Consider the following 52,317-nt stretch of genomic DNA (forward strand, 5'->3'; position numbering starts at 1 on the left):
CCGGGTGTGGCACCGTCCACACCGTGCGGCTCTGGCAGTAATGCTAACCCGCGTTTGATTCCTCATGGCAGGCCAGCCGTCTACCTCGCGTGAAGTCATACTGCCTAGTGCGGCCGCCTGTTCGACGGGACGGCCGATTTCCGTTGTTCATGCCGTAGTGGCCTTGTGGGCCGCCGCAAAGACTTCACGAAGCGACGTCGTCCCCGCGATGTGCTCCGTACCCGCGACACCGAGATCCATCCAGCCCGCGTTGACGGCATCGAACATCGCTTCCGCGGGTCCGGTCTGTCCCTTCGGGACGCCGAACTGTTCGAACGCTGCAGGCCACCCGGCCCGCGGGATGGGAAAGGCCTTGACGTCGCGCTGCAAGACTTCGCCCAGATGGGCCGCGACTTCATCGGCGCTGATCATCGAGCCAAGCTCGACGACGCGATGCCCGGACCACGCCGGCCCGGTCAGCAGCGTCGCCGCCCCGGCGCCGATATCGTCGGTCGCGACCATGGTCGACTTCCGGGTCGTCGGGTTGTACTAGACGGGTAGCGTGCCGCCCTGGGCGACGTGCAGGCCGTAAAGGAAGTTTTCGAAAAACCCCCAGCGTCGAATATCGTCTGGCTCCGCTAGGCCAATCCCTGTTGGACCCAATGGCGGCCCTCATCGATTGGGCCGATCGTCGTTATCCCGACATCCATGCCGCGCGCGTGCGCTTTGACGGCGCATCCGGTGATGGCCCGCGCTAGATGGCCAGTCCGATGTGGGGTTGGCGGCGAAAGGCTGAAGCGGCCAGTTGATGTCCTGCTGTGCAGATGGCGCGGAAGGTCGGGCGGGAATGAAAAATGCTGCCCACCCAACCTTCGCAGTTGCACGCTGAAACAACGCGTGCTTTTGGCAAGACAAGCGAACCAGACCTTCGAATCGACAGCCAGACGCTAGTGCGTGCATTGGAAGCCGATGGTATGCACGTAAGGACACGCGAGTTGGCTTTTGCACCGATGGTTCAGGATCGTCCTGAAACGCAAAAGCAGGGGCGGTACGTGGCCAGGATATTGCTGGTAGAGGACGATTCGCGCATGCTCGATGCCCTGGTCTGGCTAATCGAGTCCGAAGGTCATCGGGTGGCTCAGGCACGTAATGGCGCAGAAGCGCTGGCGCTCGCGCGTTCGCAACCGCCAGAACTAGTCGTCACCGATTACATGATGCCTCTCATGAATGGTCTCGACCTGGCCAGAGCACTCGCCGACGACCCCCGGCTTTCGATGGTGCCGGTCGTGCTCATCTCGGCCATCGCGGAGCCGCCTGACCCGGGTGCATTTCGGGCCTTTCTGCGCAAGCCTTTCGCCGCGTCCCGGCTCCTCGACCTGATCAACAAGAGTGTCGTCCGGCCACACGACTAGCACCAGGACCGGCGTGCCATTTCCTGCCTTGCCTCGGCAGCCTCCCAGGCGGAGATCGAGCGGAGGTTACGCGGGATGCCCGGCAGTTCCCGGTCAGTACCGCTTTTTCGGCGGCAACGACCGTTTGATCTGCTTGCGCAGGCGTGCCACAGCAGCGGCCTTTTTGCGCTTGCGTACTGTGGTAGGTTTTTCATAGGCCGTCCGGGCACGAAGCTCCGGAATCAGGCCGGTGCGCTCGATCGCGCGACGGAAACGGCGTAACGCAACGTCCACGGGCTCGTCGGGTTTCAGAATTACGGTAGTCACTATTTTCCCTGGTTGAGATCCGCCAGCAATGGCGAATCGTGGTGTGGATGTGCACGCAACGGCGTCATAGGCAAGGTCACAGCCGACGGTCGCGTATCGCGCCATCAACGACGGCGAAATGCGGTTCTTTGCGTTGCGGGACCGCTTCGCTCATCCTTGTGCCGGAAATTGATTCGTCCTTTCGTCAGGTCGTACACCGAGAGTTCCAGCGTCACCCGGTCACCCGCAAGGATGCGAATGTGATTCTTGCGAATGCGACCGGACGCGTACGCTCCTACAACCACGCCATTGTCGAGCGTGACGCGGTAACGGCTGTCCGGCAGCACTTCGTCAACGATACCGTCGAGTTCCAGCAGTTCTTCTTTGGCCATTCAAGATTCCTGATCATTTGGCGGGACATGGATTCGGGCGCCGCATTGCACGAGACGTCGCGAGCGTTGATCGACAAGCGCTCGCGCGGCAATGGGGAGCATGAAAATTACTGGGCTGCCCTTGCGTCCCGGAAGTCATGGTCACCACCTTGTCCGGGCGGCGCATCAGGTACGCGAGGGGATGGGTCAGACGCGGCGGCTCGCAATACCGGACCGATGCGCGTCGGGGCGTGCAGTCCAGCGAGCACTGTTATCGCTGGACTATCAATCAAAGCAGGACTCGCGACTCACCAACACGCGTCTTGTCGGCGCTGTGCGAAGCGAACTAGTCGTGTATTGTAACCGAAGGCCGCTATCTATCCCGCCACGATCGGCGAGGCCACGGGAAATGGTGTCGTCAGCGACGCGTGCCGAAGATGCGCAGTTCGGCTTCCCGCGTGATGTTCGGGCGCGTTTGCTGCACCCGTCCTGGTGCTTCAGGTGCGTTGAGTGTTTCGAACGGTGGCGTCGTCTTTAGCCGCGCGTGTCGACCCAGTTGCGTGCCCACTGTGTCGAGTGCTGCAACGCTTGCTCTTCACTCTTGAAGTAATCGAGCGAATAGAACCAGTAGCGGCCTTCGGCTCGCTCGCCGTCGATGAGTTCGAGCAACAGGTTGGATGAAAAGCTGCCATCGGGCAAACGATGCGCCGAGGATTGGACGGCATAGCCGTTGTAATGTTGAATTTGTTTGTTCTGCATTTTAATTTTAATAATATTTGAGCGCGCACATGCCGTGCGAATAGCGCACGGGCGCGCCGATTCAAGGCCATTCGAGCCGAATTCTTCGGCAGTCGAAAAGCGATAAAGGGCGTTAAACCCTGAGGGGAGAATGAGGCGCAACGAGACGTATGGCGCTGGCACGCTGCTGAATAAACAGATGCCAATCAGGAGAAATCGCGCCAACTGAGGGAGACAAAGCTCCGCGAGGGTGTCGCTGCAACCCGGCGTCCGTCTGAGGAGGCCGGGCCCTTCAACTTTACAGCGGCTTGATGTTAGCCGCTTGCAGCCCCTTCGGGCCTTGCTTCGTTTCGTAGCTCACCTTCTGATTTTCAGTCAGCGTCTTGAAGCCTTCGCTCCTGATTTCGGAGAAGTGAGCGAACAGGTCGTCACCGCCCTTGTCCGGGGTGATGAAACCAAAGCCTTTGCTGTCGTTGAACCACTTAACGGTGCCGGTATCCATAAAGAATCCTTGAGAAAGAAATGCGGGAATTTGCTCTATTGAAGAGCGCGTGAAGCTTCAAGGAGGGAGAGGACAACGAATACCGCGGAGGAGCGAGCAATTGATGAACAGCAATCGAACTTCTTGAACTTCGAAACGAACGGTACCCCGCCGGATGGTCCGGCGTCAATACTTATCTTGTAACTGTTTCACCAGGCGCCCGTTGTGCAGGTGAAGCGATGTGGCCCTACCTTGCTGTGCCCCCTTGCCTGACATGGCATTGCGCACGGTGTTCGATATGTCCCGGAAACAGGCGCCTTCTTCCTGAAGCCTGCGCTTCAGCGTGCGCTCACTCGTCCGACAGCCCACCGCAAGTGCCATCATGCTCATGACCTACGCAAACCAGACCGTCTGGCGCGATATGCAGCCATTCCTCCCGCCTGAATTTCAATGGCGGGAGGGCCAGCAACCCGAAGAAGAATGGTGGAACTGGGAGGGTCATCGCATCCACCTCGACACGTATCGCAATCCGCAAGCAGTTACACAGCGAGGGCGATCTGCTCGCGCAGCCAGCGATGCGCGGGGTCGCGATGCGAGCGCTCGTGCCAGAGCATGCACATTTCGTAGCCGGGTACCTCGACAGGCGCTTCGACCACGCGCAGCGCCGCGCTGTCGCGCACGAGCCGCCACGGCAGCATCGCCACCAGGTCGCTGCGTTCGAGGACTGAAATGACGAAAAGGAAGTGCGGAACGGAGAGCACGACGCGCCGCGTGAGTCCGGCTTGTGAAAGCATTTCGTCGGTGATGCCGCGAAATCCGCCGCCATCGGGCGAGACGATGACGTGTTCGAGAGCGCAGAACTGCTTGATGCCCGGCCGGCGCTTCAGGCGCGGATGGTCCGCGCGTCCCGCGAGTACGTAGCGCTCGGTGAAGAGCGCGCGGCGGCGCAAGTTCTCGGGGGCGTCGCTGGTGGTATGGAACGCCAGATCGATTTCGCCCTGCGCAGCCTGCTTCGCAACGCGCGCAGGCGCGAGTTCGACCACGGCCAGGCGCGTATGCGGCGCGGCCTCGCGCAAGCCACGCAGCGCCGGCAGCGCGATGGTGGACTCGCCATAGTCGCTCGCGGCCACGCACCAGGTATCGCGGGCGCTGGCCGGATCGAACGGGCTCTCGGGCGCAATGGCGCGCTCGAGCGACTCGAGCGCCTCGCGCAGGGGCTCGCGCAAAGCCAGCGCGCGCGCCGTGGGCTGCATGCCGCGTGGGCCTGGCAGCAACAGTGGATCGCCCAATACCTCGCGCAGCCTCGCCAGATGCACGCTGACCGAGGGCTGCGAGAGGCTCAGGCGTCGCGCCGCGCGTGTGACGTTGTGCTCGGCGAGCAGCACGTCGAGCGTGACGAGCAGGTTGAGATCGAGACTGCGCAAATTAGCGGACATAATGGCTGGTATTTCCGTTATTCATTTCCAATATAGCAGCCGGACAACTAAGCTGGGTTCGTACCAGATCACGGAGCCCACCCCATGAATATCCTGCTCGTCTATGCACATCCCGAACCGAAGTCGCTCAACGGCGCGCTCAGAGATTTCACCGTGCGGCGTCTCGAGACGGCGGGTCACGCCGTTCAGGTGTCGGACCTCTATGCCATGAACTGGAAAGCGGCGCTCGACGCGCAGGACAGCGTCGAGCGCCGGAGCGACGCGCCGTTTGACCCGTCACTCGATTCGAAGCACGCTTTCGAGAACGGCCTCCAGGCCGGGGACATCGCGCAGGAGCAGGCGAAGCTCTTGTGGGCCGATACGCTTATCCTGCAGTTTCCGCTTTGGTGGTTCTCCATGCCGGCCATCCTCAAGGGCTGGGTGGAGCGTGTTTTCGCGTACGGCTTCGCCTATGGCGTGGGCGAGCACTCCGACCTGCGCTGGGGAGACCGCTACGGCGAAGGAACGCTGGCCGGCAAGCGCGCGATGCTCGTCGTGACGATGGGCGGCTGGGCGTCGCATTACGGGCCTCGGGGCGTGAACGGCCCGATCGACGACATTCTGTTCCCCATCCATCATGGCGTGCTCTATTACCCGGGCTACGACGTGCTGCCGCCGTTTCTCGTGTATCGCACGGGGCGCATGGACGAGGAGCGTTATGCGCAAACGCGCGACGCGCTCGGCACTCGCCTCGATGCGCTGGCGCAGACCGAACCGATCGCGTTTCGCAAGCAGAACGGCGGTGCGTATGAAATTCCCGCGCTCACGCTGCGTGAAGACGTCGCGCCGGAACGCACGGGGTTTGCCGCGCACGTTGCGTAAGCGGCTGGGCCGGCGCTTGCGGGCGCCGCGTGCGACTGGAAAACGATCCGTCTAGCGCCCCATGCGCCGGTCGTAGCTGCTCACGACCCGGTGTATCAGCGTGGGGTCGCGTGCGTCGGCGGTATCGAATTTCACGACCACGCTGCCGTCGGCTTGCTGACGCACGTTCGCCGTCACGGTGCCGCCGTCGAGCGTCCCCGCAATCGTGCCCGTGCCGGGGTCCTGCACGGTGATCGCGAGTCCCTCGTCGCGCATGGCGCCCGCCGCGGCGGCGAATGACCGGTCGTAGCTGGCGGGCGTCATGACCACGGTGCCGGGTGGCGCCGCGTAGTAGGGACATCCCGCCAATGACAGCAGGCAGGCACAAGCGCCGGCGAGCACGAGACGCCTCGATACGGAACCTGCTGTTGAACGTAATTGACGCTCACCTCTCGGACTCATCGTAATTCTCCTCACGCGCATCCATCGTTCGAATTCCTAGAAGCTGACCGCCAGGCCGAACGACACGCCGCGCACGTTGTGGCCAAACACATAGCGCACCATCGCGCGCGTACGGGTGATGATGACGGGATACGCGCTGCTGTCGAGTTCCAGGCCCACGCCCAGCGAAGTGAGTTCGTTGAAGCCGAGCACCCCGGCGCTGTCGCCGAAGTAATGCGAGTAGGCGAACTCCAGCACGTAGCGCACCGGCTTGTCCAGCGCGTGCCAGCCCGTTGGCGCGCGCCAGCGCGTCCAGAGGCTCACCTGCTGCGCCATGGCGGAACCCTGAACGGCTTCCGAACTCCCGCCGAAGCTGCGCAGATAGATATCGGTCGCGCGCAGTTCCGCATCGATCTCGTAGTTTTCGCGGTAGTGCTCATAGTCGAGCATAAGCGAGCCGCCGTAGCCATACGCGTCCAGATAGCCGTTATTGAGGAACTGGAGATTGCTGTCCGTGACATGGTTGAACAACGTTTGTCCGACGCGCAGATCGCTGGAAACACGTCCGATCGTGCCGTTGATGATTGGGCGAAACACGAGTTCGTTGGTGATGCGGAAGTCCCAGCCAAGCCCCACCGTGCCGCTGAAGGTATTCCACCTCGTGGGCACCGCCCGTGTTTCTGCGCCGTCGGTCGCGATGAACGTCGGGTCGTAGCGGCTATAAGCGAGCGTGCCTTCCATGTACAACGGAAACGTCCGGCTCAGCGTGAAGCCGCCGCCTAGCTGTGTCTGCCCGAAGCCCGGATTGCCGGTGGTGCCGTTGTTGATCGAAAGCGAGCTGGTGGTGACGTCCGGCACTGTTGTGTAGGTCATGATGGACAGCACGGCGTCCGCATGCTGCTTGATGTTGCCGCCTATCACGGTCTGGTTCGACAGCTGGCCCGGTACGTTCTGCGCGTGCGCTTGCCACGGCAGCACGGCGGCGAGCATCGCCGCTCCAGTTTTTACCAGTGCGATGCGAAGTTGCAGCCAACGGACGGTGGTGTTCGTCATGTTCGATCCTGCCGGGTCCCGATGCCCGATGGGGTCTGATTACACCTGCTCGAATATGCTTAAAGCCGTCTCACGCCCGATTGCGCGCATGGTGTGAGGCCTCCTGCACGCCTCGCACGGCGGCGGCGACGATCAGTCCGGTAAACACGAGGCCGATCAGTCCGAGCAGCACCGCGTCGATACGGCCGAACGTGGTGGTCGGCACGACATCGCCGTAACCGATCGTCAGTGCCGTGATCGCGCAGAAGTACACGGTCTCGCCCATCGGCGAAGGGGTGCGCTTCAGCGTCTCCACGGCGCCGCCGAAATAGAACATGCCAATCGTCAGGATAACGAATATCAGCAGCAGGCCGCCCAGAAGCAGGCGCATGTACCAGATGGTCCGGCCCGATTCCAGCAGGATTTCGCGTGCTTTCGGGGCATGGTCCGCGCTTGTAGACGCATTGTTCATGGCGTATTCCTCTTGAGCGCGGCACGCTGTGCGAAACGCTCGACTATCTGCAGCATCAGGCACGCGTAAGCGGTGACGGCAAGAAAGAGCGCCATGCGCACGGCGAATGCGCGGTACACGTCCTTGCCCGCCACGCTGTCCTGGACCGACTGACCCAGCAGAATGATCATGGTCACGAGGCTGTTCAGCCAGAAGCCGGGCGAGTAACGCGTGGGGCGGATGCGATAAAGCTTGCGCGCCACGAGCAGGCCGAACAGCAGCATCCAGAGATAGAACATCCAGATATTCACGAAGAGCCTGAGCGCAAACCAGAACGCGACGGCGAGCAGTCCGCCGAGCGCCGTGGAGCCGAGCAGCTCACGCGCCGCGCCGCGTGCCGACGTGGTGCAGGTTTGCCTGCCGAGGCTCACGGACTTCATGATGATCGGCATGTAGTTCGCGGGGTCGTTCATCGCCAGCAGCCAGGCGGGCATGACCACGAGCGCGGCCTGCAAGGCGATGCGCGACGCTGCGTCCGGCGGCAGGACGCGCGCGGCGGGTTTGGCGCCCGCACCCGCGGCGCCGGGCTCGGGAAAGAGCGCGTGACTCATGACCGAGACGAGCACGGCGAGCAGCAGTCCCTTGACGAGCGCGCCGACCACTGTGGCGGCGAGTTGCTGGTCGGCCACGCCTGCTGCGCTGATCATCGTGAGGCCGGCCGCGAGGAACGTCGCCACGAGATTGTTGCCGCCGCGCAGGCCGGCGCGAAACGCCAGGAAGAGACACAGGCCGACGAGCAGCACGCCCGCAAACGCGTAATAGCGCAACACGGGGACGAGCAGCAGGCCGCTGCCCGTCGTGAGCGCGACGACCAGGGCGAGCGCGAACGCCGCCTTGAGCGGCAGCGGCCGGTTTTGCGTCGCCAGCAGAAAGACGGCGAGCACCGGCGCGATCACCGGAACCGGAAAATCGAGTGCGAAGCTGATGGCAAGCGTGAGCGCCGTGCCCGTGGCAACGCGTAGCGCGCGGCGGCCGGGAATCGATGGGCTCGTTTGCATGGGCGCTGCTCAGTAGAGGAAGGAGAGCCAGCTCATCACGCGCAGGAACACGCGACCGAGCGGATTGAGCGGGTTGCCTGCGCTCGGAAACGCCATCACTTCGACCTGCCCGCCCACGCGGACGTTGCGCAGCCGTGCGCGCTCGTCGCTGTCGAACTCGACGATCACGGGAAAGCGTTGCGCGGGACGCAGCCAGTCGCGGCTGTTCTGCACGGTGGGCAGAGTGCCGGGCGGCGTGCTCTGCCCGACGCTCACGCCATAGCCGATGCTGCGGATGCGTCCCGCGAACACTTCGCCAGGCAGCGCGTCCAGCGCGATGGCGACGGGCGTGCCCGCATGCAGGCGGCCCAGATTGTTCTCCGTCATGTCCGCGCTGACCCAGACATCGTGGATGGCGATGAGCGTCATGACCGGATTGCCCGCGGCCGCGAACTGGCCGACTTCGGTGCGCAAGTCGGTGATGACGCCGGCCGAGCGCGCGCGAATGCGCGTGTTGGCGAGATCGAGTTCGGCCTTTTCGAGCGCGGCCGCAGCGCTGCGCAACTGGGCGTTCTCCGCCTCGTTGCCGCCTTGCTGTTCGCGTGCGCGTTCGACCTCGGCCCGGGCCGCTTCGACCTGGCTTTGCGCCTGCTCGTGCGGGGCGCGCGCCACTTCGAGCCGCCGCAGCGAGACCGTGCCCTCGTCTTCGCGGTACAGCCGTTCGAGCCGGTCGCTGTCCTGGCGCGCCTTGACCTCGTTGGCGAGCGCCGCGCGCAATGACGCTTGCGCCGAATCGATACCTGCCGTGCTCGCACCGATCTGCCGGCGTGTGGATTCGAGGTCGGCGCGCGCGCGGTCGGCAGCAATGCGGTATTGCTCGCCGTCGATTTCGAACAGCACGTCGCCCGCGCCGACCTCCTGGTTGTTGTGCACGAGCACGCGCGTCACGCGGCCCGACACTTCCGCCGCAACGGGCACGACGTAGGCCGCGATGCGCGCCTGCTGCGTATAAGGCGTGAAGCGATCGGCGAGCAGGTACCAGATCAGGCTGACGACGATCAGGACGACGATCCACTTGAGCGCCTTGCCCGAGGAGTCGGGAGCGGGCGGCGCCTCGCGCGGGCTCGAAGGTTCGGACGCGCTGCTCATCGTGTCGGCCCCTCCGGTTGATTGCCAGGGTTCTGCGCGGCAGCGGGCGACGCCGGTTCGTCGAGCAGGTCGCCCCAGTCCGTGCGTCGCTGCATCTGGGCACGGGTCACCGGATCGATGAGCGGCTGGTCCAGCTCCCAGCCGCCGTCCACGGCCTTGTACAGCGCAATCAGGCTGCTCACGGCGTTGCCGCGATTGACGACGAACGCGTCCTGCTGCGCGGAGAGCGCGCGCTGCGCGTCGAGCACGCGCTGGAAGTCCGAGTACCCTTCGCGGTAGATCGTATTGGCGAGCGTGAGCGAGCGCTGTGCCGCGCCTTGCGCGTCGTGCAGGATCGTATCGCGCTGCAGTGCCGCGTTGAGCGCCGTTGCGGCGTCGTCGGCCTCGCGCGCCGCGTCGCGCACGGTGTCCTGATACGCGACGATCAATTGCTGCAGGCGGGCGTCCTGCACGCGCACGTTGTTCGTGATGAGGCCGTGATCGAACAGGTTCCATGTGATGCTCGGCCCGCCCGCCACGCCAAGCGTGCTCGGCGCGCCCGCAAGCGAACTGGCGCTCCAGGCGAGCGAGCCGACCAGCGAAATGGACGGATACAGATCGGCCTTCGCCACGCCGATCAACGCCGACTGCGCGGCCATCTGCTGCTCCGCGGCGCGCACGTCCGGCCGGCGCAGCAACAGCCTCGCGGGCACATCCTGCAGCACGGCGCGGTCGATGAGCGGGACGAAGCCTGCCTTGGCCGGCTGCACGTCGAGTTCCGGCAGCGGGCCGGGCGGGCGCCCGAGCAGCACGCTAAGCGCGTGACGCGCGACCGCGATCTGGCTTTCGAATACCGGAATGCTGCTCAGCGTGCCGAGATACTGGGTTTTCGCTTGCTGGAGATCGAGCTCGTCGGTTTCGCCGCTCTTGAATAGCTTCTGCGTGATCTCGTAGCTGCGCTTTTGCAGCTGCGCGTTTTCACGCGCAATGCGCAGGCGCGCTTCGGTCGTGCGCAGCGTGAAATAGGTGTCCGCGACCTGCGCGTGAATGAGCACGAGCGCGTCTTCGCGGTTGTCCCGGGCGGCGAAGAACGAGGCGTCGGCCGATTCGATCGCGCGGCTGAAGCGCCCCCAGAAGTCCAGTTCCCAGCCGATGCTGAAGCCAAGCCCGTATTGAAAGTACGCACCCGAACGCGGGTCGAAACCGTCGTGGCGCTTGCGCGCCGAGGCCAGCACGTCGGCGTTGGCCTGCTGCACCTGCGGGTAACGTCCCGCGAGCGCGATGCCGAGCTGGGCGCGCGCCTCGATCACGCGCAACGCGGCGATCTTCAGGTCGCCGTTGTTCGCGTCGGCCGCGGCAATCAGCTGCTCGAGATTTTCGTCGCCGAATACGCGCCACCATTGCCGCGCGTCGGGTTGCGCGTTGGCTGGTGCCGCGATCGACGTGACCTGCTCGATCGACGCGCTGCTCCAGTGCTCGCTCCAGCTTTCGCGTTGGGGCTGAAAGTCGGGGCCCACGCGCATGCAGGCGCCCAGCAGCGTGCTCAGGCAGCAGGCGCCGAGCGGGAGCCAGTAAGGGCGCTCGCAGAAGATCACCGGGCGGCCTCGCGGCTCAAGCCTGCTGTTCTTCTCGTGCGCGTTCGGATTGCGGCTGGTCTTTCACCCAGCGCCAGAACAGTTGGTAGCCGACGGCGAGCATCACCGGACCGATGAACAGGCCGATCACGCCGCCCGTGACCATGCCGCCAATCGCGCCGATCAGCACCACGGGCATCGGCACCGCCACGCCGCGGCCAAGCAACAGCGGCTTGAGCACGTTGTCGGCGAGACCGGCAACGAACTCGTACACGGAGAACACGATGGTCGCCGTGCTCACGCCCTGCGTCATGATCACGAAGATGATGACGGGCACGGTGATGAGCGTGGCGGGCAGCTGCATGATGCCGATCAGCAGCACGGCCAGCGCGAGCAGGCCAGCGCCGGGAATGCCCATCACGATGAAGCCGACGCCGATCAACACCATCTGGATGAACGCGATGCCCACCACGCCCTGGGCGACGGCGCGAATCGTGGCGGTGCAAAGGTCGGCGATCTGCGGGCCGTTTTCCGGGCCGGAAACGCGCGACGCGATCTGCACCGTGCTGCGATAGCCCGTCTCGCCGTGGGCCATGAGAATGCCTGCAATGATCAGGGCTACGAAGAAAATCAGCAGCGCGGCGCCGAGGCCGGTGATCGTGCCGAGCAGCGCGAGGCCGGCCGCCTTCAGTTGCGGCGCGAACCGCTGCACGAGCCCGGTGATGTCGGTCGATGCCTGCATCCAGAAGTCGTATACGCGCTGACCGACGATTGGCCAGTGAGCGATCGAGTCGGCGGGAGGCGGGATATGAAACGTGCCGCCCTTCGCGACGCTCATGGCATGCTCGATCGAATCGGCCACGGCGACACCGAGCAGCCACGTGGGCGCGAGGATCACGGCGAACGCCGCGAGAATGATGAGCGTGGCGATGAGTCCATCCTTGTGAGGGAAGCTGCGTTGCAGCTTCATTTGCAGCGGATATAGCGTGACCGCGAGAATCACGGACCAGACCATGAGGTCGAGGAACGGGGCAAAGATGCGAAAGCAAAACATTGCCAGGACGGCAATGAGCGCGGCGCGGATCAGGACATCGAGCAAATCCCGGGACTGCGCCTTCGGCGTTGATGTAGTGGGCAGCAGCATCGTCTGTGTCTCCTCGCAGGCCTCGGCGCGCAACCCAGACACGCCCAGGCTCCTATCGCGTTCCGGCGAGGACCGCCGGAACTCCAGGTAGTACGAGAAACTGTGCGCCGACGTTGCGCTTCTTCCTGGCGTGACCCCGTGACAGGGAGCACAACTCCATGATGTTTGCAGTCGCCTGTGAGTGGTGCGGCGCGCGTCGTCGAATTGAGTCTATTACACGCACTGAAAAGGGACAATGAACGCGCGGCCCGCCTTGCGCCAGCGAGAAAGGTGGTTAGCCGTGCGCTGAAAATGGCATCGTGCGCGGGCTGCGATTCTGATTCTTATTTGCAGGCTTCAATGTCCCGGACCACTCGAAGGCATGCAACTGAGAATGAGCCGATCGCCCTGGCCCGCACCGGGAGCCAGCGCAGCGTTGTGGAATTCATGACCGCCGCAGCGCCACTCGGCGAGATAGTCGTTGCGACAGCTGCCCGACTGCGCGGCGACCACCGACACCGGATAGCTGCAGGTTCGCAAACCGTCGCAGCGCGCGGCGAGATCGCGCGTGACATTGCCGCGTGGCGCGCCGCAGTTGCTGCCGTAGGTGCCCGAGACGATGACGATCGTCGCTTCATTCGCGGCGCCCGCCGCCGACGAGATAACGAGGCCGACGGCGCTCCACGCGAGTGCGAGGGCGATTGCGGCTGGCTTCATGATGCACCTCCCAGGCCGACGTTGCGCATGCGCGCTGGCGCGGCCCAACCATCCATGTTTACAGAGTAGTGCGGTCGCGCCGCAGGGCAAGACGGTGCCCGGCGATGGTGCGGGGCTACGCTGCAGTGCACCAGCAGCAGTCACCTGAAGCACGCGATTGGTGGCGCGCAACCGGTCATCGTTTCGCGGGCTACGCGCCCTGCGTGAACCGTGAAACCCGCGCCAGCCGGGCGTTGCGCGGGGCGCGCGAGCCGCCTGCGGATCGGGTGGCACATCTATTGCTTTACCGCCAGCGGGGCCAATGACGGCTCCAACGAATTGCATCATCGTCCCGCCATGCGCGGGAACAGTCGATCGTGCGGGGCAACGGCGTCCCGAAGCGGCACTCCACGGCACAGCGTGCGTGGTGGGTGCGCTTCGGGACGCTTTTTTTTATGCGCGTCGCGCAATCGCCGTGGTCTGACTAACCCTTGGCGGCGCGATTTGCACAACTAAAGATGACCATGCGGGAAACGATACCTGACATCTCTGCGGAAATCGTCGGCGAGCTCATCAATCTGGCCGGGCGTCAGCGCATGCTCTCGCAGCGCGTGGTCCTGCATGCGCTGCTCGGCTTGCGCGGCGACGCCGCCGCGCTCGTCGTCGCGCGCGAATGCCTCGATACGTTTGCGGCCTCGCACGCACGGCTGGTGGAGGGCGACGACCATTTTCCCGGCGTGTTCTCGACGGCGTTGCGCGAACTCTATTTCGGCGCACGCAAGGCCGACGAGCGCATTCGTGCGTTCACGCAGCTCGCCGCGCACGCATGCGCGTGCCTCGAGCGCTCAGTTCACGCCGGGGCGGCCGATAGCGGGTGCGAGGCCGCCGTGACGGAACTCACCGCTGCCGCCACGCCGCTGCTCGACCTGCTGCAGGCGCTGACCCAGGCGTACCAGGACGAATTGCGCAGCGTGGAAGCCGCGGCGGCGAAGCGCCAGGCCGTCATCGTCGATGAACTCGCCGCCATTTCGCTGCGCGCGAACATCGTCGCGCTCAATGCACGGGTGGCGGCCGCCCGCGCCGGCCAGTTCGGCCGCGAATTCGCGGTGATCACGGCGGAGCTGGCGCACGTGATAGGTGAAATGGACCGGCTCGTGCAGGGCGTGGTCGGCAAGCCCGAACCGCGCAACAGCGCGCCCGAAAGACATTCCGGATTCCGAAATCAACGGATGCATGCCCGCCTGGCGGGTTGAGATCCACTACTGGAGAGAACCTCGTGAAAGACCTGGTAAGTTCGCTCAAGAGCGGTAACTGGCGCGCGCTGATCGCGTGTTTCCTGTATTTCGACACCGGCTTCACGGTGTGGGTGATGTTCGGGCCGCTCGCGCCTTTCATCCAGAAGGACATTGCGATGACGCCGGCCGAACTGGGCCTGCTCGTGGCCGTGCCCGTGCTCGGCGCGGCGATTCTGCGCGTGACGCTCGGCAATCTCTATCAGGCCTACGACGGCCGCCGTGTCGCGCTGATGGGCATCGCGCTTTCCGCCATCCCCGCCGCCGTGCTGCTGATGCTGCCGGGCACGCCGTCCTATACCTTGCTGCTCGTGCTCGGCGTGCTGCTCGGCGTGGGCGGCGCGAGCTTCGCCGTGGCTCTGCCCATGGCGGGCAGCAACTATCCGCCGAAGGTGCAGGGCCTCGTGCTCGGCCTCGCCGCGGCCGGCAATATCGGCGCGGTGCTCGATGGCTTCCTCTTTCCGGGCCTCGCCAGCCACTATGGATGGGCGCGCGCCACGGGCGCGGCGCTGCCGCTGCTCGCGCTCGCCGCGACGGCCGTGACCTTCTGGGCCCGCGACCTCGGCCAGAAGTCCGGCAGCGCGCCGCAGGCATTGCGCTCGTTCGGCATCACGCTCGCCGGCTTGATCGCGCTCGTGCTGGCCGTGCATGCCGGCTTGTTCGGCGCGGGCAAGACCGGCGTGCTGCTGTTGCCGGTGCTGGGCGCGCTGCTCGCCATAGGCGTGTTGCCGCGCCACTACCGCGCGGTGCTGACCGAAGGCGACACGTGGGTCGTGATGCTCGTGTACAGCATCACGTTCGGCGGCTTCGTCGGCATGTCGTCCTACGTCTCGACGCTGCTGATTTCGCTCTACCAGGTGCCTAAGCTCGAAGCCGGCGTGGTGATGTCGCTGCTCGCGCTGACCGGCGCGATGGTGCGCCCGCTCGGCGGCCTGATCGCGGATCGCATCTCGGGCGTGCGAGCACTCGTGGTGCTGCTTGCCGCGATCTCGGTGTGCGACTTCGCGTTCGCGCTGTGGATGCCGCCGTTCGCCGCCGGCATTGCGCTGCTCGCGTTCACCTACGTGTTCTTCGGTCTCGGCAACGGCGCGACGTTCCAGCTCGTGCCGCGCCGCTGGCAGGGCCGCACCGGGCTGATGTCGGGCATCATCGGCGCGGCTGGGGGAATCGGCGGCTTCTATCTGCCGGTCATCATGGGCATTGCCAAGGAGAGCACCGGCAGCTACCAGATGGGCTTCGCGACGTTCGGCGTGATCGCGGCGGCTGCATTCGGACTCGTGGTGCTGCATCGCGCGCGCTGGCTCGAATGGGCGCTGCCCCAGGAGCCGGCGATGGCGCCGGCCGTCGTGCAGGGCGCTCAGGCGAGCGCAAGCAACTAAAGACCTAAGTGGTGAGCAGGATGCGGCCCGCGCGCAAGCGACGGGCCGCTAACGCGTTTACGCGCGGCGACGCAGGTGCTCCACACCCGCTTCGCGCGAATTCACGCCGAACGACGCAGGCGAAATGGCGAACGAAGCCGCCTCGCCAATCGCGTTGCCCACGAGGATGATGGCGGGGCTGCCAAGGCCTGCTGCACGCGCGTGCGCCGCGATCGTGCCGAGCGTGCCCGTAACGCGCCGCTCGTTCGCGCTGCCCGCCCACTGCACCACGGCGGCGGGCGTCGCCGTGGGCAGCGCGCCCACGAGCGTTGCGCACAGCGACTCGATGCGGCTCATGCCCATATAGATGGCGAGCGTCATGCCCGTCGCGGCGAGCGCCTGCCAGTCCGGTTCGCTGTGGTCGCGCAAGTGCGCGGTCACGAAGATCACGCCCTGGCAATGGTCGCGATGCGTGAGCGACACGCCGAGTCCCGCGGCTGCCGCGAACGCCGAAGACACGCCGTTCACGATCTCCACCGTCACGCCCGCATGGCGCAGAGCCGCGAGTTCTTCCCCGGCGCGGCCGAACAGCAGCGCGTCGCCGCCTTTCACGCGCACCACGTGCGAGCCGCGGCGCGCGTAGCGCTGCATCAGCCGCTCGATGAAGGCCTGCGGGGTGGAGCGGCAGCCGCCTCGCTTGCCCACGCGGATCACGCGGGCCTGCGGCGCGAGCGTGACGATTTCCGGATTCACGAGGTCGTCGAGCAGCACGACGTCGGCGCTTGCGAGCACCTTCGCCGCCTTCAGGGTAAGCAGGTCGAGATCGCCCGGACCTGCGCTCACCAGTGTGACCTTGCCTTCGTTGCCCGTCATCATCGTCGTCTTCCTTTGTATTGCGCGCACCCACGTGAGGAGCGCCATAAAACAAATGGCGTCCGCTCGCCGCTTGCGACGAGGGGACGCCATTGTCCGGTGTGTTCGAATCGAGGCGCGAAGCGCGGCCCCAGGTTGCATGCCCGGCAACGCTGCCGGGCACTCAGACTCACGCAAGTTCCAGACCAACTCGCGCGCGCTCGCGCCGCCCGCCCTTGGCCGGCCACCCCCAATTGACAAAGTCGCAACCTGCACGCCCAGGGCGCACTGTCAATGTGCTGCACGGCACCAATCCTGGGCTGGCCTGCATCGCGATGCGCGCGCGGGCGTTGTGCCGGACGCTCCGCTCGCCAGCCGCCGAAGTCCGCCGGACGGCGCGTTGCGCGGGATGCACGCAGATTGGCACAGTGCTTGCATATCGCTTCGCAGCAAGTGCCACGCGAATCAATGGGGATTCGGCCGCAAGCAGTAGCGCGGCGCACGAGGGTTTCGAATTCAGGGCAACGGCGTCCCCCGAATCTGGCTTCGCGCAAGCTGGAATCGCGGGACGCCTTTTTTATTGGCAGGGGCTCAGCATGGTGCAAGCAGCGAACGAAGTGAACAGTTCGACAGCGATGGAGATCGTCGTCGTCGGCCATGGCATGGTGGGCCATAAATTTCTCGAGTGCCTCCTTGCGGACGGCGCGCCCAACGCGCGCGTGACCGTGCTCTGCGAGGAACCGCGTCCCGCCTACGACCGCGTGCACCTCTCCGAATTCTTCGCGGGCAAGTCGGCGGACGATCTCTCGCTCGTGGCGCCCGGCTTCTTCGAGCGCGCGAACGTGCGTCTCGTGCTGAACGCGAAGGCGGTGTCGATCGATCGCGAAGCGCGCACCATCGAGGTGTCCAACGGCGAGACGCTTTCGTATGACAAGCTCGTGCTGGCCACCGGCTCCTCGGCGTTCGTGCCGCCCATCGCGGGCAATGATCGCGCCGATTGCTTCGTCTACCGAACCATCGACGATCTCGAAGCGATGCAGGCGCGCGGCGCGCACGCAAAGACGGGCGTGGTGGTGGGCGGCGGCCTGCTCGGTCTCGAATGCGCGAAAGCCTTGCGCGACCTGGGCCTCGAGACGCACGTGGTGGAATTCGCGCCGCGCCTGATGGCGGTGCAGGTCGACGACGACGGCGGCCGCATGTTGCGCGGCAAGATCGAAGAACTCGGCGTGAGCGTGCACACGCAGAAGAACACGCTGGCCATCGTGGACGGCACGACGGTGGACGGCGCAACAGCCGCCAACCGCATGCAGTTCGCCGACGGCTCGCACCTCGACGCCGACATGATCGTGTTCTCGGCCGGCATTCGCCCGCGCGACGAAGTCGCCCGCGCCTGCGGCCTCGAAATCGGCGCGCGCGGCGGCATCGTGATCGACGACCAGTGCCGCACGAGCGACGCGAACATCTACGCCATCGGCGAATGCGCGCTCTGGCAAGGGCAGATCTTCGGCCTCGTCGCCCCCGGTTACGACATGGCGCGCATCGCCGCCAAAGCGCTGGCGGGCGAGGCAACGAGCTTCGCGGGCGCCGACATGAGCACCAGGCTCAAGCTGATGGGCGTGGACGTCGCGAGCATCGGCGACGCGCACGGCAAGACGCCCGGCAGCCGTTCCTACCGCTATGCCGACGAGCGCCGCCAGGTCTACAAGAAGATCGTGGTGTCCGATTGCGGCAAGAAGCTGCTCGGCGCGGTGATGGTGGGCGACGCGAGCGAATACGGCACGCTGCTGCAGATGATGCTCAACGGCATCGAACTGCCCGAGTCGCCCGAATTCATGATCCTGCCGCAGGCCGACGGCAAGGCCAGGCCTGCGATCGGCGTGGAAGCGCTGCCCGACGCCGCGCAGATCTGCTCGTGCAACAACGTTTCGAAGGCGCAAATCTGCGCGGCCGTGCAGGATGGCGCGACGACCATCGCCGCGGTGAAGGGGGCGTGCAACGCCGGCACGTCGTGCGGCGGCTGCGTGCCGCTCGTCACGCAGATCATGAAGTCGGAGATGAAGCGCCAGGGGCTCGCCGTCAATAATCACCTGTGCGAGCACTTCCATTATTCGCGCCAGGAGCTGTATCACATCGTGCGCGTGGAGGGCATCAAGACCTTCGGCGAACTGCTCGCGAAGCACGGCAAGGGGCTGGGCTGCGATATCTGCAAGCCGGCCGTGGGCGGGATTCTGGCGTCCTGCTGGAACGAATTCGTGCTGAAGAAAGAGCACGCGAGCCTGCAGGATTCGAACGACTACTACCTCGCCAACATTCAGCGCGACGGCACGTACTCGGTGGTGCCGCGCATGCCGGGCGGCGAGGTCACGCCGGAAGGCCTCATCGCCGTGGGGCAGGTGGCGAAGAAGTATGGCCTTTACACGAAGATCACGGGTGGCCAGCGCGTGGACCTCTTTGGCGCGCGCGTCGAGCAGTTGCCTTTCGTCTGGGAAGAACTGATCGCCGCAGGCTTCGAATCGGGGCACGCATACGGCAAGGCCCTGCGCACCGTGAAGTCGTGCGTCGGGTCGACGTGGTGCCGCTACGGCGTGGGCGACTCGGTGGGCTTCGCGATCGAACTCGAGAACCGCTACAAGGGGCTGCGCGCGCCGCACAAGATCAAGTTCGGCGTCTCGGGCTGCACGCGCGAATGCGCGGAGGCGCAAGGCAAGGACGTCGGCATCATCGCCACCGAGAAGGGTTGGAACCTCTATGTGTGCGGCAATGGCGGCATGAAACCGCGCCATGCGGAGTTGCTCGCTGCCGATCTCGATCAGGCCACGCTGGTGCGCTACGTCGATCGCTTCCTGATGTTCTACGTGCGCACGGCCGACCGCCTGCAGCGCACGAGCGTGTGGCGCGACAACCTCGAAGGCGGCCTCGACTATCTGATCGACGTGGTCGTGCACGACAAGCTGGGCCTTGGCGCCGAACTCGAAGCGGAAATGCAGCTCGTGGTGGACACCTACGAATGCGAATGGAAGAAGGCCGTGACCGATCCCGAAACGCGCCGCCGCTTCCGTCACTTCGTCAACAGCGATGCGGGCGACCAGCACGTGACCTTCATCGAAGCGCGCGGCCAGATTCGCCCGGCTACGCCCGAGGAGCGCATGCAGGTCCCGCAAGCGGCGCCGCAATTCAAGCGACATGAAGCGCTGTCCGGCATTCCCGTCGTCGTCGAAACCGTCTGATTCCCTTTCATCGAACCGAGGAGTACGAAATGAGCAACGAACATCGTCAGGCCGACTGGGTTCCCGTCTGCACGCTCAACGACATCGTGCCGAACACCGGCGTGTGCGCGCTCGTGAAGGGCGAACAGGTCGCCGTGTTCCATGTCGACGACGGCGACGCGCGTGTGTACGCCATCGGCAACTACGATCCGAACTCGCACGCAGCGGTGCTCTCGCGCGGACTCGTGGGCAGCTTCGGCGAGCGCATCGTGGTGGCCTCGCCCATCTACAAGCATCACTTCGATCTGTCCACCGGCGAGTGCATCGAAGCGCCGCAGCATTCGGTCAATGCGTTCCCCGCGCGCGTGGAAAACGGTCAGGTGTGGATTGCCGCCTGACTGGCCAGGTGCCGACTGAAGTGACAAAGGAAGTGACAAACTCGCGGCGTGCAGGATGCGCCGCGCGCCCCGAATTCAAGCTGATATCGATCGATGGCATGAGCAGCGAGAGCGTAAAGAGCGTTTGCCCGTACTGCGGCGTAGGCTGCGGGATGATCCTGCACGTCGAGGACGGCCAGGTCGCGAAGATCTCCGGCGACGCCGAGCATCCGGCCAACTTCGGCCGCCTCTGCACGAAGGGTTCGTCGGCGCACGTGGCACTGCGCAAGTCGGGGCGCCTCGAGCGCGCCTTCGTACGCCACGCGCGCGACGAGGACCCGGTGCCGCTGCCGCTCGCGCAGGCCATCGCCGATACGGCGCGCCGCCTGCGCTCGACGCTCGACGCGCACGGCCCCGATGCGCTCTCGTTCTACGTTTCCGGGCAGATGTCGATCGAGGCGCAGTACCTCGTGAACAAGCTCGCCAAGGGCTTTGTGCGCACCAACAACATCGAGTCGAACTCGCGCCTGTGCATGGCGAGCGCGGGCAGCGGCTACAAGCTCTCGCTCGGCGCGGACGGGCCGCCGGGTTCGTATCAGGACTTCGATCGCGCCGATCTCTTCTTCGTGATCGGCGCAAACATGGCGGATTGCCATCCGATCCTGTTCCTGCGCATGATGGACCGCGTGAAGGCGGGCGCGAAGCTCATCGTGGTGGACCCGCGGCGCACGGCGAGCGCCGAGAAGGCGTCGCTGTTCCTGCAGATCGCGCCGGGCACCGATCTCGCGCTGCTCAATGGCCTGCTGCACCTGCTGCACAAGCACGGCCACACCGATGCGGATTTCATCGCACAGTACACCGAAGGATGGGACGCAATGCCCGCGTTCCTCGACGACTACACGCCGGAAAAGGTCGCCGAGATCACGGGTCTCGCCGTCGACGACATTCGCCGCGCCGCGCAGATGATCGGCGAAGCGCCCGAGTGGATGAGCTGCTGGACCATGGGCCTGAACCAGAGCACGCACGGCACGTGGAGCACCAACGCGATCTGCAACCTGCATCTCGCGACGGGCAAGATTTGCCGTCCCGGCAGCGGACCGTTCTCGCTCACGGGGCAGCCCAACGCCATGGGCGGGCGCGAGATGGGCTACATGGGCCCCGGCTTGCCCGGCCAGCGCACGGTGCTCGCGCAAGAAGACCGCGCGTTCGTCGAAGCGGCGTGGGGCGTGGCGCCCGGCACGCTGCCCGTGAAGGTGGGCGGCGGCACCGTCGACATGTTCTCGCGCATGGCCGCGGGCGAGATCAAGGCGTGCTGGATCATCTGCACGAACCCGGTGGCGAGCGTCTCGAACCGGCAAACGGTGGTGGCGGGCCTGAAGGCCGCCGAACTCGTGATCGCCCAGGACGCTTTTCTGGACACCGAAACGAATCAGTACGCCGACGTGCTGCTGCCCGGCGCGCTCTGGGCCGAGGCCGAGGGCGTGATGATCAACTCCGAGCGCAACTTGACGCTCATGCAGCAGGCCGTCGAGCCGCCGGGCGAGGCGCTGCCCGACTGGCAGATCATCGCGCGCGTGGCCTGCGAGATGGGTTTTGCGCAGGCGTTCAGCTACGCGAGCGCCGCCGAGGTGTTCGACGAAATCACGCGCTTCGCGAATCCGAACACGGGCTACGACCTGCGCGGCGCGAGCCACGCGAAGCTGCGCGAAACACCGCTGCAATGGCCCATCGCGCCGGATGCCGCGAGCGACCGCAACCCGCTGCGCTATGTGAACGACGGCGTGAGCCAGACGCTCAAGGAAAACGCCGACGGCACGCGTCCCCGCATCGCGTTCGCCACGCCGCACGGTAAGGGCGTGTTCCTCGCGCGTCCCCATGTTGTGCCTGCCGAACTGCCCGATGACACGTTCCCGGTCGTGTTCAACACGGGCCGCCTGCAGCACCAGTGGCACACCATGACGAAGACCGGCAAGGTGCCGATGCTCAACAAGCTCAACCCGGGCCCGTTCGTCGAGATTCATCCCGAGGATGCCGCCGCGCTCGGCATCGCCGCGAAGGATCGCGTGGAAGTGCGCTCGCGCCGCGGCCGCGTGGTGCTGCCCGCCGTGGTGACCGAGCGCGTGCGTCCCGGCAACTGCTTCGCGCCCATGCACTGGAACGACGTGTATGGCGAGGAGCTTTGCGTGAACGCCGTCACGAGCGATGCGATCGATCCGATTTCCCAGCAGCCCGAACTGAAATTCTGCGCGGTCGCGCTCTCGCGCGTCGGCCCGCCATCCGCGCCGCGCGAGACCACACGCGTACCGGATGGCACCGATGCCGCCGTTGCGTCGGCCACGTTCGACGCCGGCGCGCCGCAAGCCGTCAACCCGTCCCAGGAACTCGACATGTCCCGTATCGATGCCTTTTCGACGCTACTCGGTCTCGACGACGTCGCCGCGCCGCAGCTGGGCGACGTGCAGCGCCAGTACCTCGCGGGCTTCGTAGGCGGCCTGCGCGCGTTGCGGGCGGCCGAGCCCGTTGGCGTGCCCATGCTGCCCGTGCACGCGCCGTTTCCCGCCGACACGCGCGTCTGGCTGGACGGCCTGCTGGCGGGCCTGTTCAGCCGCGGCGAGCCCGTCGCACGCACGACTGCGCTCGCGGTGCCGGATGCTCCCGAAGAAAAGCCGCATGGCGTGCGCATCGCCCATACGCGCCCCAAGGTCGTGCTGCTGTGGGCTTCGCAGACGGGCAACGTCGAATCGCTCGTCGAGCAATACGCGACGCAACTGATGGAGTCGGGCTTCGAGATTCGCACGGCCTGCATGGCCGATTACCCGCTCGCGAACCTCGCCGGGGCGCAATACGTCCTGCTGATGACGAGCACGTTCGGCGACGGCGACGCGCCCGACAACGGCGCGGCCTTCTGGAGCGCGCTCGCGGCGGACAACGCGCCTCGCCTCGCCTCGCTGCGCTTCTCCGTGCTCGCCTTCGGCGACCGCAACTACGACGCGTTCTGCGGCCACGGGCGCAAGCTCGACGCGCGCCTCGAGGCGCTGGGCGCCACGCGGCTCATGGAGCGCGTGGATTGCGACAGCGAATACCAGAGCGCCGCCGATGCATGGCTCGAGCGCATCGTCGTGCGCATCAAGCAGGAGGACGCGGCGCTGCACGCAGTGCCCGCCGACGGTTCGATTCCCGAGGTGCTGCCCGGCTGCGCGGCGACCAAGGCACGCCCGGCCACCTCGAAGCTGCTGAAGAACGCGCGCCTGAACATGAAGGGCGCGACGAAAGACACGCGCTACTTCTCGCTCGCAACGGGCGAGGCGGGCCTCGACTATGAAGCGGGCGACGCGCTCGGCGTGTGGCCCACCAACTGTCCCGCGCTCGTCGACGAGTTGCTGGACCTCACGCGCCTCGCCGCCGACACGCCGGTCGCCGTGAGCGGCCATGGCGAGATGCGCCTTGGCGAGGCGCTCGGCAAGCACTACGAGATCGCGCGACCGAACCCCGATGCGCTCGCATTCATTGCGTCGCGCACGCGCTCGCGGGGCCTCGCCGAGATGCTCGACGATTCGCGCAAAGGTGATCTGCGCAACTGGCTCTGGGGCCAGCAGCTCGCCGACGTGCTCCACGAATATCCCGTCGACATGAACGCGTCCGAACTGCTCGGCATGCTCAAGCGCCTGCAGCCGCGGCTCTATTCGATATCGTCGAGCCCGAAGGCCCATGCGGGCGAAGTGCATCTGACCGTTTCGGCCGTGCGCTACAACAACGGCCGCCGCGAGCGCAAGGGCGTGGCCTCGACCTTCCTCGCCGACCGCGCGCAGGAGAGCAGCGTCCCCGTGTTCGTGCAGAAGAGCACGCACTTCCGCCCGCCGCGCAGCGGCGACACGCCGATGATCATGGTCGGTCCCGGCACGGGCGTCGCGCCCTTCCGCGCCTTCCTGCACGAGCGCCAGGCGCGCGGCGACACGGGCCGCAACTGGCTGTTCTTCGGCGAGCAGCACGCGGCCACCGACTTCTACTACCGCGACGAACTGGAACAGATGCGCAAGGACGGCCACCTCGACCGGCTCGATCTCGCGTTTTCGCGCGACCAGAGCGAGAAGGTCTACGTGCAGGACCGCATGCGCGAGCAGGGCGCGCAGCTATGGGCCTGGCTGCAGGATGGGGCGCACCTCTACGTGTGCGGCGATGCGAGCCGCATGGCGAAGGACGTGGATACGGCGCTCAGGGAGGTGGTGGCGCGCCATGGCGGCATGAGCGCCGAGGCCGCGCACGACTACGTCACTGCGCTCGGGCGGGACAAGCGCTACCTGCGCGACGTCTATTGAAGGGGCGCGGCGCGGCTTCGGTGCGGCCCGGCGAGGACCGGCTGCCTGCGCGCCACGTCTGCAGCGCGCGAAAGCGGCGCGTGCGCGCCTGGTCCATGCGCGCGAAGCTTTCGTCTTCTTTGCCGAGCCCGGCATAAAGGCCGCCCTGGGCGCCTTTGGCCACGACGGGTTCGGGCAGCAGGATGGCGATCAGAAACGTCAGGCACGAGCCTGCGAACACCGCCACCACGCTCATCGAGATCGACTCGAACATCCGTTTGTCCCCCGGTAGAATGGTGTCCGGCGGCCGACGCCGTGCGTATCGCGCACCGCATCGCCGCTATCGCAAACCATTTTGCTCAGGGCGCGCGTCCACGTCCAAGACGATATTCGGATCGTCACGATAAGCGCGCCTTATGAAAAAACCGGAGATATTCGGGAGGCAGCCATCTTGATGCTTCGCTCGATACGCTACGTGCTCACCGTGGCGGAGTTGAAGAATTTCACGCGCGCAGCCGAAGTGCTGCACGTCTCGCAGCCGGCGCTCTCGCAGCAGATCCGCCAGCTGGAAAACGATCTCGGCGGCGCGCTGTTCGACCGCAGCGGCCGCGCCATCAGCCTCACCGAATTCGGACGCGCGTACATCGAACACGCGCGCCAGGCGCTCGCGCATCTCGACGCCGGCAAGCGCGCGCTGAACGAGGTGCGCGACCTCACGCGCGGCCTGCTGCGGCTCGCCTATACCCCGACCTTCGCGGAATATCTGATCGGCCCGGCGCTGCGCGGCTTTCGCGAGGCGCACCCGGCCATTGCGCTCGATGTGAGCGAGCGGCCGCTCGAAGATATCGAAGGCGGACTCGAGCGTGACGAACTCGATCTCGGCATCGGCTTCACGGATGTGCGCTCCGACGAAATCGAAGTGCGTCCGCTGTTTGCCGAGCACATGGCGCTGCTCGTGGCCACGCGCCATCCGCTGGCGCGCCGCCGCGCGGAGGTGACGGCCGAGCAACTGGGGACGATGCCGCTTGCGCTGTTGAGCCCCGACTTCGTGGTGCGGCGCTTCGCCGATGCCTATTTCCGCGCGCACCAGCTGATTCCGCGCGTGATGCTGCAAGCCAATTCGGTGGGCACGGTGCTCAAGCTCGTGAAGGACGGCACGCTCGCTACGCTGCTGCCTTCGGCGGTGCTGCGCGAGCATCGCGGGCTCGTCACGCTGCCCGTCAGGCCGGCGTTGCCACAGCGCACCGTCGCGCTGCTCAAGCGGCGGCGTGCATCGAGCACGCTCGCCGCCAACGCGTTTTCCGATGTGCTGCTCGCGTTGATTTCGCAGGAAGGTCTGGGCGAAGCCTGAGGCGGCCTTTGGTTTTCTCGTCGGCTCAGGGTTGGTCGGACGACAGCAGGTTGTGGAAGAAGTCCAAGGCGTGCTGGCGGGTCGGCATGGTCTCGAGCGTGGCGGCCGGGTCGAGCCCCGAGCGCCGCGCCGTGCCGCTCACGAGACTCTTTTGCAGGTCGTTGAGCGGGCGGGCGAGATTGGTGGCGATGAATCCGGAAGCGGGCGGCGCGGCGATGGCCGGCACGTCGGTGCGCGGCGCGTCCAGCGTGAGCAGCGCAGCGAGCGTGGGCGCGGCGGCCACGCGCTGGCTCGCGAGCATGTCGGCGGGCGCGATGGCGAGCCAGTCGCGCAGTGTGGCGAGAATCGACGTGTGGTCGTAGGGGGTGGCGCCAGGCGAGCGGAACACGGTGCCCGGCGCGATATACGGCGACACCACGACCGCCGGCACGCGCACGCCGAAGCTGTCGAAGGCGAAGTTCTGGTCGCCGGGCTTGCTCGCGGCATCGGGCGCCACGGCGTTGGCGGGCGGCAGCACGTGGTCGTAGGTGCCGCCGTGCTCGTCGTAGGTGATCACGAGCAGCGTTTCGGGCCATGCGGGCGAGGTGCTCAACGCATGCCAGATGTCGTAGAGAAAGCTCTCGCCCGCATAGACGTCGTGCGGCGGGTGCTGGTCGTTGGGATCGAGCAGAAAACGCGGCTCGATGAACGAATACTGCGGCAGCGTGTTGTTCTGGCAGTCGGAGACGAAGTTGCTGAAGCGCTGGAAGTTCGCCTTGTATTTCGGATCCCATAACGTCGGGAACATCGTGAGCGTGAGCGAGGGCGCGACGAGGGCGGCGCTGTACACGGCCCAGCTCGCGCCCATGTCGCCCAGCACGTTGAAGATGGTGCGCACCTGCCACTCGAACGGATCGGGCGGCGTGCCGTTGTCGACGTGGCCGTTCGACGTGCCCGCATGGGCGAAGGCGCGGTTCGGCCAGGTCTGGCTCGGCACAGGGGCGAACCAGGCGTCGCAGACGGCGTATTCGCGTGCGAGCGTCGAAAGCACCTTCAACTGATCGGGGCTGTGGCACTGCATGACCTGGCTTGCGTCGGTCGTCGCGGTCGTTTCGTAGTCTTGCACGAAGCCCGACATGGGCGATGCGCCTGCCGCGTTGCCGAGCAGTTGCATGCGCACGTTCGCGAACGTCTCCTGCGGATCGGGGTCGGGCAGCGTGGCCGTGGCGGCCGGCGTGGCGGCGGCAATGGTGGCGCCTGCCTTGGTCAGGTTGCTCAGGCCCGCCTTGAGCCCGTCGAATGGCCGTTCCGCGCTGGCGGCGGGCAGGAAATGCGTGGCGCTGCTGCCGTTCGTATACAGGCCGCCGAGCATCGTATCGAACGAACGGTTTTCGAACATCACGACAACGACATGCTTGATGTTCTGCAGGGACATGGGCTCTCTCCGTCACGCGGGTTTGACGAAGAATAGTGGTGCAGGCGTGTCGATTCGGCAAGGTTCGGCAACCCTGAGGGAACGGCCGACGCCCGGGGGGTGCCTTCGGGCGTACCAACTGCACCCCACGACCGCCGCCGGCCGATCCAGCGAGGTGCCCATCCCTGTGGGATAATTGTGAGTTCTGCCCAGAGCGCAGCTCAAGAGGTTGTTCGCAAGGGCGTGCGTGGGGCCTTTAATCCCGTGGCCCGCTTCCTTTCTGCGATTTTTCTCCTACAGCCACAATGCCCGCATACCGTTCCAAAACTTCCACCGCCGGCCGCAACATGGCAGGTGCGCGCTCCCTCTGGCGCGCCACCGGCATGAAAGACGAAGACTTTGCCAAGCCGATCATCGCGGTCGTCAACTCGTTCACCCAGTTCGTGCCCGGCCACGTGCACCTGAAAGACCTCGGCCAGCTCGTTGCGCGCGAAATCGAATCCGCGGGCGGCGTGGCCAAGGAATTCAACACGATCGCCGTCGATGACGGCATCGCCATGGGCCACGACGGCATGCTGTATTCGCTGCCGAGCCGCGACATCATCGCGGATTCCGTCGAATACATGGTCAACGCGCACTGCGCCGACGCCATGGTCTGCATCTCGAACTGCGACAAGATCACCCCGGGCATGCTGATGGCCGCCATGCGCCTGAACATCCCCGTGATCTTCGTCTCGGGCGGCCCGATGGAAGCGGGCAAGACGCGCCTCGCGAACCCCGTCACGAAGGCCATCGAGGTCAAGAAGCTCGACCTGATCGACGCCATGGTGATCGCGGCCGACACCAAGTACTCCGACGCCGAAGTGGCCGAAGTCGAGCGCTCCGCCTGCCCGACCTGCGGTTCGTGCTCGGGCATGTTCACGGCCAACTCGATGAACTGCCTGACCGAGGCGCTGGGCCTCTCGCTGCCGGGCAACGGCACCGTGGTCGCCACGCACGCCGACCGCGAGCAGCTCTTCAAGCGCGCCGGCCGCCGCATCGTCGAACTCGCGCGCCAGTACTACGAGCAGGAAGACGAGCGCGTGCTGCCGCGCTCGGTGGGCTTCAAGGCATTCGAAAACGCCATGACGCTCGACATCGCCATGGGCGGCTCGACCAACACCATCCTCCACTTGCTGGCCATTGCGCAGGAAGCGGGCATCGAGTTCGGCATGGCCGACATCGACCGCCTTTCGCGCGTCGTGCCGCAGCTGTGCAAGGTCGCGCCGAACACGAATAAGTACCACATCGAAGACGTGCACCGCGCCGGCGGCATCATGGCGATCCTCGGTGAACTGGAGCGCGCCGGCAAGCTGCACACCGACGTGCCGACCGTGCACACGCCGACGCTCGGCGACGCGCTCGCGCAATGGGATATCACGCGCACCCAGGACGAAGCGGTCAAGACGTTCTACATGGCTGGCCCGGCCGGCGTTCCCACCCAGGTCGCGTTCAGCCAGAACACGCGCTGGCCGAGCCTCGACTCGGACCGCGCCGAAGGCTGCATCCGCTCGTACGAGCACGCGTTCTCGAAGGAAGGCGGCCTCGCCGTGCTGACCGGCAACATCGCGCTCGACGGCTGCGTGGTGAAGACCGCGGGCGTGGACGACAGCATCCTCGTGTTCGAAGGCACGGCTCACGTGACCGAATCGCAGGACGAAGCGGTGGAAAACATCCTCGCCGACAAGGTCAAGGCCGGCGACGTGGTGATCGTGCGCTACGAAGGCCCGAAGGGCGGCCCCGGCATGCAGGAAATGCTCTACCCGACGAGCTACATCAAGTCGAAGGGCCTCGGCAAGGCGTGCGCGCTGCTGACCGACGGCCGCTTCTCGGGCGGCACCTCGGGCCTCTCGATCGGCCACTGCTCGCCGGAAGCGGCGGCGGGCGGCGCGATCGGCCTCGTGCGCGACGGCGACAAGATCCGCATCGACATTCCGAACCGCACGATCAACGTGCTGGTCTCGGACGAGGAACTCGCGCGCCGCCGCGAAGAACAGAACGCGAAGGGCTGGAAGCCGGCGAAGGCGCGTCCGCGCAAGGTGTCGGCGGCGCTGAAGGCCTACGCCAGGCTCGTGATGTCGGCAGACAAGGGCGCCGTGCGCGATCTCTCGCTGCTGGACGACTGAGCCTCGAATGAGGGGCGGGCCGCGCGGCTCGCCTCGAACAGGAGGGGCAAAAAAATCGAGCCTCCCACGGTGACGTGGGAGGCTCGATTCGTTTATGGCGCATGTCCCCCGCGCAACGCACGGGGGCGGGTTCCATCACTTACTTCGCAGCAGCAGCAAGTGCGGCGTTGAACGTCGCGCTCGGGCGCATGACTTCAGCAAGCTTCGCGAAGTCCGGCTTGTAGTAGCCGCCGATATCGACCGGCTTGCCCTGAACCGCGGCCAGCTCGCCCACGATCTTCTGCTCGTTCTCGGCCAATGCCTTCGCCAGCGGCGCGAAGTGCGCCGCGAGTTCCGCGTCGTCCTTCTGTGCGGCCAGTTCCTGCGCCCAGTACATCGAGAGATAGAACTGGCTGCCGCGGTTGTCCAGCTCACCGGTCTTCGGCGACGGGCCCTTGTTGTTGTCGAGCAGCTTGCCGGTGGCGGCGTCGAGCGTCTTCGCGAGCAGCTTGGCGCGCGCGTTGTTCGTCTTGATGCCGAGGTCTTCCAGCGAGACGGCCAGCGCGAGGAATTCGCCGAGCGAGTCCCAGCGCAGGTGGTCTTCCTGCACCAGTTGCTGCACGTGCTTCGGAGCCGAACCGCCGGCGCCCGTTTCGTACATGCCGCCGCCGGCCATCAGCGGAACGATCGAGAGCATCTTCGCCGAAGTGCCCAGTTCCATGATCGGGAACAGGTCGGTCAGGTAGTCGCGCAGGATGTTGCCGGTGACCGAGATCGTGTCGAGGCCGCGGATTACGCGCTCGAGCGTGTAACGCATGGCGCGGACTTGCGACATGATCTGGATGTCGAGGCCGGTCAGATCGTAATCCTTCAGGTACGTTTCGACCTTCTTGATCACTTCGTTTTCGTGCGGACGGTACGGGTCGAGCCAGAACACGGCCGGCGTGTTCGAGTTCTTCGCGCGCGTGACGGCGAGCTTGACCCAGTCGCGGATCGGCTCGTCCTTCACGAGGCACATACGCCAGATGTCGCCTTGCTCGACCGGCTGCGTGAGCGCTTCGAGCACTTCGCCCGTGGCGTTGTCGACGATGCGCGCCGTGCCGTCCTGTGTGATCTCGAACGTCTTGTCGTGCGAACCGTACTCCTCAGCCTTCTGCGCCATCAGGCCGACGTTCGGCACCGTGCCCATCGTGCGCGGGTCGAATGCGCCGTTGGTCTTGCAGAAGTTGATGATTTCCTGGTAGATGCGCGCGAACGTGCTTTCCGGAATCAGGCACTTCGTGTCGGCCGGGCGGCCGTCGGCGCCCCACATCTTGCCGCCTGCGCGGATCATGGCCGGCATCGAAGCGTCGACGATCACGTCGTTCGGTGCGTGCAGGTTCGAGATGCCCTTGGCCGAGTCGACCATAGCGAGCGCCGGACGGTGCTCGTGGCATGCGTGCATGTCGCGGATGACTTCTTCGCGCTGCGATTCCGGCAGCTTTTCGATCTTCGTGTAGAGATCGACGAGGCCGTTGTTCACGTTCACGCCGAGTTCTTCGAAGAGCTTGGCGTGCTTGGCGAACGCGTCCTTGTAGAACACGCGCACGGCGTGGCCGAACACGATGGGGTGCGAAACCTTCATCATGGTCGCCTTCACGTGCAGCGAGAGCATGACGCCGGTCTTGCGCGCGTCTTCCATCTGGTCTTCGTAGAAGGCCAGCAGATGCTTCTTGCTCATGAACATGCTGTCGACGATTTCGCCGGCTTGCAGCTTGACCTTCGGCTTGAGCACGATGGTTTCGCCGGCCTTCGTCACGAGCTCCATGCGGACTTCGCGGTCCTTGTCGTTCGTGATCGACTTTTCGCCGTGGTAGAAGTCGCCGTGCTTCATGTGCGCGACGTGGGTGCGCGAAGCCATGCTCCACTCGCCCATGCTGTGCGGATGCTTCTTCGCGTAGTTTTTGACCGCGAGCGGTGCGCGGCGGTCCGAGTTGCCTTCGCGCAGCACCGGGTTCACGGCCGAACCGAGGCACTTCGAATAGCGCTTCTGGATCGCCTTTTCTTCGTCGGTCTTCGGATCTTCGGGGAAGTCGGGGACCTTGTAGCCCTTGCCCTGGAGTTCCTTGATCGCGGCGACGAGCTGCGGCACCGATGCGCTGATGTTCGGCAGCTTGATGATGTTCGTTTCCGGCAACTGCGTCAGACGGCCCAGTTCGGCCAGGTTGTCCGGCACGCGCTGTTCTTCCGTGAGGAATTCCGGGAACTCGCCGAGGATACGGCCCGCAACGGAGATATCGCTGGTCTCGACGTTCACGCCGGCCGGCGCAGCGAAAGTGCGGATGATCGGCAGAAACGCGCTGGTGGCGAGCAGCGGCGCTTCATCGGTCAGGGTATAGATGATGGTGGGTTGCTGGGTACTCATCGGCTTCTTGGCGGGGTTCAAAAACGGGGTGATAACACCACCGGCTGCGCGCAGTCGGCGAAACACCTGGATTTTGCCTCAATTTGCAGCGGGCCGGGGGGCAAGCGTGCATGTATTTCATATCGTGGAAAGCGCTTGCGCAATGTTAATTGACCGGAAAGTCGGCGCGTTTGCCTTGATCGGCGCGCCGCGCGCTGAAAACGTTTCCGCCTCGGAGCCCCGTTCTATAAGGCTTTGCGAGCCGATACCGATGTTTCGGCTGCGCCTCCATGGTTTTGTGGATCGTACCCTTGATTGACTGTCAAGTTGGTAAAGACCCTTGTGAAAAGGGAAGTGAATCGGGGAGTCTTATATAAGAATTTTGCCCCGTGAGGCTCACCAGAGTCCATGAAAACGGTTGTCCTGCTAATCAATTTGTGGTCTCATTGCTGCCATGTTCGATCACTGCCTTTATTTCAATTCGTCGGCGCTCGCGCGGCTTGTCGAGCGCGAGTGGAGCGCCGCTTATGCGCCGTTCGGCCTCACGCCCGCGCAAGGCTTCGTGCTGCGCGTCGTGCTGGCGAAGCCCGGCTGCCTCGCGAGCGAAGTCGCGCAAACGCTCGGCATTGCGCGCCCCACGGCGACGCGTCTCGTCGACAACCTGAGCGAGAAGGACTTGCTCGAGCGCCGCCAGGGCGAGGCCGATGGCCGCGAATGGGGACTCTTTCCCACGGCGGGCGCCACGGCGCTCGACGGCCCGATCAACGGCGCGAGCGCCGAAGTCGCGCGGCGTCTGCGTGCGCAAGTGGGCCCGGACCTCTTCGAGTCGACGGTCACGGGCATGCGCAAGATCCGCAAGGGACTCGCGTAAGGCGTTCGCGCCTCTTTTAAAACTCAAATGATTGTCTTGCTAATCAATAAGGAGAAGAGCGATGAACGAAGCGGCGCTAAAAGGGACGGGGGAGGAAGCCTGGCGTTGGGCGATCGGTATGGCGATCGCCGCGCTGGCGGCAGGCGGCGTGGTGGCGGCGATTCTCGTCATGCCGCGCGCGGTGGAGGCAAACAACCGCGCGTGCATGGCGGCCTACGCCAACGACCTCCACGCGGATCTCGCGGCGTTCGCGCAAGACCCGGCGTGGCAGGCGCAATACGTCGAGGCGCTCACGGCGTGCGCGCGTTGAGCGCTCACGCCGTGCGCCGCCGCGTTACTTGCGGTTCAGAAACGCCAGCAGGTCGGCGTTGACCTGACCGGCCATCGTCGTGCACATGCCGTGCGGGCCGCCCGGGTAGATCTTGAGCGTCGCATCCTTGACGATCTTCGCGGAGAGCTTGCCCGCGTCGTCGATCGGCACGATCTGGTCGTCGTCGCCGTGCAGGATCAGTGTGGGCACGTCGAACTTCTCGAGGTCTTCCGTGTAATCGACTTCGGAGAACTCGTGCACGCAGTCATGCAGCGCGAGGATGCCGCCCCACATGCCCTGCTGCCAGAACGAATCGATCACGCCCTGCGAGACCTTCGCGCCGCTGCGGTTGTAGCCGTAGAACGGCACGGCCAGGTCCTTGAAGAACTGCGAGCGGTCGTCGATCACGCCCTTGCGGATGCCGTCGAACACATCCTTGGGCAGGCCGCCCGGATTCTTCTCGCTCTTGATCATGATGGGCGGCACCGCGCCGATCAGGACTGCGCCCGAGACGCGCTTCGTGCCGTGGCGTCCGATGTAGCGCGCGACTTCGCCGCCGCCCGTGGAGTGGCCCACGAGCGTGGCGTCATGCACGTCGAGCTTGTCGAGCAGGTCGGCCAGGTCGTCGGCCCAGGTGTCCATGTCGTTGCCCTTGGCGGGCTGATCGGAGCGGCCGTGGCCGCGGCGGTCGTGCGCGATCGTGCGAAAGCCGTTTTGCACGAGGAAGAGCATTTGAGCGTCCCACGCGTCGGCGGTCAGCGGCCAGCCGTGGGAGAAGACGACGGGCTTGCCGCTGCCCCAATCCTTGTAATAGATCGACGTGCCATCGCGGGTGGTGAAGGTGCTCATGGAAACTCTCCAGTTTCTTTTACAGCATCACAAAGCAGGCAGACGCCGGCGCATCGGCGCGCGGTTGCGCTTCGCGCGGCGGTACGTGGCGGCGTCCAGGGATGGGCAATGCGGGTGGAACGTGCCGGCGCCTGCGCGTCATGGAAAGAGGCAGGCGGCACGCGGGTCAGTATAGAGAGAACGCCTGAGCGATGACGTGAAGCTGTGCGGCTTGAAATCTTCGCGGCGCCGTGGATGTTTGCAGACGGCTTGTGAGCTTCAACCCCGCCGCGCGCGGCTAGGCGATTTCCGCACCGACCGCCTCGCGCAGATAGTCGCCGAGAAAATCGACAAAACTGCGCAGCTTCGCGGAGAGCTTGTTGCGCTCGAGATAGATCGCGTGGATATCGGCGTTCGGCAGCGCCCAATCCGTGAGCAGCGGCACGAGTTCGTCGCGCTCGATATGCTCGCCGATTTCCCACTGCGAGCGCACGACGATGCCGCGCCCGTCGAGCGCCCAGCGCAGCACGGTGCTGCCGTCGTTGCTCGACAGCGCGCCGTCGACCTTCACGGTTTCCGTGCGCTTGCCGCGCGAGAAGTGCCAGGTTCCGTATGCCGAGTCGTTTTCGCGCAGCACGATGCAGGCGTGGCGCGTCAGATCGTGCGGTGCCGACGGCTTGCCGTGCTGCTTCAAATACGCGGGCGACGCGCACACGATGCGCCGGTTCTTCAGCAGCAGCCGCGCGTTGATGCGCGCATCGGGCACCTCGCCGAAGCGAATGCCGAGATCGAAGCCTTCTTCCTGAAGGCTGAGTGGGCGCTCCGTCAACTGCAGCTGAATCTTCATCGAGGGAAAGCGCTCGACATAGGCGGACACCGCGGGCGCGACATGCGCGCGGCCAAAGCCAAACGACGCGTTCACGCGCAGCAGCCCCGCCGGTTCCCCGCGGCTGCGCGTGACGAGCTGTTCCAGTTCAGAGAGTTGGTCGAGGATGCGCGAGCCGTTCGCGAGATACAGCTCGCCTTCCTGCGTGAGGGACAGACGCCGCGTGGTGCGGTTCACGAGCCGCACGCCAAGGCGCTGCTCCAGTTGCGCGAGTCGCTTGCTCACGGCGGGCGGCGTGACCCCCAGTTCGCGTGCCGCCGCCGCCAGATTGCGGTTGCGCGCCACGAGCGCGAAGAGATTCAGATCGGAAAACGCGTCCATTGCGCCGCTCCCGTTGGCTTGCGTAATTCGTTCCTTAAAGTTACGACTGGATTGCTTTTGCGGAAACCCAATCGTTCAAGGCATCAATTAGACTGCATGCAACCTCGGGAGACAAGCATGTTCGACGGTTTCACAGACGCTTCGGCAGACATCGAAGGCGTTCGCATTCACGCCATTCAGGGCGGACGCGGCCCCGCGCTGCTACTCCTGCACGGTCACCCGCAAACGCACGCCATCTGGCACAAGGTCGCGCCAACGCTCGCGGAGCATTTCACGGTGATTGCCGCCGACCTGCGCGGCTACGGCGACAGCGGCAAACCGCAGGGCACGCCCGACCACGCCAACTACGCGAAACGCCGCATGGCGCTCGATCAGGTTGCGCTCATGCGCGGCCTCGGCTTCCCGTCGTTCGCAGTCGTGGGTCATGACCGGGGCGGACGCGTCGCCGCGCGCATGGCGATCGATCATCCGGACGCGGTTACGCAGCTGATCACGCTCGACGTCGCCCCAACCGTTGCGATGTACGAGCAGACGTCGTTCGAATTCGCGCGCGCTTACTGGCACTGGTTCTTTCTCGTGCGCCCGGCGCCGTTTCCGGAAACGCTCATACGCGCCGACCCCGATCTGTATCTGAAGCAGACCATGGGCGCGCGCAGCGCAGGGCTCGCGCCATTCGCGCCCGAGGCCTATGCGGAATATTTGCGCTGCCTCCTGGACCCGGCGACGGCACACGGCATCTGCGAGGACTATCGGGCGTCGATCACGATCGACCTCGAACACGACCGCGCGGATCTGGCGGCGGGCAAGCGCATCGTGTGCCCGTTCCTCGCGTTGTGGGGCGCGCATGGCACCGTTGGTCAGTGTTTCGATCCGCTCGCGGAATGGCGTAGCTGGAACGCCGGCGTGAGCGGCGAGGCGCTGCCGTGCGGCCACTACCTCGCCGAAGAAGCGCCCCAGTTGCTCCTCGAACGCGTGCTGCCATTTCTCCAGCGCTGATCCGCTCGTTCGTCACTATTCAGTCTTCAGTCGGGCTTCATCATGTCCTCACACACGCTTTACCGGAAGCTGGTTGATTCGCATACCGTATCGATCGTCGACGCCGAGCATGTTCTGCTCTACGCCGATCTGCACATCATGAACGAGTACACGAGCCCGCAAGCGTTCGCGGGCCTGGGTGAGAAGGGCCTGCGCGTGCGCCGCCCGCGCCAGCAGATGGGCGTGGTCGATCACGTGATTCCCAGCAAGCCGGTGCCCGTGGCCGCGCGCACGATCGAGATCGTCGACGCCGCGAAGCAGGCCGCGAACTTCACGCGCAATTGCGTGGAGCAGGGCATTCATCTGTTCGATATCCACGACCCCATGCAGGGGATCGAGCATGTGGTTGCCCCCGAGATCGGCCTGATTCGCCCCGGCATGGTCGTGCTGTGCGGCGACAGCCACACGACGACCTACGGCGCACTGGGCGCGCTCGGCTTCGGCATCGGCACCTCGGAAGTCGAGCACGTACTGGCGACGCAGACGCTCGTGTATCGCGTCGCGAAGGACATGCGCATCGTGGTGGACGGCGCGCTGCCGCCGGGAACGACATCGAAGGATCTCGTGCTGCACATCATTGCGAAGATCGGCGCGCAGGGCGCGCGCGGCTACGCCGTCGAATATGCGGGCGCAGCGATCGCCGGGCTCTCCGCCGAGGCGCGGATGACTCTCTGCAACATGACCGTGGAGGCGGGCGCGCGCGCCGCGCTGATCGCGCCCGACCGCACGACGCTCGACTACGTGGCCGGCAAGGTCCGCGACCTCGACGCGAAGACGCTCGATGCCGCGTGCAACGCGTGGTCGCAACTGCGCTCCGATGACGACGCGCATTTCGATGTCGAGCATCGCTTCGACGCCGCGCGCGTCGCGCCTTACGTCACATGGGGGACGAGCCCGGACCAGGCGCTGCCGGTGGACGGCCGTATTCCCGAGGCAGCCGAAGGCGCGGGTCTCGACGCCGCGACGCTGCACAAGGCGCTCGATTACATCGGCCTCGCCGCGGGCGCGCCGATCGAAGGCACGCCCATCGACCGCGTCTTCATCGGCTCTTGCACGAACGCGCGCATCGAAGATCTGCGCGCCGTCGCCCAGGTCGTGCGCGGTCGCAAGGTGGCCGCGACGGTGCGCGCGATGGTCGTGCCGGGCTCGGGCATGGTGCGCGACCAGGCCGAGCGCGAAGGCATTGCGCAACTGCTGATCGACGCCGGGTTCGAGTGGCGCCAGCCGGGCTGCTCGATGTGTCTCGCGATGAACGACGATGTGCTCGCGCCGGGGGAGCGCTGTGCATCGACGACGAACCGCAATTTCGAAGGGCGCCAGGGGCGCGACAGCAAAACGCATTTGATGAGTCCCGCGATGGCCGCTGCCGCCGCGATAGCGGGCCGCATCGTCGACATTCGCAAGGAGCTTGCACATGGCTGAGCCGTTCATGATCTCGGGCGTGGCCGCGCCGCTGCCGGTCAACAACCTCGATACCGACCAGATCATGCCCAAGCAGTTTCTGCTCGGCATCGATAAATCGGGACTCGCGCGCGGGCTGCTGTACGACCTGCGCTTCGATGCCGATGGCCGCGCTCGGGAGGACTTCGTGCTCAATCGCGCCGAATATCGCGGCGCCAAGGTGCTGATCGGCGGCTCGAACTTCGGCTGCGGATCGAGCCGCGAACACGCCGTGTGGGGCCTGCAGCAGGCAGGTTTCGAAGCGGTGATCGCACCGGGCTATGGCGAGATCTTCTATTTCAATTCGACGAACAACCGGCTGCTGCTCGTCACGCTGACGCCGCAACAGGTCGAGGCGCTGGTCGCGGAGATCGCGAGCGGTGACGACAAGCACGTGTCGATCGATGTCGAAAACGAAGTCGTGATCGCGCCATCGGGCGAGCGCTATGCGTTCTCGCTGCCGCCGCGCCAGAAGCTGATGCTCGTGGAAGGGCTCGACATGATCGGCATGACGCTGCGCCAGCAGGCAGCGATCGACGCGTTCGAGGCGAAACACTGGGCCGCGCAGCCGTGGTGCCGCATTGACCTTCCGGCGCAACAGCAGCGCGGATAACACCCGCAGTCAGCCCTCATTGATGACCAGACCGTTCGCGCGACGCGCACAACGGCACGGGGGCGCATTCACCGCCGCGCGCGGCGAGTGCGCTCCACACGGAGACACCCATGAACATTGCCGCAGTCGATCCGCAGGACGCCGCCGCGTTGGAGCCCAGCGTCGTGCGCAAGGTCTCACGACGCATCACGCCGTTCATCATCGTCCTGTATTTCCTGAGCTTTCTGAACCGCGTGAACGTCGGCTTCGCCGGGCTCACGATGAATCATGACATCGGGCTCACGCAAGCCATGTTCGGCGTTGGCGCGGGGATTTTCTTCGTCGGCTATATCGCGGCCGGCATGCCGTCCAACCTCGCGCTGCAGCGCGTCGGCGCGCGCAGATGGATCGCATTGCTGATGGTGGCATGGGGTCTGCTCTCCGCGGCCACGGCGTTCGTCACGGGCCCGTACAGCTTCTATACGCTGCGCTTCGTGCTCGGTCTCGCCGAAGCGGGTTTCTTTCCCGGCATCATTCTCTACCTGAGCTTCTGGTTTCCCGCGCGCCATCGCGCCTTCGTCACGGCGATGTTCATGACCGCCGCGCCGCTCTCGAACATGATCGGCTCGCCCATCTCGGGCGCGCTCATGAGCCTGGAGGGCGCAGCGCATCTGCACGGCTGGCAGTGGCTCTTCCTCGTCGAAGGCGCGCCCACCGTGCTGCTCGGCATCGTTTCGTACTTCTATCTGACCGACCGGCCCGAAGACGCACAGTGGCTCGCGCCCGCCGAGCGCGAGTGGCTGAGCGGCGAAATGCGGCGCGAACGCGAAGCGAAGGCGGCGCAGAGCAAGTCGAGCGTGTGGGGCGCCGTGAAGGACTCGCGCGTGCTGCTGCTCGCGCTCGTCTATGCGGGCACGTCGACAGGGCTCTACGCCATCGGCATCTGGGCGCCGATGATCATCCGCCACTTTGGCTTCAGCTACTTCGAGCTGGGCCTCGTGAACGCGATACCGAATCTGTTCGCGGTCGTGACGATGGTGCTCTGGGCGCGCAACTCGGACCGCACCAACGAACGGCGCCTGCACGTTGCGATTGCGTGTCTCGCGGCCGGTATCGGCATGCTGATGTCCGGCCACGCCGCCAACGCCATTGTGCTGATCATTGGGCTCTCGATCGCGAACTTCGGCATCAACGCGGCGAAGCCGCCGCTCTGGAGCATGCCCACGCAGTTTCTCTCGGGTTCTGCCGCGGCGGCGGGCATCGCGATCATCAACGCGATGGGCAGCCTCATCGGCGGCACGCTCGGCCCGATGGTGATCGGCCGGCTGCGCGACCTGAGCGGCGACTATTCGCTGGGGCTGTATTTCGTCAGCGCCACGCTGCTCGTTTCGGCGGCGCTCGCGTATGCGTTCGGGCTGCGCGCCAGAAGGAGGCACCCACAGCCGTGAAACGAGCGGGCCCGGCCCGCGCTGCTTACGGCAAGGGCCAGAAGAGGCACTGTACGGTTCAGGGATCGCATACCGCGCGATACGCGATAATCGCACTTTATCGACTCCCGCATCTCTCGTATGTCGACGCCTGAACCGGTCTCGTCCGGGCACTCCTGGTGGGGCGTGCTCGTCCTGGCGCTCTCGGCCTTCATTTTCAACACGACCGAATTCGTGCCCGTTGCACTGCTGAGCGCCATTGGCGAGAGCCTGCACATGAAGCCGACCGACGTCGGCCTCATGCTGACGATCTACGCGTGGACGGTGGCCGTGGCGTCGCTGCCCCTGATGCTGCTGACGCGCAACGTCGAACGCCGCAAGCTGCTGACCTGGATATTCGCGCTCTTCGTCGTCAGCCATATCGTGACCGGCGTGGCGTGGAACTTCACGGTGCTGATGGTGGGCCGGATCGGCATTGCCTTTGCGCACGCCATCTTCTGGTCGATTTCCGTCTCGCTGGTGGTGAGGCTCGCGCCGCCCGGCAACAAGAGCCGGGCGCTCGCCATGCTCGGCATGGGGACCTCGATCGCCATGGTGGCCGGTATTCCGCTTGGGCGCGTGATCGGCGAGACGCTGGGGTGGCGGCAGACGTTCTTCGTCATCGCGGGCGCGGCGGCATTTGCGCTGCTCATGCTGCGCGTGATGCTGCCCGTGTTGCCGAGCCAGCAAACGGGCTCGTTCAGCAGCGTGCCCGTGCTGTTCAGAAAGCCGATGCTCGCCTCGCTCTATCTGCTCACGATCCTCGTCGTGACCGCGCATTTCACGTCGTACACGTATATCGAGCCCTTCATTCACACCGTGGGCCACGAAAGCAGTCAACGCATCACCTATATCCTGATCCTGTTCGGCAGTGCCGGCATTCCCGCGGCGATTTTCTTCAATCGCCTTTATCCGCGCGATCCGGCGCGGTTCCTGCAAGCGGCCGTGATCGCCGTGTGCGTGTGCCTGCTCGTGCAGTTTCCCGCTGTGCTGAGCATCGTCACGTTGTCCGTTCACACGCTGGTGTGGGGCGGCGCAATCGTTTCCTTCGGCCTTGCCATGCAGGCATGGGTGCTCAAGCTCGCGCCCGAAGCCGCGGACCTCGCGGTCTCGATCTATTCCGGCCTCTATAACGTGGGGATCGGCGCGGGCGCGCTGCTCGGCAACCATATTGCCAATGGTTTCGGCGTGTCGTGGGTCGGCAGCTTCGGCGGCGTGGTGGGCGGGCTTGGGGCTGGAGTATGCTGGCTCGCATTGCGCATGTATGCGCGGGCGCATCCATCAGAGACCTGATTGACTACGCGCGCCGACGAACTCGCGCTACTACGCTTTCGCGAGGCGTTCACCGTGGCGCAGCGGGAGGCGTGCCGCCTTCTTCGGGAGGAAACGTCAGCATCACGGCAAACCCGCCCCCGGCGGGAAACGCGAAGTTCACGCGCCCGCCGTGCGCCTTCATCACCGCCTGCACGATGGCGAGCCCGAGGCCGGAGCCCGTCGTGCGCTCCGCGCCCTCCTGGCCGATGCGCTCGAACGGCCGCAACGCGGCGTCCCAGTGTTCGCGCGCAATGCCTCGTCCGTTGTCGGTCACGGTCAGCGTGACGGCCTCCGGCGCGGCGTTCACGGTGACCACGATATCGTCGGCCTTGCCGTGCAGCAGCGCGTTGTGCAGCACGTTCGACAGCGCTTCCTGCAGGCTCACGGGGTCGCCCGCGATCCAGACCTGCGGCGCGTTGCTTTCGAATGCCACTTGCACGTCGCGTTCGTCGGCGAGCGGAATCGTTCGGCCCAGCACTTCCCTTGCGAGCTTCGCGAGGTCCACGTGCTGCAGCGGGACCACTTCGGTGCGATGAATCACCATCGCGTGATTGAGCAGCTGGCCGGTGAGCCGGCCCACGTCCGAACAGGTGGCCCGCAACGCTTCGAGCCGCGCGGCGTGGCGCGCGGGATCGGACTCGGTGCTGAGCAATTCGATCTGCGCGTCGAGCCGCGCGATCGGCGTGCGCATCTGGTGCGCGGCGTCGGCGATGAAGCGCTGCATGGCCGTCATGCGTTCGGCAAGCCGGCCGATCAGCCCGTTGATGGCGCCGATCAGCGCGTTGATTTCGCTCGGCGTGTCGTGCACCACGGGCCGCAGGTCGGCCGGGTCGCGCGCGGCGATGATCTGTTCGATCTGCGCGAGCGGACGCAGGCCGCGCCGGATCGCCAGGCCGCTCGCGCCGATGGCGAGCACGCTCATCAGCAGGATCAGCGTCCAGACCTTGAGGCTCATGTCGTTCGTGAGCTGCTGGCGCGCATGCGTGGTCTGCGCGACGGTGACGAGGGCCCAGCCGGGCGGCCGCGCGTCTGGCATGTAGCGCCCGATGGTCGCCGTGCGCACGCGCTCGCCCTGGTAGCGGGCGTTCGCGAACGTCGGACCCTGGCGCGCGCTCATCGCGCTCGTCGTACTGGCCGGACCGGGAAGGTCGCCATACCCCGCGACGACGAGGCCGCGCGCGTCGACCACCTTGTAGTAGACGACGTCATAGCGCGAGAGCGTGGAGAGCGCGGCCACCGGCGGATTGAGCGCGAGCACGCCGCCCTGCACGTAGAGGTTTTCGGCGACCTGGATGGCTGCGCCCGCAAGCAGCTGGTCGTAGGCGCGCTCGGACGCAACGCCCGCGTAATAGCGCGCGATGCCCGCGAGCGCCGCCGCGCCCGACGCCACGACGAGCGCGATGAAGAGCAGCGTGCGCCCGAGCAGCGTTTTCGGGAACCAGTCAAAGCGCGGCAATTTGATATCCCATGCCGCGCGCCGTGCGGATTTCGACCGAACTGCCCTGCAGCTTCTTGCGCACGCGCGTGACGTATTGTTCGACAGCGTTCGCGCTCGGCTCGTTGCCGTAGCTGAACAACTGGTTCAGCAGCTCTTCCTTCGGGAAGATGCGCTGCGGACGGCTGGCGAGGATTTCGAGCAGCGCGAATTCCTGGCGCGAGAGTGAAAGCGGTTTGCCGTCGAGTTCGGCCAGGCGGCTGCTGCGGTCGATGGCGAGACCGCCGAGCCTCACCACATCGTTCGCGTGCCCGCTGTTGCGGCGCAGGAGCGCCTGCACGCGCGCCTCGAGTTCGCGGTAGTCGAACGGTTTGACGAGATAGTCGTCGGCGCCGAGACCGAGGCCGCTCACGCGGTCGTCGATGGCGGAGCGTGCGGTGAGCAGCAGCACCGGCGTGGTCGAGCCTGCCGCGCGCAGATGGCGCAGAATCTCGAAGCCGTCCATGGCGGGAAGCATCACGTCGAGCACGACCAGATCGAAGCGCTCCACGCCAAGCAAGCTGTTCGCCGTGGCGCCGTTTGCTTCGAGGTCCACCGCGTGACCGAGCCGCGTGAGGCGGCTGCGGACCGCCGCGCCGATTTCCGCGTCGTCCTCTACCACCAGAATGCGCATGATGCCGTTCCTGCCGAAATCTTCATGGGTGCGGGTTTTCCCCGAGGTCTACTCTGTGTGTTTCTCAGCATTTTCTCAGACTCGCCCGGTAATCTCGCGAACCATGGAAGATGGCGCGACGTGATTACGACACGAACCAACGGAGACGGCAAGATGCGCGTGAAGTCGCCGCGGCCTTCACCGCGTCGGCGCGCGCTCGTTGCGGCCGGGCTTGGCGCGGCGGCCGTTGCCGCGGGGCTCGCGCCTGGCTGGGTCCGGGCCACGCCGCGCACAGTGCGCATTTCCAAGGGCTATGGTCTGCTGTATCTGCCGCTGCTCGTGATGGAAAAGGCGCGGCTCTTCGAGCGCCATGCGGCCCGCCAGGGGCTCGCGGACGTGAGCGTGGAGTGGGTGAGGCTCGACGGCGGCAATTCCGTCGACGACGCCATGATGGCCGGCACGCTCGACTTCGCCGCCGTGGGCGCGCCCGGCTTCATCGAACTGTGGGCGCGGGCGCGCGGCATACCGAACGTCGAGGTGATCGGCATCAGCGGCCTGTCGGCCACAGCGCTCTCGCTCAACACGAACCGCCCGCAGATCGCGACGCTGCGCGATTTCACGAGCGCCGACCGCATTGCGGTGCCGGGCATTCGCACCTCGCTTTCGGCCGTCGTGCTGCAAATGGTGGCGAGCAAGCTGCTCGGGCCGCAGCACTTCGCGCAGCTCGATTCGATCACCGTCGGCCTGCCGCATCCGCAGGCCATGCAGTCGCTGATCCGGCGCGAGGGCGGCATCACCGCGCATTTCGCGTCGCCGCCGTTCTCGACGCTCGAATTGCAGCAGCCGGGCATCCACCGCGTGGTCAATTCTGTCGACGTGCTCGGGCCGCTCACGCTCGACGTGGTGTTCACGCCCAAGCGCCTCGTCGATACCGAGCCGGCGCTGGCAAAAGCGTTCCTTCACGCGCTCGACGAGGCGAACCGGATGATCGCGCAGGACAAGGCGGCCGCGGCGCAGATCTATGTCGATTCGTCGGGCTTCGGCGCGTCGCGCGAGCACGTGGTGCAGACGCTCTCCGCACCGGAGTCGCGCTTTTCGGTCTGGCCCGAGCAGTTGATGGAGTACGTGGATTTTCTGTACATGGTGGGCACGATCAAGGCGAAGCCGCGCACATGGAACGACATGTTCGTGGCGATGCTCGCGGACTTCCGCCCGTCTTAGGCGCACGCGCACGCAACATACAAATAAACGCAGGAGAACAAAGTGAATACAGTCTCAACCGTCGATCAACAGTCCGCCGAAGAGCGCGGCGTCATGTCGAAGATCGCGCGCCGTCTCATGCCGATCCTCGTCGTGATGTTTCTGATCTCGTTCATCGACCGGCAAAACGTCGGCTTCGCGAAGCTGCAGATGGTGCACAGCCTCAACATGACCGAAACGGCGTTCGGCCTCGCGTCGTCTCTGTTCTTTATCGGCTATCTGCTGTTCGAAGTGCCCAGCACGCTCGCGCTGCACCGCTTCGGCGCGCGCGTGTGGCTCGCGCGCATCATGCTCACCTGGGGCGTGATCACGGTGTTGATGGGCTTCACCACCTCGATGCAGGTGTTCTGCGGCCTGCGCCTCGCGCTGGGCGTGGCCGAAGCCGGCTTCTATCCCGGCGTGATCTACTACCTCACGCTGTGGTTTCCGCAAAGCTATCGCGCGCGCGTGCTCGGCATCTTCACGCTGGGCAGCGCGCTCGCGAACATGCTGGGCTCGCTCGTGGGCGGCTGGCTGCTGAGCCTCAATGGCGTATGGGGCCTCGCCGGCTGGCAGTGGGTGTTCATCGCCACGGGCCTGCCCGCCGTGCTGGTCGGCATCGCCGTGTTCAGGCTGCTGCCGGCGTCGTACCAGGAAGCGCGCTTTCTGAACGAGCGCGAAAAGCAGATCGTGGCGGCCGCGCACGAGCGCGAGAAGCCCGAGCACGCCGAACACGCGCAGCCCTGGAAGGCGCTGCTCGATCCGCGTGTGATGCTGTTTGCGGCGACCTACATGCTGATGTCGACGTCGCTCTACGGCGTGACCTACTGGCTGCCCACGCTCGTGAAGTCGTTTGGCGTGTCGAGCAGCATGAACGGGCTGTTGAGCATGCTGCCGTGGGCGCTGGCGGTGCTGCTGCTGCTGTGGCTGCCCTCGAAACTGCGCCGCGCGAAAAGCATTCTTCGCGCGATGGCGATCGTCGCGGCGCTCGGCACGCTGGGCTTCCTGCTGAGTCTCCTGCTGCCTTCCACGCCGCTGCGCTTCATCGCACTCGTGTTCGGGGGCGCGTGCATTCCGCTCCTGTACCCGTGCTTCTGGTCGATGCCGCCGCGCTACTTCACCGGCGCGCGGGCGGCGGCGAGCGTCGCGGCGATCAACTCGATCGGCAATCTCGGCGGCTTCTTTGGCCAGAACCTCATGCCGCTCGCGGGCAAGCTCACGGGCACCGCGTTCGGGCCGATGATCGTGCCGATCGTGTGCCTCGCGGTGCTCGGTCTCGGCGTCGTGGTGGCGTGGGGACGTTCCGGGCACGCCATCGAGGGCGTGCCGGCTTGACCCGGGCTGCTCGTCGCGTTTATGGGGCCAGAAAGGGTGGTGGCCCTGAATGCAATCCTTGAGCACGTAATCGCAGGTTGCCAGGACAACACAGGCTGATTACGACGCGCTCAAGGAGTCACCCGAGACATGAACGCGCTCACCGACCTGGACCGGTGGCTGCGTTGAGTAGTTGAAGTTCCGGTAGCTACCGTCCTGCATTCTGACCTGCACCTGGTAACTCGTCGCCTTGCGTACAGCATGCTCAATGCCATTGCCCGCAAAGCCACCGCCGACGGCGCCAGCAATTGTTGCCAGAACGCGACCGCGTCCTCCGCCGACCTGATTTCCCAGCAGCCCGCCGGCGACAGCCCCGCCTACCGCCCCGAGACCCGTTGTCGGCTCGGGTTCCTGGACCGTATTGATTGCGACGACTTCGCCGGCGTTCGGGTCAACGGCAACTGGCCTCGGAGCCGGTTGTGCCGACGATTGATATGTGTCGTTGTTCGCATACCTTGGGGACTGCTCAACTGAAACACTATGGTGATGATGGACGCGCGGTTGCACAGGCGTTTCCTCCCGCGTCACGCGCTGGTCCGCGTTCGATTGCGGTGAAGCGACCGGTGCGCTCGCGATTTGTGCAGCGACCGGAATAGCCTGCGTCGGAGGAGCAGTCACAGCTCGGGATGTCGGAAGCACGCCTGTCATCGCCGCGATACCTGTAGCGCTGGCCAGGATGACCGCCACGGCCGCGCCAGCAACCAAAGGGTGAATGCGACTACGCTGCTGCGAACCGGAAGTTAGATTGGTGCTCATGTCGCGCTCCGTTGAGATGTGTCAGCAAGAACGCCGCAATCGACACAGTGGTGCACCGGTCCAGTGTGAGATTTGTAAGCAGTTGTAGTGCTTTACGGAGGGTTCGACGGAAAGCGTCTTCGAGGGTGGACCGTTCAGGAGTCAAGGACAAAGCGTGCGATTTTTCGGGACGACTTCATTTGCGAGAAATGGGCAGACCAACATTGTTTGCGACAGGACAGGAATCGTTTGCGAACCACCAAGGGATCGCGATTGTATTTCTGGCGGTAACAGTGAATTCAGTCTATGGGCATAGACTTTCGATAGGGCGACCCTAAAATCCAGACTCATGTGAGCGTATTGCGACGCTCGATCGTGAGAGGGATTCATGGAGCAGATTATCAAGGGGGCCGTCAGGCTTGCGGGCGTGGCAAGCCGGTCCTCGCACAAGCTCGCCGTATCGCTTGCCGCCGCCTGCACGGTGCTGGCGGGTTGCGCGTCGGCCGGCGACGTCACCACGGCGGACAACTCGGGCACGTACGTCGTTTCGGCGTCCGCGACGGGCGGGCGCCTCGCATGGGCGCGCGCCCACAAGCGCGCGGTGAGCGAGGCCAACGACTTCTGCGAGAGCCGCGGCATGCAAACGAGTCTCGGCATGGAGCACACCGAAGGCCTCGAGGCGCTGCAGCAGCAGGCCTCCGTTATCCGCTTCGAGTGCCATCCCAAGCTTTGAGGCGCGCGCCTCAGCGAATCACGAACGTTTCCCTGCGAGTCCCGTACCACTTCGTGACTTCGGAGTGGCCGGTCAGTCTGGACGACTTCAGAATCGGGCTCGTGACGCGATACAGCCGGTCCGGGTCGGGCCCGTACATGTAGAGATACCCGTCGTTGCCGTCGATGTGAATTTCGGTTTCGCCGAGTTCGCCTGCGTCCGCGCGCTTGATGGCGCCGGCCAGCCGCTGTTCGAGCGCATGAATCTGCGGGCGGTCTTTCGGGTAGTAGTCGAAATGGACCATCATGGCCGGCCCCGGCGGCTTCTGTGCCGGTTGCGCGGCGGCGCTGCCCGCGGCGAGTGCGAGGCCCAGCAACGTGGCGAGGTTTTTCCGGATTTTCGGCATGGGTGAATGGCGTCCGCGAAAGAAGCTGCGATGTTCGCATATCGACGGGGAGGCTTGGAGCGGCAGCGCTCTTGCCAGAACGCAAAGCCCTTAAAACAAAATTGCCGTCCGCCGCCTCGGCCTCAATTATTCGAACAACAGCACAAAACCTGAGGTCTCTCCCGCAACGTCCGGATGGAATATCGATTCAGTTCGCCATGCCTCTTGCCAGATTCCGGCGGACCCGAAAAACGCTACCCAGAGACTTTTAAGCCGCCGCTCGCCGCGCGCCCTCCTCGTCGCGGGGGCACGTTACCCCGGACCCCCGCCGATGGCTTCTTCCGCTTTGGAGCACGCTCGCGGAGCGATGCAGCACGCGTTTCGCCAAGAGCGATCATGGCGTCGGTGAGTTGCTCCATGTGCGCTTTCATTGTCTTGTTGTCGCCAGACTGCAAGGATATAAACGCACCGTCAAATCCAAGCATGCCAAAGTACGCGAGTTCGTCGGCCACATCCGACGCCAAGGCCTCTCCCACTTCGCTGAATGCGTTACGAATCATCTCGCTCATGTAATTGCGACCTTCGTTGCGCACTTCCACGACGATCTGCATGGCATCGGGTTCGGCGGCCTCGTTGCTCATGACCATGAGAAACAACAGGCGCAGGAAGTTCTCACGGTGCTCGAACACCTCGCCCGTTTTTTTCAGATACCAGCCGAGCCGTTCGCGCGGTGTGCCGCCTTGCGGTGGATGCTCGTGAGCTTCGCGCATGGCTGCGAAGAAATCGCGCGCGCCTCTGGCCATCACTTCTGCGAGCAGTCCGGCCTTCGAGCCAAAGTGATGGTAGATCGCACTCTTGGGGATTCCAGTCGCCTCGACCAGCGCGGACATTGACGTGCCTGCGTAACCATAAGCCGACATCACGCGCGCCGCCGCGTCGAGGATCTCCTGACGCGATCGTTGACCGCGCCGATTGCCAATCTGTTGTGCCTTTTCCATCAGCGAAGTATACGTCATCCTGTCTTGGACCGATCGGTACATTACTTGTTTTCCCTGGTGTTCGCCGTTTTGGACCTATCGGTACACTTCCGTCGTGGTCGCAACCGCCAGATTCGGTGCAGCGGCTTGTCATATCGGACCGGCTAGCCAGGTCCGAATCACATGGCGCGCTAAGGCGCTTCACCAATGCGCCGGGCAGGCAGTCAGGAAAAATCGCGAAAGGAGCAGAGGTAATGCATAGCGTATCGACGCTGGGATACATGGTTTTTGGAGTCAACGACCTGGCGGCATGGGAGGCGTTTGCCGTCAACGTACTTGGCTTGCAGGCTGGAAGGCGGGTGCCCGGCGAGTCACTCGGCCTGCGTATGGACGACTATGAACAGCGCATTCTGCTGGTGAGGAATGACCTCGATGATTTCCTCGCCGCTGGCTGGGAATTCGAATCGGATGCGGAACTCGAGGCGTTCGTCGTTCAGACGCGCGCTCAGGGGATCGACGTTGCCGAGGCGGACGCTGAAGTTGCCGAACAGCGCCGTGTCTCACGTCTGTTTGTCTGTTGCGATCCGGACGGCATCCGGCACGAATTCTACTGCGGTGCCTATAGGACCACATCCCGGGACACCTTCCGTTCGTCCGTGCTGCGCGGTGCATTTAGCACCGGACGCCTCGGTGCGGGGCACTTCGTCACCGTGCCCAGGCAGAGCGCACCCGCGAGGGCGTTTTGCGAGCGCGTATTGGGTCTGAAACTCAGCGACTCGATCAATGGCGATGCCGCGCCTGGCGTCAACCTCGATGTCGCCTTCTTCCACGCGCGTACCGGCCGGCATCATTCCCTGGCGATTGCTGATGTGCCGTTTCCGGTCCACAAACGTATCCATCACGTCATGGTCGAGTGTGTCGATCCCAACGATGTTGGCCTGGCCTACGATCGCTGCAAGCAGGCGGGAGTGCCCATCCTGATGGAGTTGGGCCATCACCCCAACGACCAGATGTTTTCCTTCTACATGATTTCGCCGTCCGGCTTCGCCATCGAGTTTGGCGCGGGTGGCATCGTGGTGGACGATGCAACGTGGGAGGTCAAACGCTACGCAGAGCTTAGCGATTGGGGGCATAAGCTGAATCCGCCGCCGGGCCCGGCTGCCGGAACTGCACAGTGAATCGTGTTTGAGCAAGCAAACGACGCATAGATCTACCATCATCGGAGCAAAAAAAAGTGACCCTGACCGAATCCAGTACGAGCAAGTTCGTGACGATCAACGAACCGGGCCTCGAGAATTTCACGATCCATTTCAACGATGCCGGGGAAGGGCCCGCTGTCGCGATGCTGCATGGCGGCGGCCCCGGCGCCAGTGGCTGGAGCAACTACTACCGCAATATCGAAGCGCTGGTCGCAGCGGGATTTCGCGTTCTGCTGATCGACAGCCCTGGATTCAACAAATCCGGCGAAATCGTCAGTGACGTGCCGCGCAACCTGCTGAACGCGCGTGCCACGAAGGGCGTGCTGGATGCGCTTGGTATCGAGAAGGCGCATCTGGTCGGCAACTCGATGGGCGGGGCTTCGGCGTTGAGTTTCGCGCTCGAGTTTGCCGATCGCCTCGATCGCATGGTGCTCATGGGACCGGGGGCGCAAGGCCCGAGCATCCTCCAGCCGCAACCGGGCGAGGGCATCAAGCACATGTTCAAGCTTTACTCGCAGCCGGGTTACGCGAACTTCGAAGCCATGCTCGACGTGTTCGTCTACAACCCGGCAGCGATCACTGAAGAGCTGCGTCGGGGGCGCTGGAACAATATCGAGTCGAACCTGAACCACCTGAAGAACTTCGTCGAAAGCTCGAAGCTTTGCCCGGTTACGACGTGGGACCTGTCCTCCCGTTTTGCGGAAATCGGCCACAAAACGCTGATTACGTGGGGACGAGACGACCGGTTCGTGCCGATCGATCATGGCCTGCGCATGATCAGCACATTGCAGGATGCACGGCTCCATATCTTCCCGAAGTGCGGCCACTGGGCACAGTGGGAACACGCTGAGGAATTCAACCGGCTCGTCATCGACTTCCTGAAGCACTAACGGCTAACGACGGCTGCGACGGCGCGCAGCGAGAATTCGCAATGCCGTCTCCGTGAAACAAGAACGGAGACGCATAAGCAATGTAATACGCACTACGAATCGAATAGCCGGCTTTCGCATTCCACAAAACCCATTGGAGTCACCCCATGTCAGAACACTTCGACGCGGACGTTGCCATCGTCGGCTACGGTCCTTCTGGTGTCATTGCCGCGCTTACGCTCGCGAAATATGGCATTTCCTGCGTTGCATTCGAACGGCATCGCGACATCTATCCGCGTGCCCGTGCCGTCACCGTGAATGACTGGACGATGCGGATTTTCCAGAATCTCGACGTTGACGAGCCGGTTCTGAAATGCATCGATCCCCAACGCGCATTGCGCTGGATGCGCTACGACGGTACGGAGATCATGCGCGTCGAGCATCCGCCTTCAACGCTGGGCATCAAGCCGCGCTTCTTCAATATTTACCAGCCGACCATGGAAGCTGCGCTGCGCGAGTCCGCAGCGCAGCATGGCGAATTGATCGATGTCCGCTACGGCTTCGAAGTGGCATCGCTGGAGCAGGACGAGACCGGCGTCACGGTCACGGCGAAGGATATCGATACCGGCGTCGTGACGAGCACGCGCGTACGTTATGTGATCGGCTGCGACGGCGGTAGCAGTGCCACGCGCGGCATGATCGGAGCGAAGCTCGAGGGCGATACGCTCGACGTGATGTGGATCGTGATCGACTGCCGTGCGAAACGTTGGTGGCCGGACCGGAACCTGTTGACCTTCTGGTCCGACAAGGAACGGCCGGTGGTGGACATCGCGCTCTCAGGCGGTAATCACCGTTGGGAGCTGCCGCTCAAGCCCGGCGAGACGGAGGCCGACTTCGCCACGAACGCCCAGATCTGGCCGCTGCTCGAGGCGTTGGGCGTGACCGGGGACGACGTGGAGATTCACCAGCATGCGTTCTATCGCCACCATACCCGTATGGCTGACAAGTGGCGCGAAGGCCGTGTGTTCCTGGCTGGCGATGCTGCGCACCTCATGCCGCCATGGGCTGGCGCCGGCATGCAGACGGGGATGCGCGATGCGTTCGATCTCGGCTGGAAGCTTGCGGGCGTCCTCAATGGAACCTTGCCCGAGCATTTCCTCGCCACCTACGAAGCCGAACGTCGGCCGAACGCCACCTTCTACACCCAGCTTGCCGTTCAGCTTGGCCGTGTCATCAAGCAGGAACTCTCGGAGGAGGAGCAGGCCGCACTCGATGCAGCACATCGCGATGCCGCTCAGGAACCGCCACTGATTGCACCGCCGGTGCTCGCGGCCGGATGGCTGCGCGGCCCGCTCGCCGACGACAGCATCGTGGGCCGGATGGTGCCGCAGCCGGTGGTCGGAGACATCCGTGGGGTGATGGGGCGCCTGGACGACTTGCTCGGTGACGGTTTCGTATTGCTCGGCGACGACGTGGACCCGGCGACGCTGCTCACCGCCGCGGAAAAGGACGCCTGGGACAGTCTCGGCGCACGGTACTTCGCCGTACGCCAGCAAGACCAGCACACTCAAGGCAACGACGAGTTGATCGACCTGGACGGCGTATTGCGTCCGTGGTTGCGCAAGTATGGTGCGCGCGCCGTGGCGTTGCGACCTGATCGGTTTGTCGCTGCCGCCGACGTGACCGGTCTTGCCGTGCCCGCCTGAGCCGCCGCAGTACGGAGCATCGGTTGCCGCAATGGATGCGCGGGCAACCGATGTCACGCAAAAAGAGAAGCGGGTGGCCGCAGAGCCACCCGGAAAACACTAGATGGGCAGGAGCTTAGGAATGCCAGATAGCAATGTGATCGATGCGCTTGCGAGCCGGCTGCGCAACGCCGAAGCCTCGCGCAACGTGATCGAGCCGGTGCGCGGCGAGATCGCTATCGACGATATCGCCACCGCTTACGCCGTGCAGCAGGCCAACGTCGATCTGCGCGTGGCGACCGGCGAGCGCATCGTGG

47 protein-coding genes and 1 pseudogene are annotated in these 52,317 nt (G+C 65.1%); 23 read left to right on the forward strand and 25 right to left on the reverse strand.

Annotated elements, in window-relative coordinates:
- Positions 1-147: 147 nt before the first annotated feature.
- Complete coding sequence (locus AB4Y44_RS34460; protein ID WP_342922659.1) at positions 148-501, reverse strand: hypothetical protein; 354 nt, start codon at positions 499-501, stop codon at positions 148-150.
- A 332-nt stretch (positions 502-833) separates the two neighbouring features.
- Here AB4Y44_RS34460 and AB4Y44_RS34465 point away from each other — a divergent pair, with 332 nt between their 5' ends.
- Positions 834-1,391, forward strand: a complete 558-nt coding sequence (locus tag AB4Y44_RS34465; protein WP_368702037.1) for a response regulator — start codon at positions 834-836, stop codon at positions 1,389-1,391.
- 93 nt (positions 1,392-1,484) lie between these two features.
- Here AB4Y44_RS34465 and rpsU read toward each other — a convergent pair whose 3' ends face one another.
- From rpsU to AB4Y44_RS34490, 5 genes are all read right to left on the reverse strand, one after another.
- Positions 1,485-1,697: a 30S ribosomal protein S21 gene (gene rpsU / locus AB4Y44_RS34470; protein WP_342922661.1), complete on the reverse strand. Its 213-nt coding sequence runs from the start codon at positions 1,695-1,697 to the stop codon at positions 1,485-1,487.
- Positions 1,698-1,801: 104 nt separating this feature from the next.
- Complete coding sequence (infA, locus tag AB4Y44_RS34475; protein WP_342922662.1) at positions 1,802-2,068, reverse strand: translation initiation factor IF-1; 267 nt, start codon at positions 2,066-2,068, stop codon at positions 1,802-1,804.
- Between the two features lie 513 nt (positions 2,069-2,581).
- Complete coding sequence (locus AB4Y44_RS34480) at positions 2,582-2,806, reverse strand: hypothetical protein (protein ID WP_342922739.1); 225 nt, start codon at positions 2,804-2,806, stop codon at positions 2,582-2,584.
- A 277-nt stretch (positions 2,807-3,083) separates the two neighbouring features.
- Complete coding sequence (locus AB4Y44_RS34485; protein WP_368702038.1) at positions 3,084-3,287, reverse strand: cold-shock protein; 204 nt, start codon at positions 3,285-3,287, stop codon at positions 3,084-3,086.
- A gap of 518 nt (positions 3,288-3,805) precedes the next feature.
- On the reverse strand, positions 3,806-4,702 hold the full coding sequence (locus tag AB4Y44_RS34490; RefSeq protein WP_342922664.1) for a LysR family transcriptional regulator: 897 nt from the start codon (positions 4,700-4,702) through the stop codon (positions 3,806-3,808).
- Between the two features lie 84 nt (positions 4,703-4,786).
- On the opposite strand from AB4Y44_RS34490, the gene AB4Y44_RS34495 reads away from it, so the two are divergent.
- The gene (locus AB4Y44_RS34495; protein ID WP_368702039.1) at positions 4,787-5,563 is read left to right on the forward strand and encodes an NAD(P)H-dependent oxidoreductase; all 777 of its coding nucleotides are present in this window, start codon (positions 4,787-4,789) and stop codon (positions 5,561-5,563) included.
- Positions 5,564-5,614: 51 nt separating this feature from the next.
- Here the strand turns inward: AB4Y44_RS34495 and AB4Y44_RS34500 are convergent, their stop codons facing one another.
- The 8 genes from AB4Y44_RS34500 to AB4Y44_RS34535 form a co-directional block, all read right to left on the reverse strand.
- A complete protein-coding gene (locus AB4Y44_RS34500; protein ID WP_368702040.1) occupies positions 5,615-5,944 on the reverse strand; it encodes a hypothetical protein in 330 nt (109 codons plus the stop codon).
- Between the two features lie 96 nt (positions 5,945-6,040).
- Positions 6,041-6,973, reverse strand: a complete 933-nt coding sequence (locus tag AB4Y44_RS34505) for a hypothetical protein (protein WP_342922740.1) — start codon at positions 6,971-6,973, stop codon at positions 6,041-6,043.
- A 133-nt stretch (positions 6,974-7,106) separates the two neighbouring features.
- On the reverse strand, positions 7,107-7,487 hold the full coding sequence (locus tag AB4Y44_RS34510; RefSeq protein ID WP_342922667.1) for a potassium channel family protein: 381 nt from the start codon (positions 7,485-7,487) through the stop codon (positions 7,107-7,109).
- The gene (locus AB4Y44_RS34515; RefSeq protein ID WP_342922668.1) at positions 7,484-8,524 is read right to left on the reverse strand and encodes a DUF2955 domain-containing protein; all 1,041 of its coding nucleotides are present in this window, start codon (positions 8,522-8,524) and stop codon (positions 7,484-7,486) included. The genes AB4Y44_RS34510 and AB4Y44_RS34515 overlap by 4 nt, the downstream gene beginning before the upstream one ends.
- Before the next feature lie 9 nt (positions 8,525-8,533).
- On the reverse strand, positions 8,534-9,652 hold the full coding sequence (locus AB4Y44_RS34520) for an HlyD family secretion protein (RefSeq protein WP_368702041.1): 1,119 nt from the start codon (positions 9,650-9,652) through the stop codon (positions 8,534-8,536).
- Entirely contained in the window at positions 9,649-11,178 is a 1,530-nt protein-coding gene (locus AB4Y44_RS34525; protein WP_368702056.1) for a TolC family protein, read from the reverse strand. The genes AB4Y44_RS34520 and AB4Y44_RS34525 overlap by 4 nt, the downstream gene beginning before the upstream one ends.
- Positions 11,179-11,242: 64 nt before the next feature.
- Complete coding sequence (locus AB4Y44_RS34530) at positions 11,243-12,349, reverse strand: AI-2E family transporter (protein ID WP_368702057.1); 1,107 nt, start codon at positions 12,347-12,349, stop codon at positions 11,243-11,245.
- 336 nt (positions 12,350-12,685) lie between these two features.
- Positions 12,686-13,045 (reverse strand): hypothetical protein, encoded by a 360-nt coding sequence (locus AB4Y44_RS34535; protein WP_342922670.1) that lies wholly within the window; start codon positions 13,043-13,045, stop codon positions 12,686-12,688.
- A gap of 497 nt (positions 13,046-13,542) precedes the next feature.
- Between AB4Y44_RS34535 and AB4Y44_RS34540 the strand changes: the two genes are divergently transcribed.
- The gene (locus AB4Y44_RS34540) at positions 13,543-14,277 is read left to right on the forward strand and encodes a type IV pili methyl-accepting chemotaxis transducer N-terminal domain-containing protein (RefSeq protein ID WP_368702042.1); all 735 of its coding nucleotides are present in this window, start codon (positions 13,543-13,545) and stop codon (positions 14,275-14,277) included.
- A gap of 23 nt (positions 14,278-14,300) precedes the next feature.
- On the forward strand, positions 14,301-15,695 hold the full coding sequence (locus tag AB4Y44_RS34545; RefSeq protein ID WP_368702043.1) for an MFS transporter: 1,395 nt from the start codon (positions 14,301-14,303) through the stop codon (positions 15,693-15,695).
- Positions 15,696-15,752: 57 nt separating this feature from the next.
- Here the strand turns inward: AB4Y44_RS34545 and cobA are convergent, their stop codons facing one another.
- Positions 15,753-16,547, reverse strand: coding sequence for a uroporphyrinogen-III C-methyltransferase (gene cobA / locus AB4Y44_RS34550; RefSeq protein ID WP_342922743.1), 795 nt, complete (start codon positions 16,545-16,547; stop codon positions 15,753-15,755).
- A gap of 614 nt (positions 16,548-17,161) precedes the next feature.
- On the opposite strand from cobA, the gene nirB reads away from it, so the two are divergent.
- The 3 genes from nirB (at position 17,162) to AB4Y44_RS34565 (ending at position 24,425) form a co-directional block, all read left to right on the forward strand.
- Entirely contained in the window at positions 17,162-19,753 is a 2,592-nt protein-coding gene (nirB, locus tag AB4Y44_RS34555; protein WP_342922744.1) for a nitrite reductase large subunit NirB, read from the forward strand.
- 29 nt (positions 19,754-19,782) lie between these two features.
- Positions 19,783-20,130 (forward strand): nitrite reductase small subunit NirD, encoded by a 348-nt coding sequence (gene nirD / locus AB4Y44_RS34560; RefSeq protein ID WP_368702044.1) that lies wholly within the window; start codon positions 19,783-19,785, stop codon positions 20,128-20,130.
- A 98-nt stretch (positions 20,131-20,228) separates the two neighbouring features.
- Entirely contained in the window at positions 20,229-24,425 is a 4,197-nt protein-coding gene (locus tag AB4Y44_RS34565; protein WP_368702045.1) for a molybdopterin-dependent oxidoreductase, read from the forward strand.
- On the opposite strand, the gene AB4Y44_RS34570 is transcribed toward AB4Y44_RS34565, so the two are convergent.
- Positions 24,379-24,678 carry a hypothetical protein gene (locus AB4Y44_RS34570; protein ID WP_342922675.1) on the reverse strand — a complete coding sequence of 100 codons (300 nt, stop codon included), beginning with the start codon at positions 24,676-24,678 and terminating at the stop codon, positions 24,379-24,381. The two genes, AB4Y44_RS34565 and AB4Y44_RS34570, sit on opposite strands and share 47 nt — an antisense overlap.
- Before the next feature lie 180 nt (positions 24,679-24,858).
- Between AB4Y44_RS34570 and cynR the strand changes: the two genes are divergently transcribed.
- Complete coding sequence (gene cynR, locus AB4Y44_RS34575) at positions 24,859-25,755, forward strand: transcriptional regulator CynR (RefSeq protein ID WP_342922676.1); 897 nt, start codon at positions 24,859-24,861, stop codon at positions 25,753-25,755.
- Between the two features lie 25 nt (positions 25,756-25,780).
- Here the strand turns inward: cynR and AB4Y44_RS34580 are convergent, their stop codons facing one another.
- Positions 25,781-27,169, reverse strand: a complete 1,389-nt coding sequence (locus AB4Y44_RS34580) for an alkaline phosphatase family protein (protein WP_368702046.1) — start codon at positions 27,167-27,169, stop codon at positions 25,781-25,783.
- Between the two features lie 284 nt (positions 27,170-27,453).
- Between AB4Y44_RS34580 and ilvD the strand changes: the two genes are divergently transcribed.
- Positions 27,454-29,313, forward strand: coding sequence for a dihydroxy-acid dehydratase (gene ilvD, locus AB4Y44_RS34585; RefSeq protein WP_342922678.1), 1,860 nt, complete (start codon positions 27,454-27,456; stop codon positions 29,311-29,313).
- Between the two features lie 139 nt (positions 29,314-29,452).
- On the opposite strand, the gene AB4Y44_RS34590 is transcribed toward ilvD, so the two are convergent.
- On the reverse strand, positions 29,453-31,696 hold the full coding sequence (locus AB4Y44_RS34590) for an NADP-dependent isocitrate dehydrogenase (RefSeq protein WP_342922679.1): 2,244 nt from the start codon (positions 31,694-31,696) through the stop codon (positions 29,453-29,455).
- 433 nt (positions 31,697-32,129) lie between these two features.
- Between AB4Y44_RS34590 and AB4Y44_RS34595 the strand changes: the two genes are divergently transcribed.
- On the forward strand, positions 32,130-32,546 hold the full coding sequence (locus AB4Y44_RS34595; protein ID WP_368702047.1) for a MarR family winged helix-turn-helix transcriptional regulator: 417 nt from the start codon (positions 32,130-32,132) through the stop codon (positions 32,544-32,546).
- Between the two features lie 61 nt (positions 32,547-32,607).
- Positions 32,608-32,856, forward strand: a complete 249-nt coding sequence (locus AB4Y44_RS34600) for a hypothetical protein (protein ID WP_342922681.1) — start codon at positions 32,608-32,610, stop codon at positions 32,854-32,856.
- A 24-nt stretch (positions 32,857-32,880) separates the two neighbouring features.
- Here AB4Y44_RS34600 and AB4Y44_RS34605 read toward each other — a convergent pair whose 3' ends face one another.
- Both AB4Y44_RS34605 and AB4Y44_RS34610 read right to left on the reverse strand, forming a co-directional pair.
- Positions 32,881-33,705, reverse strand: coding sequence for an alpha/beta fold hydrolase (locus AB4Y44_RS34605; RefSeq protein WP_368702048.1), 825 nt, complete (start codon positions 33,703-33,705; stop codon positions 32,881-32,883).
- A 277-nt stretch (positions 33,706-33,982) separates the two neighbouring features.
- Entirely contained in the window at positions 33,983-34,891 is a 909-nt protein-coding gene (locus AB4Y44_RS34610; protein WP_342922682.1) for a LysR family transcriptional regulator, read from the reverse strand.
- A gap of 117 nt (positions 34,892-35,008) precedes the next feature.
- On the opposite strand from AB4Y44_RS34610, the gene AB4Y44_RS34615 reads away from it, so the two are divergent.
- From AB4Y44_RS34615 to AB4Y44_RS34635, 5 genes are all read left to right on the forward strand, one after another.
- Entirely contained in the window at positions 35,009-35,887 is an 879-nt protein-coding gene (locus AB4Y44_RS34615; RefSeq protein WP_342922683.1) for an alpha/beta hydrolase, read from the forward strand.
- Between the two features lie 42 nt (positions 35,888-35,929).
- Complete coding sequence (leuC, locus tag AB4Y44_RS34620) at positions 35,930-37,348, forward strand: 3-isopropylmalate dehydratase large subunit (protein WP_342922684.1); 1,419 nt, start codon at positions 35,930-35,932, stop codon at positions 37,346-37,348.
- On the forward strand, positions 37,341-37,979 hold the full coding sequence (leuD, locus tag AB4Y44_RS34625) for a 3-isopropylmalate dehydratase small subunit (RefSeq protein ID WP_342922685.1): 639 nt from the start codon (positions 37,341-37,343) through the stop codon (positions 37,977-37,979). Before leuC ends, leuD begins: the two co-directional genes overlap by 8 nt.
- A gap of 110 nt (positions 37,980-38,089) precedes the next feature.
- Complete coding sequence (locus AB4Y44_RS34630) at positions 38,090-39,406, forward strand: MFS transporter (protein WP_368702049.1); 1,317 nt, start codon at positions 38,090-38,092, stop codon at positions 39,404-39,406.
- Between the two features lie 120 nt (positions 39,407-39,526).
- Positions 39,527-40,717, forward strand: coding sequence for a sugar transporter (locus AB4Y44_RS34635; protein WP_368702050.1), 1,191 nt, complete (start codon positions 39,527-39,529; stop codon positions 40,715-40,717).
- Between the two features lie 49 nt (positions 40,718-40,766).
- On the opposite strand, the gene AB4Y44_RS34640 is transcribed toward AB4Y44_RS34635, so the two are convergent.
- Positions 40,767-42,194: a sensor histidine kinase gene (locus AB4Y44_RS34640; protein ID WP_368702051.1), complete on the reverse strand. Its 1,428-nt coding sequence runs from the start codon at positions 42,192-42,194 to the stop codon at positions 40,767-40,769.
- Complete coding sequence (locus tag AB4Y44_RS34645) at positions 42,181-42,846, reverse strand: response regulator transcription factor (RefSeq protein WP_042267376.1); 666 nt, start codon at positions 42,844-42,846, stop codon at positions 42,181-42,183. Before AB4Y44_RS34645 ends, AB4Y44_RS34640 begins: the two co-directional genes overlap by 14 nt.
- Positions 42,847-42,999: 153 nt before the next feature.
- On the opposite strand from AB4Y44_RS34645, the gene AB4Y44_RS34650 reads away from it, so the two are divergent.
- The gene (locus AB4Y44_RS34650) at positions 43,000-44,046 is read left to right on the forward strand and encodes an ABC transporter substrate-binding protein (protein ID WP_368702058.1); all 1,047 of its coding nucleotides are present in this window, start codon (positions 43,000-43,002) and stop codon (positions 44,044-44,046) included.
- A 42-nt stretch (positions 44,047-44,088) separates the two neighbouring features.
- The gene (locus tag AB4Y44_RS34655) at positions 44,089-45,399 is read left to right on the forward strand and encodes an MFS transporter (protein WP_368702052.1); all 1,311 of its coding nucleotides are present in this window, start codon (positions 44,089-44,091) and stop codon (positions 45,397-45,399) included.
- 99 nt (positions 45,400-45,498) lie between these two features.
- Here the strand turns inward: AB4Y44_RS34655 and AB4Y44_RS34660 are convergent, their stop codons facing one another.
- Positions 45,499-46,194: a glycine zipper 2TM domain-containing protein gene (locus tag AB4Y44_RS34660; RefSeq protein ID WP_368702053.1), complete on the reverse strand. Its 696-nt coding sequence runs from the start codon at positions 46,192-46,194 to the stop codon at positions 45,499-45,501.
- A gap of 367 nt (positions 46,195-46,561) precedes the next feature.
- Between AB4Y44_RS34660 and AB4Y44_RS34665 the strand changes: the two genes are divergently transcribed.
- Entirely contained in the window at positions 46,562-46,906 is a 345-nt protein-coding gene (locus AB4Y44_RS34665) for a hypothetical protein (RefSeq protein ID WP_368702054.1), read from the forward strand.
- Between the two features lie 10 nt (positions 46,907-46,916).
- Here AB4Y44_RS34665 and AB4Y44_RS34670 read toward each other — a convergent pair whose 3' ends face one another.
- Positions 46,917-47,291, reverse strand: a complete 375-nt coding sequence (locus AB4Y44_RS34670) for a hypothetical protein (RefSeq protein WP_342922692.1) — start codon at positions 47,289-47,291, stop codon at positions 46,917-46,919.
- Between the two features lie 233 nt (positions 47,292-47,524).
- On the reverse strand, positions 47,525-48,268 hold the full coding sequence (locus AB4Y44_RS34675; RefSeq protein WP_342922746.1) for a TetR/AcrR family transcriptional regulator: 744 nt from the start codon (positions 48,266-48,268) through the stop codon (positions 47,525-47,527).
- Between the two features lie 233 nt (positions 48,269-48,501).
- Between AB4Y44_RS34675 and AB4Y44_RS34680 the strand changes: the two genes are divergently transcribed.
- The 4 genes and pseudogenes from AB4Y44_RS34680 to AB4Y44_RS34695 form a co-directional block, all read left to right on the forward strand.
- Positions 48,502-49,425, forward strand: a complete 924-nt coding sequence (locus AB4Y44_RS34680) for a VOC family protein (protein WP_342922693.1) — start codon at positions 48,502-48,504, stop codon at positions 49,423-49,425.
- 56 nt (positions 49,426-49,481) lie between these two features.
- Complete coding sequence (bphD, locus tag AB4Y44_RS34685; protein ID WP_342922694.1) at positions 49,482-50,336, forward strand: 2-hydroxy-6-oxo-6-phenylhexa-2,4-dienoate hydrolase; 855 nt, start codon at positions 49,482-49,484, stop codon at positions 50,334-50,336.
- 146 nt (positions 50,337-50,482) lie between these two features.
- Positions 50,483-52,021, forward strand: a complete 1,539-nt coding sequence (locus AB4Y44_RS34690; protein ID WP_368702055.1) for a bifunctional 3-(3-hydroxy-phenyl)propionate/3-hydroxycinnamic acid hydroxylase — start codon at positions 50,483-50,485, stop codon at positions 52,019-52,021.
- Positions 52,022-52,142: 121 nt separating this feature from the next.
- Positions 52,143-52,317 (forward strand): annotated as a pseudogene (locus tag AB4Y44_RS34695) (2-keto-4-pentenoate hydratase); the annotation flags it as partial.

It is taken from the genome of Paraburkholderia sp. BR10937, assembly GCF_040965695.1.
Lineage (GTDB): Bacteria > Pseudomonadota > Gammaproteobacteria > Burkholderiales > Burkholderiaceae > Paraburkholderia.

Bases quoted from the DNA above. Each gene is read 5' to 3' on its own strand.
- AB4Y44_RS34660 (WP_368702053.1), bottom strand. From the start codon at position 46,194: ATGAGCACCAATCTAACTTCCGGTTCGCAGCAGCGTAGTCGCATTCAC.
- AB4Y44_RS34690 (WP_368702055.1), top strand. From the start codon at position 50,483: ATGTCAGAACACTTCGACGCGGACGTTGCCATCGTCGGCTACGGTCCT.
- AB4Y44_RS34495 (WP_368702039.1), top strand. From the start codon at position 4,787: ATGAATATCCTGCTCGTCTATGCACATCCCGAACCGAAGTCGCTCAAC.
- AB4Y44_RS34465 (WP_368702037.1), top strand. From the start codon at position 834: ATGCTGCCCACCCAACCTTCGCAGTTGCACGCTGAAACAACGCGTGCT.
- AB4Y44_RS34565 (WP_368702045.1), top strand. From the start codon at position 20,229: ATGAGCAGCGAGAGCGTAAAGAGCGTTTGCCCGTACTGCGGCGTAGGC.
- AB4Y44_RS34570 (WP_342922675.1), bottom strand. From the start codon at position 24,678: ATGTTCGAGTCGATCTCGATGAGCGTGGTGGCGGTGTTCGCAGGCTCG.
- AB4Y44_RS34600 (WP_342922681.1), top strand. From the start codon at position 32,608: ATGAACGAAGCGGCGCTAAAAGGGACGGGGGAGGAAGCCTGGCGTTGG.
- AB4Y44_RS34510 (WP_342922667.1), bottom strand. From the start codon at position 7,487: ATGAACAATGCGTCTACAAGCGCGGACCATGCCCCGAAAGCACGCGAA.
- AB4Y44_RS34590 (WP_342922679.1), bottom strand. From the start codon at position 31,696: ATGAGTACCCAGCAACCCACCATCATCTATACCCTGACCGATGAAGCG.
- AB4Y44_RS34680 (WP_342922693.1), top strand. From the start codon at position 48,502: ATGCATAGCGTATCGACGCTGGGATACATGGTTTTTGGAGTCAACGAC.
- AB4Y44_RS34630 (WP_368702049.1), top strand. From the start codon at position 38,090: ATGAACATTGCCGCAGTCGATCCGCAGGACGCCGCCGCGTTGGAGCCC.
- cobA (WP_342922743.1), bottom strand. From the start codon at position 16,547: ATGACGGGCAACGAAGGCAAGGTCACACTGGTGAGCGCAGGTCCGGGC.
- AB4Y44_RS34515 (WP_342922668.1), bottom strand. From the start codon at position 8,524: ATGCAAACGAGCCCATCGATTCCCGGCCGCCGCGCGCTACGCGTTGCC.
- leuD (WP_342922685.1), top strand. From the start codon at position 37,341: ATGGCTGAGCCGTTCATGATCTCGGGCGTGGCCGCGCCGCTGCCGGTC.
- AB4Y44_RS34460 (WP_342922659.1), bottom strand. From the start codon at position 501: ATGGTCGCGACCGACGATATCGGCGCCGGGGCGGCGACGCTGCTGACC.
- ilvD (WP_342922678.1), top strand. From the start codon at position 27,454: ATGCCCGCATACCGTTCCAAAACTTCCACCGCCGGCCGCAACATGGCA.
- AB4Y44_RS34505 (WP_342922740.1), bottom strand. From the start codon at position 6,973: ATGCTCGCCGCCGTGCTGCCGTGGCAAGCGCACGCGCAGAACGTACCG.
- AB4Y44_RS34520 (WP_368702041.1), bottom strand. From the start codon at position 9,652: ATGAGCAGCGCGTCCGAACCTTCGAGCCCGCGCGAGGCGCCGCCCGCT.
- cynR (WP_342922676.1), top strand. From the start codon at position 24,859: ATGCTTCGCTCGATACGCTACGTGCTCACCGTGGCGGAGTTGAAGAAT.
- AB4Y44_RS34670 (WP_342922692.1), bottom strand. From the start codon at position 47,291: ATGCCGAAAATCCGGAAAAACCTCGCCACGTTGCTGGGCCTCGCACTC.
- infA (WP_342922662.1), bottom strand. From the start codon at position 2,068: ATGGCCAAAGAAGAACTGCTGGAACTCGACGGTATCGTTGACGAAGTG.
- AB4Y44_RS34615 (WP_342922683.1), top strand. From the start codon at position 35,009: ATGTTCGACGGTTTCACAGACGCTTCGGCAGACATCGAAGGCGTTCGC.
- AB4Y44_RS34635 (WP_368702050.1), top strand. From the start codon at position 39,527: ATGTCGACGCCTGAACCGGTCTCGTCCGGGCACTCCTGGTGGGGCGTG.
- AB4Y44_RS34540 (WP_368702042.1), top strand. From the start codon at position 13,543: ATGACCATGCGGGAAACGATACCTGACATCTCTGCGGAAATCGTCGGC.
- AB4Y44_RS34645 (WP_042267376.1), bottom strand. From the start codon at position 42,846: ATGCGCATTCTGGTGGTAGAGGACGACGCGGAAATCGGCGCGGCGGTC.
- AB4Y44_RS34595 (WP_368702047.1), top strand. From the start codon at position 32,130: ATGTTCGATCACTGCCTTTATTTCAATTCGTCGGCGCTCGCGCGGCTT.
- nirD (WP_368702044.1), top strand. From the start codon at position 19,783: ATGAGCAACGAACATCGTCAGGCCGACTGGGTTCCCGTCTGCACGCTC.
- AB4Y44_RS34605 (WP_368702048.1), bottom strand. From the start codon at position 33,705: ATGAGCACCTTCACCACCCGCGATGGCACGTCGATCTATTACAAGGAT.
- AB4Y44_RS34610 (WP_342922682.1), bottom strand. From the start codon at position 34,891: ATGGACGCGTTTTCCGATCTGAATCTCTTCGCGCTCGTGGCGCGCAAC.
- AB4Y44_RS34480 (WP_342922739.1), bottom strand. From the start codon at position 2,806: ATGCAGAACAAACAAATTCAACATTACAACGGCTATGCCGTCCAATCC.
- leuC (WP_342922684.1), top strand. From the start codon at position 35,930: ATGTCCTCACACACGCTTTACCGGAAGCTGGTTGATTCGCATACCGTA.
- AB4Y44_RS34490 (WP_342922664.1), bottom strand. From the start codon at position 4,702: ATGTCCGCTAATTTGCGCAGTCTCGATCTCAACCTGCTCGTCACGCTC.
- AB4Y44_RS34535 (WP_342922670.1), bottom strand. From the start codon at position 13,045: ATGAAGCCAGCCGCAATCGCCCTCGCACTCGCGTGGAGCGCCGTCGGC.
- AB4Y44_RS34485 (WP_368702038.1), bottom strand. From the start codon at position 3,287: ATGGATACCGGCACCGTTAAGTGGTTCAACGACAGCAAAGGCTTTGGT.
- AB4Y44_RS34530 (WP_368702057.1), bottom strand. From the start codon at position 12,349: ATGCTGCTGCCCACTACATCAACGCCGAAGGCGCAGTCCCGGGATTTG.
- AB4Y44_RS34580 (WP_368702046.1), bottom strand. From the start codon at position 27,169: ATGTCCCTGCAGAACATCAAGCATGTCGTTGTCGTGATGTTCGAAAAC.
- AB4Y44_RS34665 (WP_368702054.1), top strand. From the start codon at position 46,562: ATGGAGCAGATTATCAAGGGGGCCGTCAGGCTTGCGGGCGTGGCAAGC.
- nirB (WP_342922744.1), top strand. From the start codon at position 17,162: ATGGAGATCGTCGTCGTCGGCCATGGCATGGTGGGCCATAAATTTCTC.
- AB4Y44_RS34650 (WP_368702058.1), top strand. From the start codon at position 43,000: ATGCGCGTGAAGTCGCCGCGGCCTTCACCGCGTCGGCGCGCGCTCGTT.
- AB4Y44_RS34675 (WP_342922746.1), bottom strand. From the start codon at position 48,268: ATGGAAAAGGCACAACAGATTGGCAATCGGCGCGGTCAACGATCGCGT.